Origin of the sequence: Kitasatospora sp. NPDC088134 (genome assembly GCF_044741705.1) — a bacterium.
In the GTDB taxonomy this organism is placed as follows: domain Bacteria; phylum Actinomycetota; class Actinomycetes; order Streptomycetales; family Streptomycetaceae; genus Kitasatospora.
On the sequence record NZ_JBIUTD010000008.1, the window covers coordinates 1 to 55,116 of the forward strand.

A 55,116-nucleotide genomic window follows, 5' to 3' on the forward strand; every position below is an offset into this window, starting at 1 on the left:
CACTGCTGCCTCCCGTAGGAGTCTGGGCCGTGTCTCAGTCCCAGTGTGGCCGGTCGCCCTCTCAGGCCGGCTACCCGTCGTCGCCTTGGTGGGCCGTTACCCCGCCAACAAGCTGATAGGCCGCGGGATCATCCTGAACCGCCGGAGCTTTCCACCACAGGACATGCATCCCATGGTCGTATCCGGTATTAGACCTCGTTTCCAAGGCTTGTCCCAGAGTTCAGGGCAGATTCCCCACGTGTTACTCACCCGTTCGCCACTGATCCACCCCGAAGGGCTTCACCGTTCGACTTGCATGTGTTAAGCACGCCGCCAGCGTTCGTCCTGAGCCAGGATCAAACTCTCCGTGAATGTCTCCACGGGGAGCGGCACAGCAACCACCGGAACAAGGCGGCCCTGCGCACTGCGTCCTCGCTAGTGTTCTACTTCAAAAGGAATCTCCAACCCCGACAAGATGTCGAGGCCGGGGATGTCAACATATCTGGCGTTGACTTTTGGCACGCTGTTGAGTTCTCAAGGAACGGACGCTTCCTTCGGACCGCATTCCTGCGGACCCTCCGGGCGCTTCGTTCTTTCGTGTTTCCAGCTTATCAGATCCGAGCTCGTGCTCTTTCCCGACTCGCTTTCCACTGCTTTTGCCTTTCGGCGCTCCCGAACTCTAGCAGAGTTATTCGGTCCGCTTTTCCACTCTGCATTCGAATGGACGCGCGACGGATCGCTCATCAGGGTTTGGGGGGGTTCCGCTTCCCGGCCTCGGCCGATTCAGCGACTCGGACTACGTTAGGTCACCTTGGCGGGCGAGTCAAACGCCGAGGGGCCGGATCTGGCTGAATCCGGCCCCTGGTTGTGGGGATCGCAGGTCAAGTGCGGTCTGTTTCAGGCCACCTGGCGAGGTGTCAGGAGGCGGTGAGTTCGACGGCGGCGAGGTTCCGCTTTCCGCGGCGCAGGACGAGCCAGCGGCCGTGCAGGAGGTCGTCGGGGGTGGCGACGGCCTCCTCGTCGGTGACCTTGGTGTTGTTGAGGTAGGCGCCGCCCTCCTTGATGGTGCGGCGGGCGGCGGAGCGGCTGGGGGCCAGGCCGGATTCCACCAACAGGTCGACCAGTTGGCCGAGTTCGGTGACGGTGGCCTTCGGGACCTCGGCGAGGGCGGAGGCCAGGACCACGTCGTCGAGGTCGGCGAGGTCGCCCTGGCCGAAGAGCGCCTTGGAGGCGGCGACGGCGCGCTCGTACTGGTCGGCGCCGTGGACGAGGGTGGTGAGCTCCTCGGCGAGGGCGCGCTGGGCGAGGCGGGCGGCGGGGCGTTCGGCGGTGTCGGCCTCCAGCTGCTCGATCTCCTCGCGGCTGCGGAAGGAGAAGATCCGCAGGAACTTGGCGACGTCGCGGTCGTCGGCGTTCAGCCAGAACTGGTAGAAGGCGTAGGGGGTGGTGAGCTCGGGGTCGAGCCAGACGGTGCCGGACTCGGTCTTGCCGAACTTGGTGCCGTCGGCCTTGGTGATCAGCGGGGTGGCGAGGGCGTGCACGGACTTGCCCTCGGCCTTGCGGATCAGGTCGGTGCCGGCGGTGAGGTTGCCCCACTGGTCGCTGCCGCCGGTCTGCAGGGTGCAGCCGTAGCGGCGGTTCAGCTCCAGGTAGTCCATGCCCTGGAGGATCTGGTAGCTGAATTCGGTGTAGCTGATGCCGGCGTCCGAGTTCAGGCGGCGGGCGACCGCCTCCTTGGCGATCATGTTGTTGACCCGGAAGTACTTGCCGACGTCGCGCAGCAGGGTGATGGCCGACATGCCGGACGTCCAGTCCAGGTTGTTGACCATGCGGGCGGCGTGCTCGCCCTCGAAGTCGAGGAAGCGGGAGATCTGGCCGCGCAGGCGCTCGACCCAGGCGGCGACCGTCTCGGGGGCGTTGAGGACCCGCTCGGCGGTGGGCTTGGGGTCGCCGATCAGGCCGGTGGCGCCGCCGACCAGGCCGAGCGGGAGGTGGCCGGCCTGCTGGATGCGGCGCATGGTCAGGATCTGGACCAGGTTGCCGAGGTGCAGGCTGGGCGCGGTCGGGTCGAAGCCGCAATAGAACGTGACCGGGCCGTCCGCGAACGCCTTGCGCAGTGCGTCCTCGTCAGTGGACAGGGCGATCAGCCCGCGCCACTGCAGCTCGTCGACGATGTCGGTCACGATCCCGCGTCTCCTTCGGTCGGGGGTCCGGTGCGGCGGGGGCCCTGCGGGCCGCGCGGCCGGACGGTTCCAGCGGGGTAGAGCCTACGCGGTCGGGGCCCGGAGGTTTCGGTGCAGGTGGGCGGGCGGTGGCGGAAATTCCGTTGTTCGGCGGGGGGCGGGCGTTCAGAGTGGTGCCACCGCCGTGCGGCGGGGGCGAGCACTGGAGGTGGCCCGTTATGCGCAACACCCTTGTCCTGAACGCGAGCTACGAACCCTTGAGCACGGTGCCGCTGCGCCGTGCCGTGGTGCTGGTCCTGCAGGACAAGGCGGTGGTCGAGCAGGCGCATCCGATGCGGGTGGTGCGCGGTTCGGGCGTCCAGGTGCCGGTGCCGCGGGTGATCAGGCTGACGCGGTACGTCCGGGTGCCGTTCCGACAACGGGCTCCGTGGTCGCGGCGCGGTGTGCTGGCGCGGGACCAGTTCGTCTGCGCGTACTGCGCACGGCGGGGTGTCACGGTGGACCACCTGATGCCCAAGTCCCGTGGTGGCGCGGACAGTTGGATGAACACCGTGGCGGCCTGCGGGGAGTGCAACCAGCGCAAGGCCGACCGGACGCCGGAACAGGCGGGGATGCGGCTGCTGCGGCGGCCGTTCGAACCCACGCCGGAGGCGACGTTGATGCTCGCGCTCGGGCTGCGGGCGGGCGAGCTGGGGGAGCTCGCCGCCTGGCTGCCGGCGAGCGCGTGAGGACGCGGAGGGCCCGACCTGCTCAGGGGACAGGTCGGGCCCTTCGCCGTGCACGGCGGCCGGAGCACCGGGTCGGTCGCCGGGCGGGGCGCCGGGCGGGGCGCCGGGCGCTCAGCCCTTGCTGGTGAAGCCGGTGGCGATGCCGAAGTTGGAGGCGTGCTCGGGCACGGCCACCAGCTGGCCGGAGGCGGTGAGCAGCCGGCCGGCCGAGAGCAGCGAGCCGGTGCCCGCGGGGAAGGCGCCGCCCTGGGTCTCCTGGCCGCCCGCGAGGGCGAACCGGCTGAGGTGGGCGGGCTGGTCGGAGCGCTCGTCGACGGCGAGCAGCAGGCCGCCCGCGTCGGCGCCGGCCGGGCGGGTCTTGGCCTTCTCGGCGATGGGGGTGCGCCACTGCGGCTTGCCGGTGCCGAGGTCGTAGGCGGTGACCGAGATCGGGCTGCCGCCGCTGTCGGGGACGACGGTGGCGAGCATGGTGCTGCCCTGGAACCAGACGCCGGGGACGGCGGCGAAGGTGCCGCGGGCCGCGTCCAGCCGGCCGCCGCCCTCGACCGCGACCGGGATCTCCACCGCGGGGTCGCCCTCGGCGCCCCAGGCGAAGATCCGGTCGTCGGCGGGCTGGTTGCCGGTGGTGAGGACCACGGCGGGTTCGGCGGAGAGCACGGTGACGGTCTTGGGCTGGTTGTTCAGGCCGCGCCAGTACTTGACCTTGCCGTCGGCGGCGTTGAGCAGCACGGCCTGGTCGCCGGGGGTGCTGTCGGCGCAGTTGCTGTGCACCAGGACCACGCCGCCGCTGCCGCCGCCGGAGAGGCTGCAGAACTTGCCCTGGCCGGCGTACTGCCAGGACTCGGCACCGTCGGCGGCGGTCCAGGCGGCGGCCTTGTCGTCGCCGACCGCGATCACCTTGTCGTCGGTGACCGAGACGTGGGTGGCGTACTTCTCCTTGGCGTCGGACAACGTCTTGGACCAGGTGGCCTTTCCGGCCTTGGTGTCGACGGCGACGGCGGTGCTGCACGGGCTGTTCGGGTCGGCGGCGGGGCGGTAGACCACCGCGCCGACGCCGGCGCCGTTGACGGTCGGGGAGAGCCCGCAGGGGACGGCGCCGTCGGCGGGCGGGGCGAGCGTCCAGGTGGGCTTGCCGTCGGCGAGGGCGTAGGCGCGGACGCCGGTCGCGTCGGCGCGGACCACGGCGTCGGCGAGCAGCCAGCTGCCGACCAGGGTGTCGTCGGCGCCCTGGGCCCCGGCGGCGGCCGGGTCGGCGGCGGCGGTCCAGGACTTGGTGTGGGCGACGGAGATGTTCTGCGCGCCGGCCGCGGGCTTGGCGGCGGGCTTGTCGTCGTCGCCGGAGGTGGCGAGCACGCCGGCGGTGACCAGGACGGCGAGCGCGGCGACGCCGGCGCCGATCCGGATCGCCAGGCCGCGGCGGGTGGGCGCGCCCTGGCCGCCGAGCACGGCGCTGCGGGCGCGGGCGGCGAGGGTGCCGAGACCGCCGGCCGCCGAGCCGGTGGTGGTGGCGGCGGTGTCCTCCGCGAGGGCGGCCGGGCCGGGGGCGGGAACTGACGCCTCGTCGGTTCCGGCGTCCTCCGCGGCCGGGGTGGCGGCGGGCCGACCGGGGTGCTCGGACGTCCCGACGGCGCCGAACGGCTGCGACTCGAAAGACTGTGGCTCGAAGGACTGCGACTCGAACGGCTGGGCTTCGAAGGGCTGCGGCTCGAACGCGGCCGACTGGTGGCCGGACTGCTGGTAGCCGCTCTGCCCGTAGGAGGACTGCTCGAACGAGGGCGGCTGGTGGGCGGGCTGCGGCGGGAACGGGTCGGTGCCCGGCTCGACGCCCTGGTGCGACGGGTGGAACTGCTGGACGGCCTGGGTGCCGAACGGGTCGGCCTGCTGCGGGTGGCCGTAGACCTGCGGGTCGCCGTAGAACTGCTGCTCGGTGTACGCCTGCTGGGGCTGCTGCGGGTAGCCGTACGCCTGCTGCTCGCCGTGGCCCTGCTGCTGGTGGGCGTAGAGCTGCTGGGCGCCCTGGGTGCCGAACGGGTCGGCGTGCTGCGGCTGGCCATACGCCTGCGGGTCGGGGTACGCCTGCGGGTCGGGGTACCCCTGCTGCTCTCCGTACGCCTGCTGCTCGCCGTAGCCCTGCTGCTGCGGGAACGGCTGCTGCTGGTACGGCTGTTGACCGCTGTACTGGTCGCCGTACTGCTCACCGTGGGCCGACGGCTGCGGCTGGGGGTACCAGGGCTGCTGCTGGTCGTACCCGGGGGTCGTAGGAGGTTCCTGGGCCATGCGTTCCGTCCGTCCCGACTGCGTCTGGCGAGCAGCCAGCATCTCATGGCGGCGGGACGGACTTTGCCGGTGCTTTGCCCGGGGGCGGGGCGCGGGGGTCAGGCGGCGGCGTCGAGGGCGCGGTCGATCAGGTGGGCGAGGGTGATGTCGAGGCTGGTCAGGCCGCCCTCGCTGTGGGTGGTGAGGAGGAAGGTGAGGGTGCGCCAGCGGATGTCGATGTCGGGGTGGTGGTCGAGGGCCTCGGCCTGTTCGGCGACGGCGTCGACCACCTTGATCGCGGTGGGGAAGCTCGCGGTCTCGGCGGTGCGGGTGAGGGCGTCGCCGGTGCGGGTCCAGTCGGGGAGGTCGACCAGGGCGGCGGTGATCTGGTCCTCGCTGAGGCGGGTGCGGCTCATGGCGGTCTCCGTCCGGGGGCTGCGGCGGCTGTCGGGGCCGAGCCTACGTCGGTCCGGCCGCCGGGGCGGACCCCGACGGCCGGGGAATCACGGGGAATCAGAAGAACAGCGGCGCGGGATCAGAAGAACAGCAGCTTGGTGACGGCGGCCAGGCCGACCAGGACGATCAGGGTGCGCAGCGCGACCGGCGGGAGGCGGCGGCCGACCTTGGCGCCGAGGACGCCGCCGAGGGTGGCGCCGACGGCGATCAGGGCGGCGGCGGTCCAGTCGATGGGCGAGGTGAAGAGGAAGAAGACCGCGGCGACGCCGTTGACGATCAGCGCGAGGACGTTCTTGATGCCGTTGATCGTCTGCAGGTCGTCGGGGAGCAGCATGCCCATCAGGGCGAGCAGCAGGACGCCCTGGGCGGCGCCGAAGTAGCCGCCGTAGACGCCGGTGAGGCCGATGCAGGCGAGCAGCAGCGGGCCGCCGTCGGTGGCGGGGGGCCGGGTGCCGGCGGCGCGGCGGGCGGCCATCGCCCGGGCGACCCGGGGCTGGATCACGACCAGGACCAGGGCGGTGAGGATGAGGACGGGGACGACGGCGTCGAAGGCGCTGCCGGGGAGGGTGATCAGCAGGGCGGCGCCGGTGAGTCCGCCGAGCAGCGAGGCGGTGCCGTAGCGGATCAGGCGGCGGCGCTGTCCGGCGAGTTCGGCGCGGTAGCCGAGGGCGCCGGCCAGCGAGCCGGGGGCGAGGCCGAGGGTGTTGGAGACGTTGGCGGCGACGGGGGGCAGGCCGACGGCGAGCAGCACGGGGAAGGTGATCAGGGTGCCGGAGCCGACGATGGTGTTGATGGTGCCGGCGGCGACGCCGGCGAGCAGGACGGCGAGCGCCTCCCACAGTGTCATCCGCTTCCCCCTCGTTGGCTGCTGTCGCTGCGGCCGATCATGCCGGAGCGGTGCGGCGCTCGGCCAGGGGGTCCGCCATCCGGGACGGGTGAGGAACGCCACGGCAACGGCTGCGGGCCCCGTCCGACGCGTGGTCGGACGGGGCCCGCGGGGCGGACGGGGCTGCGGGTTACTCGTCGATCTTCGGGTACTCGCGGACCGGCTCGACCCGGGGGCGGGCGGTCTTGTTCTCGGTGTCGACCGGGCGGGGGCCGGTGCCCGGGTCGACCGGGACGCGGGCGGCGGACGGCGGCGGGACGGCGGGGGCGGCCGGGGTGGCGCCGCCGCCGGTGACGCCCTGGAAGGCGCCGCCGAGGCCCTTGAGGGCGTCGCCGACCTCGCTGGGGATGATCCAGAGCTTGTTGGCGTCGCCCTTGGCGAGCTCGGGCAGCGTCTGCAGGTACTGGTAGGCGAGCAGCTTCTGGTCGGCGTCGCCCTCGTGGATGGCCTCGAAGACGGTGCGGATCGCGGCGGCCTCACCGTCGGCCTTCAGGACGGCGGCCTGCGCCTCGCCCTCGGCCTGCAGGACGGCGGCCTGCTTCTCGCCCTCGGCGCGCAGGATCTGGGCCTGCCGGGCGCCCTCGGCGGTGAGGATCGCGGCGCGCTTGTCGCGGTCGGCGCGCATCTGCTTCTCCATCGAGTCCTGGATGGAGGTCGGCGGCTCGATCGCCTTCAGCTCGACCCGGTTGACCCGGATGCCCCAGCGGCCGGTGGCCTCGTCCAGGACGCCGCGCAGGCCGGCGTTGATGACCTCGCGGGAGGTCAGGGTGGATTCGAGGTCCATCGAGCCGATGATGTTGCGCAGGGTGGTGACGGTGAGCTGCTCGATGGCCTGGATGTAGCTGGCCACCTCGTAGGTCGCGGCCCGCGGGTCGGTGACCTGGTAGTAGATGACGGTGTCGATGTTGACCACCAGGTTGTCCGAGGTGATCACCGGCTGCGGCGGGAACGGGACGACCTGCTCGCGCAGGTCGATCCGGTTGCGGATGGTGTCGATGAACGGCACCACGATGTTCAGGCCGGCGCTGAGGGTGCGGGTGTAGCGGCCGAAGCGCTCCACGATCGCCGCGCTGGCCTGCGGGATCACCTGGATCGTCTTGATCAGGGCGATGAAGGCCACCACGACCAGGACGATCAGGACGATGAGGACGGGTTCCAACGCTTCTCCCCTAGACGACCAGGGCGGTCGCGCCCTGGATTTCGACGACGTCGACCTGCTGGCCGGGCTCGAAGACCGAGCCCGGGTGGAGCGCGCGGGCCGACCAGATCTCGCCGTTCAGCTTGATCCGGCCGCCCGCTCCCCCGTCGACGGTTTCCTCCACCACTGCGGTGGCGCCGGTCAGCGCCTCCACCCCCGTGCGGTAGCCCGGGCCCTTCTTGAGCTGTCGGTAGGCGATCGGGCGCACGAAGACCAGCAGCGCCGCGGACACCCCGACGAACACCAGGAACTGCGGGACCACACCGCCGCCCAGCCCGGCCGTCAGCGCGGCGGCGCCGGCGCCGACCGCGAACATGGCGAATTCGGGCATCGCCGTGACCACCAGCGGTATGCCCAGGCCGACGGCGAGCAGCAACCACCAGATCCAGCTGTCCACGGGCTCCATCCTAGGGAAGTACGAGGTCTCCCCGTGTGGCTTCCCGCAGGTGGACGGGCGGAAACCGGCCGTGTGTACGACCGGTCCCCGTCAGTGGTCGGACCCGCTCATCGGCCGAGCGGCAGACCGGCGGCGATCCAGCGGTCGCCGCGCTGCTCCAGGGTCAGCGGCAGGCCGAAGCAGTGCGAGAGGTTGCGGGCGGTGAGGGTGGTGGCGATCGGGCCGGCCGTCATCACCTTGCCCTGACGGATCATCAGCACGTGGGTCATCCCGGGGACGATCTCCTCCACGTGGTGGGTGACCATCACCATCGACGGCGCGAACTCGTCCTGGGCGAGCGCGGCGAGACGGCGGATCAGGTCCTCGCGGCCGCCCAGGTCGAGGCCGGCGGCGGGCTCGTCGAGCAGCAGCAGCTCGGGGTCGGTCATCAGGGCGCGGGCGATCAGGGTGCGCTTGCGCTCGCCCTCGGAGAGGCTGCCGAACTTCCGGTCGGTGAAGCCGCCCATGCCGAGCCGGTCGAGCAGCAGCAGGGCGCGCTGCTCGTCGGACTGCTCGTAGCTCTCCTTGCCGTGCACGGTCTGGCCGTACGCGGCGGTGAGCACCGTCTCCAGCACGGTCTGGCCGACCGGCAGCTTGTCGTACATGGCGGCGCTGGCCAGGCCGATCCGGGCCCGCTGTTCGAACACGTCGACCTGGTCGAGCTTCTCGCCGAGCACCACGGCCTCGCCGGAGCTCGGGAACAGGTAGGCGCCGGCGATCTGCAGCAGGGTGGTCTTCCCGGCGCCGTTCGGCCCCAGCACCACCCAGCGCTCGCCCTCCTTGACCGACCAGGACACCTGATCGACGAGTGCGCGTCCCTCCCGGACCACGGAAACGTCCACCAGTTCCAGCACGTCGCTCATGCCTACGCCTTCCCCAAATGCGAGAATCCGGCCGTCCGCGGGACCTGGGCGTGAGGTCCTCGGGGCGCGGTCCACCTGTGTCAGGGCAAACCTACGCCACCCGCCCGGGCCGCTTGTCCGTAGGCTGGTCCGATGCTCGCCACTCCTGCCGACAATCCGTACCAAGAGCCCCGATCGGGGCGGCTCACCGCCTGGGGCAACGCGCTGCTGACCGGGTCCGCCTCGCCGGACGACGCCGCCGCGGCCGTCCAGGGCGGCGACGACGCGCACCGGGTGACCGGCCTGCCCGGCGAGGAGCCGGAGTCGCTGCACGGCCTCACCTGGGCGCTGGGCCGCCTGCGGGTGCTGGGCGCCAAGGGCCTGCGGCTGGCCCTCCCGGTGGCCGGCCACCCGCTGGGCCTGTGCGGCCCGCCCGCCTTCAACGCGCTCGCCCTGGGCGCCGGCGAGGCCGTCCTCGCGGTCGGCGTCCCGTACGGGCTGGTGCCCGAGGTGGAGGTGTACGGGCCGGCCGGCGACCAGGGCGTCCGGGTGCTCTGGCAGTGCCTGCCGGTGAACGACGCGCTGCCCGCCGACGTGCCCTCGCTGGACGAGGCCGAGCGGGAGCTGGCGGACGGGCTGCGCGAGGCCACCGTGCTGCTGACCCGGCTGGACGTGGCGGGGGCCGGGCCGGAGACGCTGCGGGCGCTGGAGTCCTTCCGCCGCCGCGGCCACGGCGAGCTGCTGGCCCCCGGCTACCCGCAGCGCGCCGTCCGGGTGCTGGAGTCGGCCCGGCAGGTGTCGGCGCTGCTGGCGATCGCCGCGGGCGGGCACGGGGCGGCGGTGTCGGCCGCCGAGATGGCGGCCCGCCGCGAGGTGCTGGCCCCGCTGGACCGCACCGCCCGCCGGGCCCAGGTCGCCGCGCACAACGCGATCGTCGACGAGCGCCGCTGACCGGGGCGGCGGGGCTTCAGCCCTGGTGGCGGACCGCCCAGAGCGCGGCCTGGGTGCGGTCGGCGACGTCCAGCTTCATCAGGATGTTCGACACGTGCGTCTTGACGGTCTTCTCCGACAGGTGCAGGGCGCGGGCGATCTCCCGGTTGGAGCGGCCGTCGGCGAGGTGCGAGAGCACCTCGCGCTCCCGGTCGGTGAGGCTGCCGCCGCGGCCCTGCGGCCCGGCGGGGACGTCCTCGGCGAGCAGCGCCGCCGCGAGTTCGGGCTGCAGCAGCACGTGTCCGGCGTGCACCGAGCGGATCGCGCCCGCCAGCGCCTCCGGGTCGACGTCCTTGTACACGTAGCCGGCCGCGCCCGCGCGCAGCGCCGGGACGACGGTGCGCTGCTCGGTGAAGCTGGTGACGATCAGCACCTTGGCGGCGCTGCCCCGTTCGCGGAGCAGGCGGAGCGCCTCGATGCCGTCGACCCGGGGCATCTTGAGGTCCATCAGGACCACGTCGGGGTCGAGGTCGGCGGCCCGGTCGACGGCCTCGGCGCCGTCGGCGGCCTCGCCGACCACCTCGATGTCGTCCTGCACCTCCAGGAAGGTGCGCAGGCCGCGCCGGACCACCTGGTGGTCGTCCACCAGCAGGACGCGGATCGGTGACGCCGTGTCAGGCACCGGGGACCTCCAGTTCGATCAGGGTGCCCCGGCCCGGGGCGGACTCCAGGGTGAGCCGGCCGCCGACCGCGGCGGCCCGGTCGCGCATCGACACCAGGCCGAGGTGGCGGCCGGCCCGGCGGACCGACTCGGGGTCGAAGCCGCGGCCGTCGTCGGCGACGGTGAGCAGCGCGCCGCGGGCGGGGGTGCCGGCCAGGGTGACGGTGACGTGGGCGGCCCGGGAGTGCCGCAGCGCGTTGTGCAGGGCCTCCTGGGCGACCCGCAGCACGGCGGACTCCTGTCCGGCGGGCAGCGCCCGGACGCCGGTGGCGGTGAACCGGACCTCGGCGCTGTGCGCCCGGTCGAGCACCTGGACCTGGGAGGCGAGGGTGGCGACCAGGCCGTCCTCCTCCAGCGCGGCGGGCCGCAGTTCGACGACCACGGCGCGCAGTTCGTCGGCGGCCTCGGCGGCGAGCCGGGCGACCTCGGCGAGTTCGCGGCGGGCCCGGGCCGGGTCGCGGTCGACCAGGGTGGCGGCGGCCCGGGCGGTCAGCCGGAGCGAGAACAGCTTCTGCGAGACGGCGTCGTGCAGGTCGTGGGCGATCCGGGCGCGCTCGCCGGCCAGGGTGAGTTCGCGGCTGCGCTCGTAGAGGCGGGCGTTGCCGAGGGCGAGGGCGGCGTGCGCGACCAGGATGCGCAGCAGTTCCTCGTCGTGGTCGGTGAAGCCGCCGGGCTTGTTGGCGAGGAACAGGGCGCCGGCGATCTCGCCCTCGTCGAGGATCGGCATGCCGAGGAAGTCGGTCATGTCGGGGTGGGCGTCCGGCCAGCCGCCGAACGCGGGGGCGGTGCGGACGTCCTTCAGCCGGGTGGGTTCGCGGTCGTGCAGCATCGAGGCGAGGACGCCGTGCTGGCGGGGCAGCGGGCCGATCGCCCGCCACTGCTCGTCGCTGACGCCGTCGACCACGAACTGGGCGAAGCCGCCGTGGTCGTCGGGCAGGCCGAGGGCGGCGTACTCGGCGCCGAGCAGGGCGCGGGCGGAGGCGGTGATCCGGCGCAGCACCTCGCGGACCTCCAGCGGCCGGGACATCGCCAGCACCGCCGCGCTGACCGCCTCGATCGCCTGCAGGGACGGGTCGCACCCGGGACTGTCCTCCATGGCGGTCACGCTACCGCCGGGCCCTCCCCCGCCGCCTCGGGCGCGCGACCTAGGGACAAGGGCCCATGCGAAGGGGCCCGGGGAGGTTCCCCGGGCCCCTCGGGCGCGCGTCCTGGTCAGCCCTTCTGCATGACCTCGGGCTCGTGGCGCTTCTGGAAGCGCTGGACGGCGAAGGCGATGCCGACCGAGATGGCGATCATCACGATCCAGTTGAGCACCATGTAGCCGGCCGAGTGGTCCCACAGCGGGTCGACCGGGGGCGTCTCCGGGGGCTTGACCACGACCACCGGGGAGATGTGGGCGAGGTCCAGGGTGTTGCCGCTGGCGGCGAGGCCCCAGCGGGCGGGCATCAGCCAGGCGAACTGCTCCAGGCCGGGCTTGTCGAACAGCTGGAAGATCGCGCCGGTGAAGACCATCTGGACGATGGCGAACATCACCAGCAGCGGCATGGTCTTCTCGGCGGTCTTGACCAGCGAGGAGATGGCCAGGCCGACCATCATCGAGGTGAAGCTGAGCAGGATCACGCCGACCGCCATCTCGGCCGCCGGCATGTGCGTGAACAGCAGGCCCTCGGCGGGCAGCGTGCGGACCTTGAAGGCGATCGCGGAGATGATGCCGCCCTGCAGGAAGCTGATCGCGCCGAGCACGATGATCTTCGAGACCAGGTACGCCGACCGGGACAGGCCGGTGGCGCGTTCCCGTTCGTAGATCGCGCGTTCCTTGATGAGTTCGCGGACCGAGTTCGCCGAGCCGGACAGGCAGGCGGAGAACGCGACGACCATCAGGATCAGCCGGGCGACGTCGTTGCGGCCGTTGCCGCAGGGCGCCAGGCCGCACTTGTCGGGGATCACCGCGGAGACCGCGCCGAGCACCAGCGGCAGCAGCACCGACAGCGCGATGAAGCCCTTGTCGGAGGCGATCACCGACAGGTAGCGGCGGATCAGCGTCCACAGCTGGGAGCCCCAGCTCTGCGGCTTCGGCGGGCGCAGCTGGGCGACCGCGTTCGGCTGGGCCTGGACGACGGCGGCGTCCACGTTGGCCGAGTACTGCTGGTGGTGGACGGAGTTGCGGTAGCGGCCGGCCCAGTCGTGGTCCGGGTAGTTCTCGAAGGCCTGGAAGACGTCGGCCCAGGTCTCGTAGCCGAAGAAGTGCAGGGCCTCGGCGGGCGGGCCGAAGTAGGCCACCGAGCCGCCCGGCGCCATCACCAGGAGCCGGTCGCAGAGCGCGAGTTCGGCCACCGAGTGGGTGACGACCAGGACGGTGCGGCCGTCGTCGGCGAGGCCGCGCAGGGTCTGCATGACCTCGCGGTCCATGCCCGGGTCGAGGCCCGAGGTGGGCTCGTCCAGGAAGATCAGCGAGGGCTTGGTGAGCAGTTCCAGGGCGACCGAGACGCGCTTCTGCTGGCCGCCGGAGAGCGCGGTGATCCGGTTGTCGGCGCGCTTGTCGAGCCGCAGCTCGTACAGCACCTCGTCGATCCGGCGGTTGCGCTCGGCGGCCTCGGTGTCGCCGGGGAAGCGCAGCTGGGCCGCGTACTTGAGGCCGGTGCGGACGGTGAGTTCCTTGTGCAGGATCTCGGACTGCGGGACCAGGCCGATCCGGGAGCGCAGTTCGGCGAACTGGCGGTACAGGTTGCGGCCGTCGTAGAGGACGTCGCCGCGGTCGGCGGGCCGGTAGCCGGTGAGGGCGCGCAGCAGGGTGGACTTGCCGGAGCCGGACGGGCCGATCACGGCGACCAGGGACTTCTCCGGGACGGCGAAGCTGACGTCGTTGAGCAGGACCTTCTTGCCGCCCTTGAAGTCGACCTCGACGGTCAGGTGGTGGGCGGAGAAGGTGACGGCGCCGTTGTCGACGAACTCCTGGAGCTGGTCGCCGACCAGCACGAAGGAGGAGTGGCCGACGGTGAGCCGGTCCTGCGGGCCCATCAGCTGGCGGCGGGTGGGCTGGCCGTTGAGGAATATCCCGTTGTGGCTGCCGAGGTCGACGATCTCCCAACGGCCGTCCGGGAGCTGGCGCAGCTCGGCGTGGTGGCGGGAGACCTGGAGGTCGGAGACCACGATGTCGTTGTCGAGCGCGCGGCCGATCCGGATGGTCCGGCCGCCGGTCAGGCTGCGGATCATCGTCGGGTTGCCGAGGCCGCCGACCGCGCCCGGCCGGCCGCCCTGCTGCGGCGGCTGGTACGGCTGCTGCTGCGCGGGCGGGGCCTGCTGGAACGGCGGCTGCTGGGCCGGGGGCTGCTGGAACTGCTGCTGCACCGGGGGCTGCTGCTGCGCGGGCGGGGCCTGGAAGCCCTGCTGCTGCGGGAAGCCGGGCCGCGGGGTGGGGGCGTCCCAGCCCTGCGGGATCGGCTGCTCGACCGGCGGCGGGCGGTGGCCCTGCTGCGGCGCGGCCGGGCCGGGGCCGAACGGCGGCTGCTGGAACGGCGCCTGGCCCTGCTGCGGGCCGGGGGCCGGGGCCCGGCTGGTGGCGGCCTCGTGGATGTCGGCGGGCCGCGCGGCGGCGCCGGCCGGCGCGGTGAACGCCAGCCGGGGCCCGTTCTGGCCGTTGCCGAGGTGCACCACGGTGCCGGGGTGGACGGCGGTCTGCGCGACCCGGGCCCCGGCCACGAAGGTGCCGTTGGTGGACCCGTGGTCGGCGAGCTGCCAGGCAGCGCCGTCGAAGGTCACGCTGGCGTGCCGCCAGGAGACCCGGGCGTCGTCGAACGGGAAGTCCGACGCCGGGTCCCGCCCGATGGTGTAGGCACGACCGGGTTCCAGTACCCGCTGCCGGCCGTCGATTTCAAGTACGAGTTGCGGCAACTCTTCGCCCGCCCCGCTCTCCGGTTCCCCCTGGATGGTGCATCTGACGGGGGAATCATTCCAGCCCGGCGACCGTACCCGGAAGTCGGGCCGCCCGACTGTGACCCCTCGGCAACAAGGTCACGGCGGGTGCGCGGCCCGGTACGGGTGTCCCACGACCCGGACGGGTGCGGTCGGGGCGCGGGCGGTCCGGGTAGCGTGGGGGCCACCATGAACGCAACAGATCCGGCCCCCGTGGCCCTCTCCGCCGCGCCGCCCGCGAGCCCGGACGCCGAGCGCACGCTGCTGGTCAAGGTGTTCGGCAAGGACCGTCCCGGCATCACCGCGGGCCTGTTCGAACGGCTGGCCGAGTTCGGTGTCGAGGTGATCGACATCGAGCAGGTGGTCACCCGTGGCCGGATAACGCTGTGCGCGCTGGTCACCCCGCCGGCCGCGGCGGGCGCCGAGGGCGGGCTGCGGGTGACGGTGCACCGCTGGGCCGAGGAGCACAGGCTCCAGGCCGAGGTCATCTCCGGCACCGGCGACAACCGGGCCCGCGGCGAGGGCCGTTCGCACGTGACGGTGCTCGGGCACCCGCTGACGGCGGCCGCGGTGGCGGCGCTGACCGGCCGGGTCTCGGCGGCCGGCGGCAACATCGACCGGGTCTTCCGCCTCGCCAAGTACCCGGTGACGGCAGTGGAGTTGACGATCTCCGGGGTGCCCACCGAGGAGCTGCGCGCGGTGCTGGCCGCAGAGGCCGCCGTGCAGCGGGTGGACGTCGCGGTGGTCCGCTCGGGCCTGCACCGGCGGGCCAAGCGGCTGATCGTGATGGACGTGGACTCGACGCTGATCCAGGACGAGGTGATCGAGCTGTTCGCGGCCCACGCGGGCTGCGAGGAGCAGGTCGCCGCGGTGACCGAGCAGGCGATGCGCGGCGAGCTGGACTTCGCCGAGTCGCTGCGGGCCCGGGTGGCGCTGCTGGCCGGGCTGGACGCGGCGGTCACCGAGAAGGTCCGCGCCGAGGTCCGGATGACGCCGGGCGCCCGCACCCTGATCCGCACCCTGAAGCGGCTCGGCTACCAGGTGGCGATCGTCTCCGGCGGGTTCACCCAGGTCACCGACCACCTGGTGGAGCGGCTCGGCCTGGACTTCGCCGCCGCCAACACCCTGGAGGTGGTGGACGGGAGGTTCACCGGCCGGGTGACGGGCGAGATCGTCGACCGGGCGGGCAAGGCCCGCTGGCTGGCCCGGTTCGCCGAGCAGGCCGGCGTGCCGCTGGAGCAGACGGTGGCGATCGGCGACGGCGCCAACGACCTCGACATGCTGAACGCGGCGGGCCTGGGCGTGGCGTTCAACGCCAAGCCGGTCGTCCGCGAGCAGGCCGACACGGCCGTGAACGTGCCGTTCCTGGACACCGTGCTGTACCTGCTGGGCGTCACCCGCGAGGAGGTCGAGGCGGCCGACCAGCTGGACGGCGCGCCGACCGGCGACTGAGGCGCGCGCGAGGGGCGGGGCCACCGGGTCCCGCCCCTCGCGCGCGCACCCGGCGGCCGGTCAGTCCTGCGGCATGAAGTAGGAGTCGAGCCGGGCGCTGCCGGGCTCGACCAGCTTCCACGGGCCGTCCAGGCTGAGCACCGCCACCGCGGCGGGCGGGAAGCCGTTCAGCCGGAGCCGGTTGAGCGCCTCCGCGTCGCCCTCGTCGCCGGCCAGCACCTGGGTCAGGCCGAGCACGCCGGGGTTGTGGCCGACCAGCAGCAGGTCGCGGTGGTCGTCCGGGGTCTCCTGGATGACCTCGATCAGGCGGCCGGGCTGGGCCTCGTACACCCGGTCCTCGTAGACCGTCCGCCGGGCCCGCTTGGGCAGCTCGTGGGCGACCAGCTTCCAGGTCTCCCTGGTCCGCAGCGCGGTGGAGCACAGCACGTGGTCGGGGTTGACCCCGGAGTCCGCCAGCCAGCGGCCGGCCTCGGACGCCTGGCCGCGGCCGCGGTCGGCGAGCGGGCGGTCGTGGTCGTCGACCCGGTCGGGCCAGTCGGCCCGGGCGTGGCGGAGGACGATGATCCTACGAGGGGTGTCGGCGCTCATACCCCTAGAGCTTCGCAGAAAAGCGCCGCCCGGGCGCGGGGTCCGGCAAGCTGCCACCCGCAGGGGTGGCGGCCGCCCGGAAACCGCCCGGGCGGGGCGGGGATCAGCCCATCGTGCTGGCGACCGTCGCCACGACGGCGATCACCACCACGATCGCGGCGATCAGGCCGAGCATCCGCAGCAGCTTCTGCTGGCCGTCGGGGGGATTCGGGTCGAGTACCGGCATGGGGCCGAGCCTAGACCACGGCCTCGTCCTCGATGTGCCGGGCCCGGGCCGCCCGCAGGCCGACCAGGATCTGCGGCACCAGCAGCAGCGCCAGCAGGCCGAGCGGCAGGTACCACTGCCCGGTGCCCTGGTAGAGCGCGCCCATCAGGATCGGGCCCGGGATGGAGATCAGGTAGCCCAGGCTCTGCGCGAAGGCCGACAGCTGGGTCACCCCGCCGGGGGTGCGGGCGCGCAGGCCGAGCATGGTCAGCGCCAGCGGGAACGCGCACATCGACAGGCCGACCAGGATCGCCCACAGCCACGGCACCGTCCCGGCGGCGAGCATCAACCCGAGGAAGCCGGCGATCCCGCACAGGCCCAGCACCACCACGTACAGCCGCTGGTCGCCGCGCCGGGCGGCGAGGTTCGGCAGCAGGAAGGAGACCGGCACGCTGACCGCCATCACCAGGGCCAGCAGCACACCGGAGGCCGACTCGGAGACGCCCGCGTCGTGGTAGATCTTCGGCAGCCAGCCCATCGCGCTGTACGCGCTGGTGGACTGCAGGCCGAAGAACGCGGCCAGCGCCCAGGCGGTGCGGCTGCGCAGGATCGGCAGCCTGGCCGGCGGGGCGGCCGCGGCGGCGGCCGGGCCGGTGCCCCGGTCGCGGCGCAGGAACAGCACGGTCAGCCAGAGCACCAGGGCGACCGCCGCGAGCAGGCCCCAGATGCCGAGGCCGATCCGCCAGCTGCCGCCGAGCGCGTGCGTCAGCGGGACCGCGGTGGCGGCGGCCAGCGAGGTGCCCACCGAGAGCGCCATCGAGTAGAGGCCGATCATCGGGGCGACCCGGTCCGGGAAGTACCGCTTGATCACCACCGGGATCAGTACGTTGGCCAGTGCCACCCCGGCCAGCGCGACCGCCGTGAGCAGCAGGAACAGCGCGGCGGAGCCGGTGAGCACCCGGGCCAGCACGCCGGCCGTGATCGCGCCCGTGGCGGCCGTCACCACCGCGATCGGGCCGAACCGGCGGGCCAGGGCCGGCGCGCAGATGCCCAGCAGCGCGAAGCAGAGCGGCGGCAGCGCGGCGAGCAGGCCGGCCGTGGTGGCGCTCATCCCGAGGCCCTCGCGGACCGGGTCGAGCAGCGCGCCGAGGCTGGTGACCACCGGGCGGAGGTTCACCGCGGCGGCGGCGACCGCGACGGCGAGCAGCACGGCGGCGCCGTTGCGGACGGCGGCGGCGGGCGCGGGCGCGGCGGCGGGAGGCTGGTCGGCCGGTCGGCGGCCCTCGGTGGCGGTGGCGGAGCGCTCTGCTGCGGTAGGCATGGCGCAATCATAGAATCATGGGATGACTTACCGCACCCCGGTATCCTGATGAGGTAGACCACAGAAGGAGCCCGACCTTGGCGCTGTCGACCACTCGCCGCACCCCGCTCTCCGACCAGGTGATCGCCCAGCTGCGGGCCCAGATCACCTCCGGCGAGTGGCCGGTGGGATCACGCATCCCCACCGAAGCGGAGCTCGTCGACCAGCTCGGCGTGGCCCGCAACACCGTCCGCGAGGCCGTCCGGGCGCTGGCCCACAACGGGCTGCTCGACATCCGGCAGGGCTCCGGCACCTACGTGCTGGCCACCAGCGAGCTGGCCGGGGTGATGCACCGCCGGTTCGCGGACGCCGACCAGGACCAGGTCGCCGAGCTGCGCGCCACCCTGGAGGCCTCGGCCGCCGGCTTCGCGGCCGCCCGCCGCACCCCCCGGGACCTCGAACTGCTCGACGCGGCGCTGGCCCGCCGGGACGCCGCCTGGCACGCGGGCGTCCCCGAGGACTTCGTCCAGGCCGACGCCGCCTTCCACCAGGCCGTGGTCGCCGCCGCCCACAACGACGTGCTGGCCGCCGTCTACGCCGACCTCGGCGAGGTCCTCCGCGCCCACCTGCGGCACGACGTCGGCCCCGACCTGCTCCCGCACCGCTGGGTCCCGCACGCCGCCATCCTGGACGCGATCCGGGCCGGCGACGCCGACCGCGCCGCCGAAGAGGCCGGCCGGGCCGTCGGCTTCTGCAAGGCCAACGACCTGTAGCGGGAACGGCCGCGGGGCCGCCGCGCCGGAGGTGTCCGGTGCGGCGGCCCCTCGGGGCGGCGAGGGGTCAGGCGCCGATGGCGTGCAGGCCGCCGTCGACGTGCACGATCTCGCCGGTGGTCTTCGGGAACCAGTCGCTGAGCAGGGCGACGACGCCGCGACCGGCCGGCTCCGGGTCGGCGAGGTCCCACTTGAGCGGGGAGCGGGTCTCCCAGGTGGCGGCGAGGTCCGAGAAGCCGGGGATCGACTTCGCGGCCATCGAGCCGATCGGGCCCGCGGAGATCAGGTTGCAGCGGATGTCGCGCTCGCCGAGGTAGCGGGCGAGGTACCGGTTGGTGGCCTCCAGGGCGGCCTTGGCCGGGCCCATCCAGTCGTACTGCGGCCAGGCGAACTGCGCGTCGAAGGTCAGGCCGACCACCGAGCCGCCGTCCTGCATGAGCGGGAGCAGCGCGGTGGTGAGCGACTTCAGCGAGTACGCGGAGACCTGCATGGCGGTGGCCACGGACTCCCACGGGGTGTCCAGGAAGTTGCCGCCGAGCGCGTCCTGCGGGGCGAAGCCGATCGAGTGGACGATGCCGTCCAGGGTCGGCAGGTGCTCCCGGACCTGGTCGGCGATGCCGGCCAGCTGCTCCGCGCTGGAGACGTCGAGCTCCAGGACCTTGACCGGCTTCGGCAGCTTCTTGGCGATCCGCTCGGTCAGGCTGGGCCGGGGGAAGGCGGTGAGGATGATCTCGGCGCCCTGCTCCTGGGCGAGCTTCGCGGTGTGGAAGGCGATGGAGGACTCCATCAGCACACCGGTGATCAGGATGCGCTTGCCTTCGAGAATTCCAGTCATGGTCAGTTCCCCATGCCCAATCCGCCGTCCACGGGAATGACGGCTCCGGTGATGTACGCGGCCTCGGGGGAGGCCAGGAACCGCACGGCCGAGGCGATCTCGGCGGGGGCGGCGTAACGGCCCAGCGGCACGTCGGCGACGATCTCCTTGCGGCGCTCCTCGCTGAGCACCGCGGTCATGTCGGTGTCGACGAAGCCGGGCGCCACCACGTTGACGGTGATGTTGCGCGGGCCGAACTCGCGGGCGAGGGAGCGGGCCAGGCCGACCAGGCCGGCCTTGGAGGCGGCGTAGTTGGCCTGCCCGGCCGAGCCGCTGAGGCCGACGACCGAGGAGATCAGCACGATGCTGCCCTTGCGGGCGCGCAGCAGCTTCGCGGCGGCGCGCTTGACCACCCGGAAGGTGCCGGTGAGGTTGGTGTCCAGGACGGAGGTGAAGTCGTCCTCGGACATCCGCAGCAGCAGGGTGTCCTTGGTGATGCCGGCGTTGGCGACCAGCACCTCGACCGGGCCGTGCGCGGCCTCGATCGCGGTGAAGGCGGCGTCGACCTGCTCGGGGTCGGTGATGTCGGCGCGGACGGCGAGCACGTCGTACTTGGCGAGTTCGGCCGGGACCTCGCCGTTGCGGCTGGTGATCGCGACCTTGTCGCCCGCCTCGGCGAAGCTCTGGGCGATCGCCAGGCCGATGCCCCGGTTACCTCCGGTGACCAGTACCGAGCGGCTCAAGGGTCCACCTCTCTCTCGATGCGCGTGCGCGACCTCGAAGCGGGTGCGCGACTGCGGCGCTTTCGCGGGCGCAGCTCACCAGCGACGCTATCGGTAGGGTGCGAGGTCGGGCGAAGCGGCCTCCGACAGGCGCACCCGGTGAGAACTGTCGTATCCCGACAACGGGCGGGCGCCGCCGCCGGGGAACGCCGGGCCGGTGGCGGGCGTTGCCCCGGAGGCGGTCCGGAGAGTCCGGGGCGCCTGGTGGTGCGAGCCGATCGGAGCGGACGCGATGAGTGGTGCAGATCCTGGCCGGACGGGCCGCCGGGCACTGACGGCGGTGGCGGCACTGGCGGTGGCGGGCGCGGCGGCGTGGGCGCTGCGCGAGCTGCCGGCCCAGTTCGGCCGCCGGCCGGACCCGCTGGACCCCCGGGTGCGGGTGTCCCCGCAGTTCCGCGACGGGGTGTTCCACAACGCGCCGTCCGCGCTGGCCCCCGCCGCCCCGGGCGTGCCGGACGCGGGGACGCTGCGCCGGATGCTGCTGGACAAGGACGGGCGGCTGCCGGCCGGGCCGGTGCCGCTGGCCCGCCCCGAGGTCCCGGCCGGCGCGGCCGAGGGCGTCGCGGTGACCTGGTTCGGGCACGCCTCGGCGCTGCTGGAGCTGGACGGCTGCCGGGTGCTGGTGGACCCGGTCTGGTCGGACCGCTGCTCGCCCTCGCACCTGGCGGGCCCGAAGCGGCTGCACCCGGTGCCGCTGGAGCTGGCGGCGCTGCCGCAGGTCGACGCGGTACTGATCTCGCACGACCACTACGACCACCTGGACATGGCGACGGTGCGGCGGCTGATCACCCTGCAGTCGGCGCCGTTCGCGGTGCCGCTGGGCATCGGCGGGCACCTGCGCCGCTGGGGCGTGCCGGAGCACCGGATCATCGAGCTGGACTGGGACGAGACCTGCACGCTCGGCGAGCTGTCGCTGACCCTGACGGCGGCGCACCACTTCTCCGGCCGCGGCTTCACCCGGAACACCACGCTGTGGGGCTCCTGGGTGGTGGCCGGTCCGGAGCGGCGGGTGTTCTTCACCGGCGACTCGGGCTACTTCGAGGGCTTCGCCCGGATCGGCGAGCAGCACGGCCCGTTCGACGCGGCGCTGATGGCGATCGGCGCGTACGACGCGGCCTGGGCGGACATCCACCTGAACCCGGAGGAGGCGGTCCGGGCGCACCTGGAGCTGCGCGGCGGCCTGCTGCTGCCGATCCACTGGTGCACCTTCAACCTGGCGCCGCACCGCTGGGCGGAGCCGGTGGAGCGGCTGCTGGCGGAGGCCAAGGCGCAGGGGGTGCCGCTGGCGGTGCCGCGGCCGGGGCAGCGGGTGGAGGTGGCGAACCCGCCGGAGCTGGACGGCTGGTGGGAGGCGCTGGCCTGAGCGCCCCGGACCGGCGGTCCGTTCCCGCCGACGCATTCCTGACGGTCCGTCAGGGCGCGCGGGGATATTTGCTGGCCGTGGGCCGCGCGGAGCGGGATGATGCGGGCGGGTGCGCCCTCGGCCGGGGGCGCACCCGTCGCTCCGACCCTCGACCCAGGGAGCCCGATGCCCCCCTCCGCGCTGGACCCCCAGTTCCTCTCCTACCCGTTGCGCCCGCTGGCGGACGCCGCGCTGTCGCGGGCCCGCCGGCTGGGCGTCTCGCACGCCGACTTCCGCCTGGAGCGGGTCCGTTCGGCGGCCTGGCGGCTGCGGGACGCCCGCCCGGCCGGCTCCTCGGACTCGGTGCGGCTGGGCTTCGCCGTCCGGGTGCTGCTGGACGGCGCGTGGGGGTTCGCCGCAGGGGTGGACCTGACGCCGGAGGCCGCGGCGGCGGTCGCCGAGCAGGCGGTGGCGGTGGCCCGGCTGGCGGGCGGGATCAGCCGGGCGGCGGGTTCGGCGGAGCGGGTCGAGCTGGCCCCGGAGCCGGTGTACCCGGACGCCGAGTGGGTCTCCGCGTACCAGGTGAACCCGTTCGAGGTGCCGGACGCGGAGAAGACCGGCCTGCTGGCCGACTGGTCGGCCCGGCTGCTGGCGGCCGACGGCGTCTCGCACGTGTCGGCGGCGGTGCTGACGGTGCAGGAGAACAAGTTCTACGCGGACACCGCGGGCACGGTGACGACCCAGCAGCGGGTGCGCCTGCACCCGTGGCTGGAGGCCACCAGCGTGGACGCGCGCACCGGCGCCTTCGACTCGATGCGCACCGTCGCCCCGCCCGCGGGCCGGGGCTGGGAGTACCTGCGCGGGGTCGGCTGGGACTGGGACGCCGAACTGGCCGAGCTGCCCGAGCTGCTGGCGCAGAAGATGCGGGCGCCGGGCGTCGAGCCGGGCCGCTACGACCTGGTGATCGACCCGTCCAACCTGTGGCTGACCATCCACGAGTCGATCGGCCACGCCACCGAGCTGGACCGCGCGCTCGGCTACGAGGCCGCCTACGCGGGCACCTCCTTCGCCACCTTCGACCGGCTCGGCAGCCTGAAGTACGGCTCGGAGCTGATGCACGTCACGGGCGACCGGACGGCCGAGCACGGCCTGGCCACCATCGGGTACGACGACGAGGGCGTGGCCACCCAGTCCTGGGACCTGATCCGCGACGGCGTCCTGGTCGGGTACCAACTCGACCGCCCCATGGCGCAGTTGAAGGGATTCGGTCGCTCCAACGGCTGTGCCTACGCGGACTCCCCCGCGCACGTGCCGGTGCAGCGGATGGCCAACGTCTCGTTGCAGCCCGCCGTCGGCGGGCCGGACACCGCGGGCCTGGTCTCGCAGGTGGAGAACGGGCTGTACATCGTCGGCGACCGCTCCTGGTCGATCGACATGCAGCGGTACAACTTCCAGTTCACCGGGCAGCGCGCCTACGCCATCCGCAACGGCGAACTCGCGGGCCAGGTCAAGGACTTCGCCTACCAGGCCACCACCACCGACTTCTGGGGCTCGATGAGCGCCGTCGGCGGCCCGCAGACGTACGTGCTCGGCGGGGCCTTCAACTGCGGCAAGGCCCAGCCGGGCCAGGTCGCCGCGGTCAGCCACGGCTGCCCGTCCGCGCTGTTCCGCCAGGTCAACGTGCTCAACACCCAGCAGGAGGCGGGCCACTGATGTCCCTCACGCACCCCCACGAGCTGGTGGAACGCGCCCTCGGGCTCTCCCGCGCCGACGGCTGCGTGGTGATCGCCGAGGAGGAGTCCACCGCCAACCTGCGCTGGGCCGGCAACGCCCTGACCACCAACGGCGTCACCCGCGGCCGCCGCCTCACCGTGATCTCCACCGTGGCCGGCGCCGTCGGCGTGGTCGCCCAGGAGGCCGTCACGCCCGACGACGTCGAGCAGCTGGTGCGCGCCGCCGAGGCCGCCGCCCGGGCCGCCGAACCGGCCGAGGACGCCCAGCCGCTGATCGCCGCCCGCCCGGCGGACCCGCGCTTCACCGAGGCCCCCGGCGCCACCGACATCTCGGTGTTCGCCGCCCTCGCGCCCGCCCTCGGCGAGGCCTTCGCCCGGGCCCGGGCCAACGGCGAGCTGCTGTACGGCTTCGCCCGGCACGAGCACACCTCCAGCTACCTCGGCAGCTCGACCGGCCTGCGGCTGCGCCACGACCAGCCCACCGGCACCTTCGAGCTGAACGCCAAGACCGCCGACCTGACGGGCTCGGCCTGGGCCGGCGCCGCCACCCGGGACTTCACCGACGTGGACGTCGCCGCCCTGCACGCCGACCTGACCCGCCGGCTCGGCTGGGGCCGCACGAAGGTCGAGCTGCCGGCCGGGCGCTACGAGGTGATCCTGCCGCCCTCGGCCGTCGCCGACCTGATGGTCTACCTGTCCTGGTCGGCCGGCGCCCGGGACGCCGTCGAGGGCCGCTCGGTGTTCTCGAAAGCAGGAGGGGGGACCAGGCTCGGCGAGCGGATCGGCGCGCTGCCGCTGACCCTGCGCTCCGACCCGGCCGAACCCGGCCTGGAGGCCGCCCCGTTCGTGCTGGCGCACGCCTCCGGCGAGAACGACTCGGTGTTCGACAACGGCGCGCCGCTGGCCGCCACCGACTGGCTGCGCGAGGGCCGCCTCGCCCACCTGCTGACCACCCGGCACTCGGCCGGCCTGGCCGGCCTCCCGGTCACCCCGCCGATCGACAACCTGGTGCTGGAGACCTCCGCGCCGGACGCGCCGACGCTGGCGGAGATGATCGCCCGCACCGAGCGCGGCCTGCTGCTCACCTGCCTCTGGTACATCCGCGAGGTCGACCCGGCCACCCTGCTGCTCACCGGCCTGACCAGGGACGGCGTCTACCTGGTGGAGAACGGCGAGGTGGTGGGCGCGGTCAACAACTTCCGCTTCAACGAGTCCCCGGTGGACCTGCTCGGCCGGATCACCGAAGCGGGCCGCACCGAACGCTGCCTGCCCCGCGAGTGGGGCGACTGGTTCACCCGGGCGGCGATGCCGCCGGTCCGGGTGCCCGACTTCCACATGAGCTCGGTCAGCCAGGCCTCCTGAGCCGACCCGAACCCCCTGGGGGGACCCCGATGGACGAGAAACGCACGGTGAAGACCTCGAAGACGCTCTCCCGCATCCTGCGGCACGACCCGGGCGCCGTCGGGGTCGCCCTCGACCCGGCGGGCTGGGTGGAGGTCGACACCCTGCTCGCCGCCCTGGCCCGGCACGGCCGCCCGCTGACCAGGGCCGAGCTGGACCACGTGGTCGCCACCAACAACAAGCGCCGCTTCGCCTACTCCGAGGACGGCCGCTCGATCCGGGCCAGCCAGGGCCACACCGTCGAGGTCGACCTCGGCCTGCCCGCCAGCACCCCGCCCGACGTGCTGTTCCACGGCACCGCCGAGCGCACCCTGCGGTACATCCTGGCCGAGGGCCTGCGCCCGATGAGCCGGCAGGACGTCCACCTCTCCGCCGACACCGACACGGCCGTCAAGGTCGGCTCCCGGCACGGCCGGCCGGTGGTGCTGGCGGTGGACGCAGCGGCGATGGCCGCCGCCGGGCACGAGTTCCGGGTCTCCGCCAACGGCGTCTGGCTGACCGACGCGGTGCCCGTGCAGTACCTGCGCCGCACGCCCTGAGCGCCGCGCCGGACCCTCGTGGGTCCGGCCGGCGTCAGCGGGGTTACGGTGGTCGGGCGTCAGACGCCGGAACCGACCGAGGATGGAGGGCACCATGCCCAGGAGCGCGGACGACGGCCAGGTCTTCCGGATCACCGGGGCCCGCAGCAGCCTCACCGAGGACGTCCGGGGGCGGCAGCGCCGCTACGTCGTCTCGATGCTGATCCGCACCGTCTGCGTGCTGCTCGGCGTGATCCTCTGGGACGTGCAGCGCTGGCTCGCCTACGGCGCGCTGGCCGGCGGCCTGCTGCTGCCGTACTTCGCCGTCCTGATCGCCAACGCCGGCCGCGAGCGGGCCCCCGGCCTGCCGTCGACCTTCGCCTTCTCCCCGGACACCCCGCTGATGCTCGGCCCGGGCGGAACGGGTGGCGGCGGGGCGACGGAGAAGCGTCCGCAGGATTGAGCTTCCCTCAAGCCCCGTGCCCGGTTTGCCCGTTCCGGTGGCGATATGACCGGCCGAAAGCTCAGACCATCCTCAAATTAATCATCGGACAGTAACGCCCCTCGGCCCCGGGCGTGCCATACTTCCTTAGCGCTCCGCATCCCCCGTCGGAGCGACGGACCGACGCCGGGCAGCTCCCCCCGTGGCTGCCCGGCGTCGTCATGCCCGGGCATAGGATCGCCCCATGGACACCCCCGCGCACCCCCTCTTCGGCACCCCCGCCGCCGCCCCCGACGCCCCGGCCGGCCCCCCGAAGTGCTCCGCCAAGGGCTGCCGCGAACGCGCCACCTGGTCCCTGCTCTGGAACAACCCGAAGCTGCACACCCCCGAGCGCCGCAAGACCTGGCTCGCCTGCGACGAGCACCGCGAGTCCCTCGGCCGGTTCCTCGCCGTCCGCGGCTTCCTCAAGGACACCGAGCCCTTCCCCGGCGGCCCGGCGCCCTCCTGACGGCCCGTCAGCCGCCGATCGCCGACATCGGCCGCTCGGGCTGGTGGAACTCCGGCTGGTCGATACCCGCGCCGGCCTTCTTGCCCCACATCGCGGTCCGCCAGAGCGCGGCCAGTTCGGCGTCGTCCGCGCCGGAGCGCAGCGCGCCGCGCAGGTCGGTCTCGCCGGTGGCGAACAGGCAGTTGCGGACCTGGCCGTCGGCGGTCAGCCGGGTGCGGTCGCAGGCGCGGCAGAACGGGCGGGTGACCGAGGCGATCACGCCGACGGTGGCGGGGCCGCCGTCGACCAGCCAGCGTTCGGCGGGGGCGGCGCCGCGGGCGGCGGACGGCTCGGGGGTCAGCGCGAAGCGGGTGCGCAGCAGGTCGAGGATCTCCTCGGCGGTGACCATCCGGGTCCGGTCCCAGCCGTGCTGGGCGTCCAGCGGCATCTGCTCGATGAAGCGCAGCTGGTAGTGGTGCTCGACCGCCCAGGCGAGCAGGCTGGCGGCCTCGTGCTCGTTGACGCCGCGCATCAGGACGGCGTTCAGCTTGACCGGCCGCAGCCCGGCGGCCGCGGCGGCGGCGAGGCCGTCCAGCACGTCCTGGTGGCGCCGGCGGCGGGTCAGCCGGTGGAAGACCTCGGGGTCCAGGGTGTCGAGGGAGACGTTGACCCGGTCGACCCCGGCGTCCCGCAGCCCGCCCGCGACCCGGGCCAGGCCGATGCCGTTGGTGGTGAGGGAGAGCTCGGGGCGCGGCTCCAGCGCGGCGCAGGCGGCGACGATCGGCACCAGGCCGGGGCGGAGCAGCGGTTCGCCGCCGGTGAAGCGGACCTCGCGGACGCCGAGGTCGCGGACCGCGATCCGGACCAGCCGGACGATCTCCTCGTCGGTGAGCAGCTCGGGCTTGCCGAGCCAGCTCAGGCCCTCCTCGGGCATGCAGTAGGTGCAGCGCAGGTTGCACCGGTCGGTGAGTGAGACCCGCAGGTCGACGGCCTGCCGGCCGTGGGTGTCGAGGAGCATCCCGGCCCGCCCTTCCCTGGAGAGCCTGCCGGCCCGGCCGCTGGGGTGCGGCCGGGCCAGCTTAGCGGGGTCCCCGGGCGGTGCCGGGGAGGCGGCCGGTCAGTGCGCGCCCAGGCCGGTGAGCGAACGGACCTCCAGTTCGGCGTACTTCGCCGGGTCGGCCTTCTCCCGGGACAGGTAGGTGCCGACCACGCCGGCCAGGAAGCCGACCGGGATGGAGACCAGGCCGGGGTTCTCCAGCGGGAACCAGGAGAAGTCGCTGTGCGGGAAGAGCGAGGTCTTCGGGTTGCCGGAGACCACCGGGGAGAAGATCACCAGGGTGACGGCGGTGACCAGGCCCGCGTAGGTGGAGGCGACCGCGCCGGTGGTGTTGAAGCGCTTCCAGAACAGCGAGTAGAGCAGGGTGGGCAGGTTGGCGGAGGCGGCGACCGCGAAGGCGAGCGCGACCAGCGCGGCGGCGTTCAGCTTGTCCGCGAAGATCGACAGCGCGATGGCGACGGCGCCGATGGCGACGGCGGCGAGCTTGGCGCTGGCCACCTCCTCCTTCTCGGTGGCCTTGCCGCGGCGGATCACGTTGGCCCACAGGTCGTGCGCGAAGGAGGACGAGGAGGCCAGGGTCAGCCCGGCGACCACGGCGAGGATGGTGGCGAAGGCGACCGCGGAGATCACCGCGAGCAGCACCGCGCCGCCGGTGGTGCCGGCGCCGCCGCCGAGGTGCTCGGCGAGCAGCGGGGCGGCGGTGTTGCCGGACTTGTCGGCGGCCAGCGCCTTGCGGCCGACCAGGGCGGCGGCGCCGAAGCCGAGGGCGAGGGTCATCAGGTAGAAGACGCCGATGATGCCGATCGACCAGAGCACGGACTTCCGGGCGGTGCGCGCGGTGGGGACGGTGTAGAAGCGCACCAGGATGTGCGGCAGCGCGGCGGTGCCGAGCACCAGGGCGATGCCGAGGCTGAGGAAGTTGAGCTTGGTGGTGCCGGTGGCGCCGTACTTGAGGCCGGGTTGGAGGAACTTGTCGCCGCTGCCGCTGGCCTTGGCGGCGGCGCCGAGCAGTTCGGACAGGTTGAAGTGGAACTTGGCCAGCACCAGGAGGGTCATCAGTCCGGCGCCGGCGATCAGCAGCACGGCCTTGATGATCTGCACCCAGGTGGTGCCCTTCATGCCGCCGACGGTGACGTACAGCACCATCAGGGCGCCGACCGCGACGATGGTCCAGCGCTTGGCGGCGTCGCTCTCGGCGCCGAGCAGCAGCGAGACCAGCGAGCCGGCGCCGACCATCTGGGCCAGCAGGTAGAAGATCGACACGACGATGGTGGAGAGGCCGGCGGCGGTGCGCACGGGGCGCTGGCGCATCCGGAAGGCCAGCACGTCGGCCATGGTGTAGCGGCCGGAGTTGCGCAGCGGTTCGGCGACCAGCAGCAGCGCGACCAGCCAGGCGACCAGGAAGCCGATGGAGTACAGGAAGCCGTCGTAGCCGGAGAGCGCGATCGCGCCGGTGATGCCGAGGAAGGACGCGGCGGACATGTAGTCGCCGGAGATCGCCAGGCCGTTCTGGAAGCCGGTGAAGCTGCGGCCGCCGGCGTAGAAGTCGGAGGCGTCGCGGTTGTTGCGCCCGGCCCAGAGCGTGATGCCGAGGGTGGTGAGGACGAACACCCCGAACAGGGACATGATCAGGGTGCGGTGCTCGCCCGCCGAGCCGGCGGCCAGGTGCGTCATCATTCGGCGGCCTCCTCGGGCACGGCGGAGCGGTCGGCGGGCTGGGCGGGCAGCGCGGCCTCGGCGCGGCCGCGGATGACGGCGGCGCGCGGGTCGAGCCGGCGGTCGGCGAACCGGGCGTACCAGGCGGCGATGGCGAAGGTGCTGGCGAACTGGAGCAGTCCGAGCACCAGCGCGAGGTTGATGTTGCCGACGACCTTGGTGCTCATGAAGCCGGGGGCGTAGCAGCTGAGCAGGACGTACAGCAGGTACCAGAGGACGAATCCGGCCGTCACCGGGAATGCGAAGTTCCGGAAGGAGCTGCGCAGTTGGCGGAACTCGGCGGTCTCCTCGATACGTTGGAACGATTCGGGGACTGAATCGGGCGGGGGTGCCACGCGGGTCTCCTGACGTCTTCGGGTCTTCGGACGATCAGATGGACGTGAGGGACGTCACATTGAGTGCGCTGCATGCTAGATCGCGGACCGGGTGCCGAGAAGCTTCCCCACGCGACATGGCCGAAAACTGACCAGAACACGCCACCGGGGCGGCCGTTTTGCGGCCGCCCCGGTGTGATGATCTGTCAAATATGCCTGCTCGGCAGGTGATCAGCCGACCCTCAGAAGGCGATCCGGACCTTCAGCGCCGTCCGCTCGTCCATCGCCCGGTAGCCCTCCGGCACCCCGTCCAGGCCCACCGTCCGGTCGAACACCTTGCCCGGCTCGATCGCGCCGGAGAGCACGTCGGGCAGCAGTTCGGGGATGTACGCCCGGGCCGGGGCCACACCGCCGCGCAGCTGCACGTTGCGGTTGAACATCTGGCCGATGTCCACGCCCGCGCTGCCGCCGTGCGGCACGCCCACGTAGCCGACCGCGCCGCCGTCCCGGGCGATCGAGATCGCCGTCCGCATCGACTCCTCGGTGCCGACCGCCTCCAGCACGGCGTGCGCGCCCAGGCCGCCGGTCAGCTCGCGGACCGCCTCGACCGCGGCCTCGCCGCGCTCGGCGACCACGTCGGTCGCGCCGAAGGAGCGGGCGATCGCCGTCCGGCCCTCGTGCCGGCCGAGCGCGATGATCCGGCCCGCGCCGAGCCGGTGCGCGGCCAGCACGCCGCACAGGCCGACCGCGCCGTCGCCGACCACCGCGACCGTCGCGCCGGGCCGCACGCCCGCCGAGACCGCCGCGTGGTGGCCGGTCGCCATCACGTCGGAGAGCGCCAGCAGGCCGGGCAGCAGCTTCTCGTCCCCGGCCGCCTCCTTCGGCAGCTGCACCAGCGTGCCGTCCGCGAACGGCACCCGGACCGCCTCGCCCTGGCCGCCGTCCGAGCCCGGGGTGCCCCAGAACCCGCCGTGCGGGCAGGAGGTCTGCAGGCCCTCGCGGCAGAACTCGCAGACGCCGTCCGACCAGACGAACGGGGCCACCACCAGGTCGCCGGGCGCGAAGCCGCGCACCTCGGCGCCGACCTCCTCGACGAAGCCCAGGAACTCGTGCCCGATCCGCTGCCCGGCCTCCCGCTTCGCCACTCCCCGGTAGGCCCACAGGTCGCTGCCGCAGATGCAGGCGTTCAGCACCCGGACCACCGCGTCGGTGGGGCGCTCGATCCGCGGGTCGGGCACCTCCTCGATCCGGATGTCCTGGGGGCCGTGGATCACGGTGGCGCGCATGAGGGATGTCCTTCGGTGCAGAGGCGGGTGCAGGGTTTCGCACCCTCGTTCCACTGTAAGCACGGCCGCGCCCCGGGCATTCCGGCCGGAGCCGCCCGGCGCTCCCCGTAGAGTGGTGCGTTATGCACGCGTCCTTCGCCCCGTCGCCGTTCCCGGCCCGGCGCACCGGCCCCGACGGGTCCGGGGCCCGCGGCTTCGCCGTGGTCGACGTCGAGACCACCGGTCTCGGCCGCTCCGACCGGGTGATCTCGGCGGGCGTCTACCAGCTGGACGCGGACGGCGAGGTCACCGACCACTGGTACACCCTGGTCAACCCGGAGCGGGACCCGGGCCCGGTCTGGATCCACGGCCTGACCAGCGAGGTGCTGGAGGGCGCGCCGACCTTCCCGGAGATCGCCGCCGAGTTCGCCGAGCGGCTGCGCGGCCGGGTGATGGTGGCGCACAACGCCCTGTTCGACTGGAACATGATCTCCCGCGAGTTCTCCCGGGCCGGCCTGGCCGCCCCGGTCGAGCAGCGGCTGTGCACCATGGTGCTGGCCCGCGACCTGCGGCTGCCGCTGCCCAACGGCAAGCTCTCCTCGCTGGCCGCCCACTTCGGCGTCAGCCAGCGCCGGGCCCACCACGCGCTGGACGACGCCCGGGTGCTGGCCGAGGTGTTCCGGCCCTCGCTGCGGCTGGCCCGGGACGGCGGCGTCCCGCTGCCGCTGACCGCCTGCGTGGCCGTCACCGACCTCGGCGAGGGCACCGCCTCCGCCGCCCCGGCGGGCGGCCCGGCCCGCGGCTCCTGGAACAGCTCCTACCGGCCCGCCCGCAAGCGCCCGGCCTGCCCGTACCCGAACCCGGGCCGCTGGGCGGACGGCTCCCCGCTGGTGCAGGGCATGCGGGTGGCGATCAGCGGCGACACCGCCACCGAGCGCGAGCTGCTGGAGGACCGGGCCACCGAGGCCGGCCTGCACATCGCCTCCTCGGTGAGCCGGCTCACCAGCCTGCTGGTCACCAACGAGCCCGGCTCGTGGAGCGGCAAGGCCCGCAAGGCCCGCGAGTACGGCACCCCCGTGGTCGGCGAGGACGCCTTCCTGCAGCTGCTGCGGGAGGTCGCGCCGCACCCCGGTGCGTGACGCGGCGGTAAGGAGGATTAGCGTGCCGGGTGTGTACCGATTCCTGCTGTCCGCGCGCTGGGCGGGCGTCCTGCTGGTGGCCCTGGTGCTGATCCCCACCATGGTCCGGCTGGGCTTCTGGCAGTACCACCGGCACGAGGCCCGGGTCGCCCGCAACGACCTGGTGGCGCGCAACCTGGGCAGTCCGGCGGTCGCCTTCGACGGCCTCTCCTCTCCCGGCTGGTCCGTCCCCGGCGACCAGGTCTGGCGCACCGTCACCGCGCAGGGCCGCTACGACACCGCGCACGAGGTGGTGATCCGCGGCCGCACCGAGCCGGGCGGCTCCACCATCGGCTACTTCGTGGTCACCCCGCTGGTGCTGGCCGACGGCAAGGGGTCGGTGCTGGTCAACCGCGGCTGGGTGGAGTCCGGTTCGGACGCCGCCAGCCTGCCCGCCGTCCCCGCCCCGCCGGCCGGCGAGGTCACCGTCACCGGGCGGCTGCGCGCCGATGAGACCTACGCCTCGCTGGGCGTGAAGAACCGCGGCGGGCTGCCCGAGCGGATGTACAAGGTGATCAACAGCGCCGAGCAGGCGAAGTCCGCCGGCACCGAGGTGCTGGGCGGCTACCTGGAGCTGGCCTCCTCGCAGCCCGCCGCCGGCAACCCGCCGGAGCCGCTGGCCGAGCCCGGCCACTCCGACATCGGCCCGCACATGGCGTACGCCGTCCAGTGGTGGCTGTTCGCCGCGCTGGTCCCGGTCGGCGTGGTGGTGCTGGCCCGCCGCGAGGCCGGGCAGCGCGCCGCCGAGCGGGCCGCGGCCCCGGCCGCCGCCGGGGAGCCGGTCGCCGCCGCGGGCTGAGCGCCGCCCACCGGACGGGCGCTCACGGAACGGCCGGCGCTTCGATCGGCTGCTCGGCCCAGATGGTCTTGCCGGAGCGGGTGTAGCGGCTCCCCCAGCGCTCGGTGAGCTGCGCGACCAGGTAGAGGCCGCGGCCGCCCTCGTCGGTGAGCCGGGCCCGGCGCATCCGCGGCTGGGTGGCGCTCGGGTCGGAGACCTCGCAGGTCAGCACCGAGGAGCGGATCAGCCGGACCTGCACCGGCCCGCCCGCGTACCGGATCGCGTTGGTGACCAGCTCGCTCAGCACCAGCTCGGTGGTGAACACCAGCTCGCCGAGCCCCCACTCCTCCAGCTGCCGGGTGGCGGCCTCGCGCACCCCGGCGACCGCCGCCGGGTCGGCGTCGATGCTCCAGGCAGCGGTGGCCTCCGGCGGCACCGGGTGCAGCCGGGCCAGCAGCAGCGTCACGTCGTCGCCCTGCCCGGCGGTGGACATCTCCGCGACGATGGCCCGCCCGGCGGCGGCCAGGTCGCCGCCGAGCCCGGTCTCGCCGAGCCGGACGGCCAGCTGCGCCATCCCCTCGTCCAGGTCGCGGTTGACGCCCTCGATCAGGCCGTCGGTGTAGAGCGCCAGCACGCTCCCGGCCGGCGGCACGCACTCGACGGTCTCGAACGGCAGCCCGCCGACGCCGAGCGGCGGCCCCGGGTTGACCGGCAGGTACTCGACCCGCCCGTCCGGGTGCACCAGCGCGGGCGGCGGGTGCCCGGCGCTGGCGGCCTGGCAGATCCCGGACACCGGGTCGTAGACGGCGTACACGCAGGTCGCCCCGGACGGGTCGGCGACACCGCGCTCGCGCTCCTCCTCACTGCCCTCGACCACCAGCTGGGAGACCAGGTCGTCCAGGTGCACCAGCAGCTCGTCCGGTTCCAGGTCGAGGTCGGCCAGGGTCCGCACGGCGGTGCGCAGCCGCCCCATGGTGGCGCTGGCCTGCAGGCCGTGGCCGACCACGTCGCCGGCCACCAGGGCGACCCGGGCCGAGGAGAGCGGGATGACGTCGAACCAGTCGCCGCCGACGCCGGTCGCGGTGTCGGTGGGCCGGTAGACGCTGGCGGTGGTGGCGGCGGGCACCACGGTCTCGGCGGGCGGCAGCAGCGAGCGCTGCAGGCCGACGGCGGCCCGGTGCTCGCGGGTGTAGCGGCGGGCGTTGTCGACGGCGAGCGCGGCCCGGGCGGCGATCTCCCGCAGCACCTCCAGGTCCTCGCGGGCGTACGGGCCCTCGGCGGGCGGGCGGTGCACGGTGATCCGGCCGAGCGGGCCGCCCCGGGTGTTCAGCGGGGCGCTCATGGTGGGCGGGTCGGCGGTGGCGGCGGCGGGGCGGCCGAGCTCGGCCCGGCCGATCGGGCCGAGCGGGCGGTCGTCGGGGCCGGGCGGCCCGGCGGTGGCGGTGCGGCGGACGGCGAGCGCGCCGTCCGCGCCGGGCAGCGGCTCGTCGCCGGTGAAGACGGCCTCGGCGATGTCCACCTCGGCGCGCCGGCCGAGGCCGGGCACCAGCACGCCGGCCAGGTCCTCGGCGGTGCCGACCACGGAGAGCGAGGCGCCGACGGCGGCGGTGGCCCGGTGCAGCACGTCGGCCCGCTGCCGGTAGCGGTGCAGCTCGGTGACGTCGCCGAACAGCGCGGTCACGCCGATCAGCGAGCCGTCGGGGGCCTGCAGCCGGAACGCCTGGACCTCCATCACCACCCCGGGGCCGGGGTCGTCCAGGGTGCGGATCGGCAGCTCGGCCCGGACCAGCGGCTCCCCGGTGTCGATCACGTGCCGCAGGATCGCCTCGGCCGCCTCGGCGTCCCCGGGCTGCAGGAAGTCGCGCAGCCGGTGCCCGGCCAGGTCCTCCGGCAGGCCGGTGTAGGGCAGCAGGTGGGTGTTGGTGCGCAGCAGCCGCAGGTCGGAGTCGAAGACGGCGAGGCCGAGCCGGTCCTGGAGGAACAGTTCGCGGGTGAACGCCTCGTCCTGCCGCCGCCGGGCGACGGCGGCGGCGGAGGTGGCCAGCACCAGGGCGCGGACCTCGCCGTGCTCCCCGGCCAGCGGCAGCACCTGGTAGGAGACCTCGACCGGGGGGCCGTCGCCGCTGCGCAGCCGGACCTCGCCGGCCCGCTTGCCGAGCGCGTCGGCGTCGGCCTCGCCGTCGGCCAGCAGTTCGCGGGCGGGGCGGCCGGTGACCTGGGCCGCGTCCAGGGCGAGCAGCTGCTCGGCGGCGGCGGTCCAGCCCACCACGCGGCCCGTGCCGTCGACCAGGGCGGCCGCGACACCGTCGATGTACGGCAACCGCCGACTGTCCATGCGCTGCACCTCGGGTGGGTGGTCCGGTCCCCCCATCTTCGACCGGTTCCGGGCCGCGCGCCATCGACGCCCGGACCGCCGCCCGGCGGGCCACCCGGTCGGCCCGCACCCATTGACGCCCGGCAATGGTCTAGTCCAGATTGACGGTGCACCGTCCGGAACCCGCTCTTTCCCCCACCTCGGAGCGCATCTTCATGACGCATCGCACCCCGCATCGCCTCCCGCGCCGCCTCCCCCGCGGCCTGGCCGCCGCCACCGCCCTCGGCCTGGGCTCCGCCGCCCTCGCCCTGCTGCCCGCCCCGGCCGGGGCGGCCACCGAACTGCTCGCCAACGGTGGCTTCGAGACCGGCGCGCTCGCCCCCTGGGCCTGCGCCGGCACCGCCGCCACCACGACCGCCGCCCCGCACTCCGGGGGCTCCGCGCTGACCGCCTCGCCCGGCCAGGCCGACCTGGCCCCCTGCGCGCAGACCGTCGCCGTCCGGCCGAACACCGACTACACCCTGACCGCCTGGGTGAAGGGCTCCTACGTCACCCTCGCCGCCACCGGCACCGGCGTGTCCAGCTCCACCTGGACCAACGCCGCCGGCTGGACCCGGCTCACCCGCGCCTTCACCACCGGCCCCGCCACCGAGCAGCTCACCGTCACGCTGAGCGGCTGGTACGGCAGCGCCTACCAGGCCGACGACGTCTCGCTGACCGCGAGCGGCACCGCCCCGTCCGGCCCGCCACCCAGCCCGTCCGCCTCGCCGACGCCGACCGCGACCCCGACCGGGACCCCGACGCAGTCACCGACGCCGACGCAGACACCGACCCCGTCGCCGACGCCGAGCACCGGCGGGAGCACCGTCAAGGTCTCCACCGCCAAGGAGCTGCAGGCCGCGCTGAGCGCCGCGGTGCCGGGCCGGACCATCCAGCTCGCCGACGGGACGTACACCGGCAACTTCAAGATCACCGCGGCGGGCACGGCCGCCGCTCCGATCACCCTGACCGGCTCGCCGAACGCCGTCCTGACCACCGCCACCGGGGGCGGCTACGGCCTCTCGCTGGCCGGCGCCCCGTACTGGACCGTCCGGGGCATCACCGTCACCAACGCGCAGAAGGGCATCATGGTCGACGCCTCCGACCACGTGGTGCTGGACGGGGTGACGGTCCACCACACCACCATGGAGGGCGTGCACTTCCGCAACTCCTCCAGCTACGGGGTGCTGCGGAACTCCACCGTGCACGACACCGGGACGGCGCACGACGGCAAGGGCGAGGGCGTGTACGTCGGCACCGCCAACACGCTCACCGACCGGAGCGACCACGTGCAGATCGTCGGCAACACCATCGGGCCGAACATCGGCGGCGAGAACGTCGACCTGAAGGAGGGCACCACCGGCGGGCTGGTGTCCGGCAACCGCTTCGACGGCAGCGGGCTGACGAACGTCAACTACGACGACTCCTGGGTCGACGTGAAGGGCAACGGCTACGTCATCGAGAACAACACCGGCACCCGCACCATGAACGACGGCTACCAGACCCACAGCCAGGCGCCCGGCTGGGGCTGCGGCACCGTGTTCCGCGGCAACCGCTCCGACCTGACGAACGCCACCGGCGGCAACGCCGCCAAGTACGCGATCGACGTCACCAACTACTCCGCCGACTGCCCGGTCACCGTCACCGCCGACAACACCGTGACCGGCGGCACCGCGCTCACCAACCCCGGCGTGCCGGTGGGCTGACCCTCCGTCGGGTCCCCGGGCCGACCGGCGAGAATGGTCGGCATGGATCTCGGACTCAAGGACAGGGTGTACGTGGTGACCGGGGCGACCCGGGGCCTCGGTCACGCCACCGCGCGGCAGCTGGTCGCCGAGGGCGCCAAGGTGGTCGTCACCGGCCGGACGGCGGAGTCGGCCGGGGCGGCCGCCCGCGCGCTCGGCCCGGACGCGCACGGGGTGGCCGCCGACAACGCCGACCCGGCCACCCCGCAGCGGCTGGTCGACGCGGCGCGCGAACGCTTCGGCGGCTTCGACGGCATCCTGATCAGCGTCGGCGGCCCCGCGGCCGGGCCGGTCGCCACCACCCCGGACGAGGCCTGGCGGGACGCCTTCGACTCGGTCTTCCTGGGGGCGCTGCGGCTGGCCCGGACCGCCGCCGGGGAGCTCGGCCCGGGCGGGGTGATCGGTTTCGTGCTCTCCACCTCGGTCCGCCAGCCGATCCCGGGCCTGGGCGTCTCCAACGGCCTGCGGCCCGGCCTGGCGATGGCCGCCAAGACCCTCGCCGACGAGCTGGGCCCGCGCGGCGTCCGGGTCCTGGGCCTGCTGCCCGGCCGGATCGACACCGACCGGGTCCGCGAGCTGGACGGCCTGAACCCGGACCCGGCCGCCGCCCGCGCGGCCGCCGCGGCCGGCATCCCGCTGCGCCGCTACGGCACCCCCGAGGAGTTCGGCCGCACCGCCGCCTTCCTGCTCTCCCCCGCCGCCTCCTACCTGACCGGCCTGATGGTCCCGGTCGACGGCGGCGCGACCCGCGTCCTGTAGAAGCTGTCGGGGCGTCAGCGCACCCGCGGGCCCCGGGACTTCGCCCGCGCCGCCCGCTCCTTGCGGGGCCGGGACATCCGCAGCCGGAGCTGGGCGGGGAGCGCGGGCAGGCCCAGCGAGCGGCGGGCGTGCTCGACCGGGCCGTCCCGGTAGGCCGTGACCAGGGCGGCGGTGTCCGCGCCGGGGGCGAGCCGCAGGACGGCCCGCACCTCGGGGCGGCGGGCGGCGCCGGTGACCCGGACGGTCACCCGGTCGACGTCCGGCAGGGCCACCGTCTCGGCCTCGATCGCCTCCTCGACGGCCCGGCTGCGCACGTGCAGCGCGAAGTGCGGCTCGCCGGGCGCGGCGGGCGAGGGCAGGTCGACCCCGGCCGGGCCGCCGCGCCGCAGCTGGGCGAAGAGCCACCACAGGCAGCCGAGCACCACCAGCGCGGGCAGCGCGATCGCCACCGGCCACCACCAGGAGCGCGCCGACCACTTCGCCCGGCTCGCGGCGCTCAGCACCGGCTGGTCGGGCGAGGTGAGCGGCCACCAGTGCGGCGGGGTGACGCCGAGCCGCCCGTACGCGTCCAGGCCGCCGAGCAGGACCAGCGCCGCGCCGAGCAGCAGCCCGAGCCCGACGAGCGCCAGGATCGTCCGGTTGACGGTGCGTCGGCTCATCGGGGCGGCTCCAACTCGGCGAGTTCGCGGCGGTGGTGACGCTCTTTCCGGTCCCGGCTGCGGACGTCCAGCCGGTACGGGACGGCCAGCGGGACGCGGGCGAGTTCGGCCCGCAGGTCGCGCTCCGCACCCGCCGGGTCGGCGGTGCCGGTGAGGGTGACCCGGGCCCGCCGCCGGCCGACCTTCACCTGCCAGGAGTGCACGTCGGCGCGCCGCCGGGCCCGGTCGGCGATCAGTGCGCCGAGCGCGGCGCGGTGGATCGCGGAGCCCGCCGGCTCCAGCGGCAGCCAGCCGCGCAGGCCGGGGGCGAGGGCCAGCCACAGCAGCAGCAGGCCGAGCGCGGCCGCGCCGCCCGCGAAGCCCAGCACCCACGGGTCGTCCAGGTGGCGGGTGGCCAGCTCGCGGGCCAGGTCCTGCCGCCACGGCCGGGCCCGCCCACCGGCCCGGACGGCGACCAGGTCGTACAGCAGCGTCCCGGCCCCGACCAGCGCGGCGGCGACCACCAGCGCGGTCGGCACCGACCGGGCCGAGCGCAGCCGGCGGCCGGCCCCGCGCGGGTACGGCCGCGGCTGCGGCGTTGCCGGTGCGGCGGGTTCCGGGCCGGTCACCGGGCGGCCGCCGGGTGCAGGCGGTCCACCACGACGTCGGCGGCGGCCACGGGGGTGCCGGTGAGCTCGGTGACCCGGGCGCAGGCGGCCTCCCGGGCGGCGCGGGCCCAGTGCGCGACGTCCGAGGGGAAGGGGAGTTCCAGGTGCAGGGTGAGCCGGACCCGGCCGTGCGTGATCAGGGCCGCGACCTTCGGCCGCGGCGGCCGGTCGGGGCGGTCCTGCCAGGCCGGGGCGAGGGCGTCGGCGGCCGCGCGGGCGGCGATCCGGCGGTGCACGCGGTCGGCGACGTGGTCCTCGCCGCGGCGCTGGGCGGGCGGGCCGGCGGCCGCCCCGGGGTGCGCCATCAGCGCCGCCGGTCCCGGCCGCGCAGCAGCTCGCCGAGGTCGCCGAGCTCGATGTCCCCCTCGACCAGCCGGCCCACCACGAAGCCCACCGCTCCGAGCACCGCGACCAGCAGGAACGCCGCGAACCCCCCGAAGTAGCCGGCGAAGCCGAGGGCCATGCCGACGAGCAGGCCCACCAACGCCAGATTCATTCCAGCTCCTTCGCGGTTCGTGCCGAGTCAGTGCTGCCCGGACGGTCGGTTCGTGGCGCTCACTGCACGCGCGGACGCTTGCCGGAGGACTCCTGCTCCTCTTCCTCCGCGTCGTCCGGGTCGTCGGGCAGGTGGACGTCGTTGACGGCGATGTTCACCTCGACCACCTCCAGGCCGGTCATCCGCTCGACCGCCCCGATGATGCTGGAGCGGACCTCGCCCGCGAGCCGCGGGATGATCACGCCGTACTCCACCACCAGCGCGATGTCGATGGCGGCCTGCTTCTCGCCGACCTCGGCCTTGATCCCGCGCCCGACGCTCGACTTGGAGCCGGGAACCCGGTCCCGCACCGCGCCGAACGTCCGGGAGAAGCCCGAGCCCAGGGCGTGGATGCCGGACACTTCGCGGGCGGCCATGCCCGCGATCTTCTCGACCACCCCTACGGCGAGCGCGGTGCGGCCGCGCTCGCCGTCGTTCTGCTGCTGGTCCGTGCCGCTCTTCTGCAGGTCGGCGGGCGTGGGGGTGTGGGGCTGCGCCATTTCGGATCTCCTGACGTTCGAGTCCAGCTATACCGCAAATCACCCCAACCCTGACATCGCGCCACACCTGACGCACCGCCAGGAACCCGTACGGGTGGGCCGGTCGGCGGTACGCCGGGAGCGGCCCCGCCCCGGGTCAGCGGCCGGCCAGGTCCCGGATCCGGCGGGCCTGGGCCTCGCGCTCGGCGGCCCGCTGGGCCTCGAAGTCGCGCCCGGCCGCGCCGCGCAGCAGCGCCTTGGTCTCGGTGACGGCGGCCCGCGGGGCGGCCAGCAGCGCGGCGGCCAGGTCGTTCGCGGCGGCGTCCAGGTCCTCCGCCGGGACGGCCAGGTTGGCCAGGCCGATCGCCACCGCCTCGTCCGCGCCGACCCGGCGGCCGGTCGCGCAGATCTCCAGCGCCCGGGCGTAGCCGACCAGTTCGGTGAGCGGCTTGGTGCCGGCCAGGTCGGGGACCAGGCCGAGCGAGGTCTCCTTCATGGCGAACTGGACGTCCTCGGCGACCACCCGCAGGTCGCAGGCGAGGGCGAGCTGGAAGCCGGCGCCGACCGCGTGGCCCTGGACGGCGGCGATCGTCACCAGGTCGTTGCGGCGCCACCAGGTGAAGGCCTCCTGGTAGGAGGCGATCGCGGCGTCGAGGTCGGCGTCGGTGGCGGCGGCGAGCTGGAGGAAGCCGGTCTCGCCGGGGATGCCCTCGGGGGTGAACATGGCGCGGTCCAGGCCGGCCGAGAAGGAGGAGCCCTCGGCCCGCAGCACGGCGACCCGGACGGTGCCGGGCAGCGCGCGGCCGACGGCGGCCAGCGCACGCCACATGGCGGGGGTCTGGGCGTTGCGGCGCTTCGGGTCGCAGAGCGTGACGACGGCGCGCTCGCCGTCCAGGTCGAGGCGGACCCCGGCCTGCTCCCACGCGGTGCGGTCGGCGTCGGGGATGCGGTCGGTCATGGCGGGGGTACCTCCAGCGGCAGGGCGGGGACGCCCGCCGACCCCGACGGGCTACTGGAGAGTAACAAAGCGCCCGATCCACGTACAGGAACGGCGGCCCGCACCGCCGCGACAGGGCCCGGGAACGGCGGACGGCGGCCCGGGAGAACCCGGCCGCCGATCCGTGTGGAGCATGGTGCGCGACGTACGGTGCGCCGACCCGCCGTGGGCGGCCGGTGCGGGCCGACCGCCGCCCGTCGGAATTGACGGACCGTCAGGACTCGCTCGCGGCAGCGCCCTTGCCCTTGCCGCGGGTGGCGCCGCCGCGACCCCGGAGGTTGACCCCGGACTCGCTGAGCATGCGGTGCACGAAGCCGTAGGACCGGCCCGTGGCCTCCGCGAGGGCGCGGATGCTCTCGCCCGAGTCGTACTTCTTCTTGAGATCGGCCGCGAGCTTCTCACGCGCGGCACCTGTTACCCGGCTGCCCTTTTTCAGAGTCTCGGCCACCCGTGCCTCCTCGTAGAGGTGATCGGTAAGGAATCCCATGATCACCCATTGCCCGGTTCCTGGCCACCCATTCGACAAGGTCGGTCGCGGGAAACCGGGCACACGTGGTGGTGTTCGCTGCGCACCAGGGCGCTCACGGAGGGTGCACGCGCCCCCCGGGCCGCTCGCTCCGGCGAGCGAATCCGCTGATCAGCGCGGACCGTCAGCGGGCAAACCGCACCCCTCGACTCGGAAAACGGAGCGGCCCGTCCCGGTGTTCCCGGAATCGGCGCCGCACCGGTTCTTCTCGTACCGGTGCAGTAGTCGCCGTCCACTCTGCGGTCCCGCCGGTTCAGGCGAGCGACACCAGGTCGTGGTAGGCGGGGCTCCACAGGTCCTCGACGCCGTCCGGCAGCAGGATGATCCGCTCCGGCTGGAGCGCCTCCACCGCGCCCTCGTCGTGGGTGACCAGGACGACCGCGCCGGTGAAGGTGCGCAGCGCGCCGAGGATCTCCTCGCGGCTGGCCGGGTCGAGGTTGTTGGTGGGCTCGTCGAGCAGCAGCACGTTGGCACTGGAGACCACCAGCGAGGCCAGCGCGAGCCGGGTCTTCTCGCCGCCGGAGAGCACGCCGGCCGGCTTGTCCACGTCGTCGCCGGAGAACAGGAAGGAGCCGAGGATCTTGCGGATCTGCACCAGGTCGGTGTCCGGCGCGGCGGAGCGCATGTTCTCCAGCACGCTGCGCTCGGGGTCGAGCGTCTCGTGCTCCTGCGCGTAGTAGCCGATCTTCAGGCCGTGGCCCGGGATCACCTCGCCGGTGTCCGGCTTCTCCACGCCCGCGAGCATCCGCAGCAGGGTGGTCTTGCCCGCGCCGTTCAGGCCGAGGATGACGACCCGGGAGCCGCGGTCGATCGCCAGGCCGACGTCGGTGAAGATCTCCAGCGAGCCGTAGGACTTCGACAGGCCCTCGGCCGTCAGCGGGGTCTTGCCGCACGGGGCCGGGTCGGGGAAGCGCAGCTTGGCGACCTTGTCGGAGACCCGGACCTGCTCCAGGCCGGAGAGCAGCTTCTCGGCGCGGCGGGCCATGTTCTGCGCGGCGACCGTCTTGGTGGCCTTGGCGCGCATCTTGTCGGCCTGCGAGTTCAGCGTCGCGGCCTTCTTCTCGGCGTTGGCGCGCTCGCGCTTGCGGCGCTTCTCGTCGTCCTCGCGCTGCTGCTGGTACTGCTTCCAGCCCATGTTGTAGATGTCGATCGCGGCGCGGTTGGCGTCCAGGTAGAAGACCTTGTTGACGACCGTCTCGACCAGGTCGACGTCGTGCGAGATGACGATGAAGCCGCCCTTGTAGGTCTTCAGGAAGTCCCGCAGCCAGGCGATCGAGTCCGCGTCGAGGTGGTTGGTGGGCTCGTCGAGCAGCAGGATGTCGGCGTCCGAGAACAGGATCCGGGCCAGCTCGACCCGGCGGCGCTGGCCGCCGGAGAGGGTGTGCAGCTCCTGGCCCAGGATGCGGTCCGGCAGGCCGAGCGCGGCGGCGATGGTGGCGGCCTCGGCCTCGGCGGCGTAGCCGCCCTTGGTGAGGAACTCGGTCTCCAGCCGGGCGTACTTCTTCATCGCGTTGTCGCGGGTGGCGCCCTTGCCGTTGGCCATCCGCTCCTCGTTCTCGCGCATCTTCTTCAGCACGGTGTCGAGGCCGCGGGCGGAGAGGATGCGGTCCCGGGCGAGCACGTCGAGGTCGCCGGTGCGCGGGTCCTGCGGGAGGTAGCCGACCTGGCCGGAGGAGGTGACCGTGCCGCCCGCCGGGAGGCCCTCGCCGGCCAGCACCTTCGTCAGCGTGGTCTTGCCCGCGCCGTTGCGGCCGACCAGGCCGATCCGGTCACCGGGGGCGATCCGGAAGCTGGCGGACTCGATCAGGACGCGGGCACCGGCACGGAGCTCCAGGGCGTTCGCGGAAATCATGGCGTGGGGTCACTCCTTGACGTGGGGATGGCACTCAGCCATGACCCCCCAAGTCTACGGGAGGGCGCGAACCGGTTTCCTGGACCGCCCGGCCCCGCCGCCGACCGTCACTTCTCGCAGGTCGCGGAGGTCACGGCGAACGGGACGGCGGACGCGCCGCAGGCGGTCTCCCGGGCGCCGAGCGCGGTGTCGTAGACCCAGCCGCCGATCACCGGGCCGTCCTCGATCCGGACCCGGTGCCCGTCCAGCGGGCGCATCACCACGTCGGGGCCGGTGTTGAGGAAGTTGCCGCGGTCGGTCAGCGAGAACACCATGACGCCGCCCGGCAGTTGGCGGGTGGCGCCGGGCGTCGGCGTGCAGACCCGGGGCACCAGCGAGGCGTCGTCGGTCTGCGCGGCGCGCTCCGGGTCGAAGACGCAGCCCGCCGGGGGGCGGGAGTTGAAGCGCAGGTCGCCGTCGCGCTCGCGGAAGCCCATCAGCAGGCCCGGGATGACCACCGTCACGAAGGCGTCGTTCACCCGGTCCGCGGACGGGTGCAGGGCCTTCGCGGCGCGCTGCGCCATCACCGCGCGGCGCTGCTCCTCGGTGCGGGCGTCCGCGCCGGGCTCGCCGGCCGCGTTCAGCCAGTCGGTCAGGCCGGGGACGCCGCGGTGCCAGCGCACCGAGCGGTCGGCGGTGTTGACCGCGGTGACCATGCCGTCGTCCCAGACCACCACCGCGTCGTCGCCGACCGGGGTCAGGTGCAGCGCGGTCGCGCCCTCCCGGCGGTAGGACCACAGCAGCTCGCCGGTGGCGGCGGAGTACGCCTCCATGCCGGGGCCGACCCGCAGCTCCAGCCCGCCCGAGGAGGCCGACTGCGCGCCCACCGGGCTGACGTCGGAGGCCCCGGGCAGCACCTGGTCGCCGAACGGCTCGGGCCGGTTGGCGTGCGCGGCGGCACCGGCCGCGAGGACCAGCAGGACGGCGGCGGCGGGCAGGACCGATCGGGGCGAGAGACTTCGCAGCGGGTTGAAGGACACGGCCGGAGCGTACCCTCCGGGCCTGTCCGGGGCGGGTCGATTACCGCCCGGCGGCGCGGATTGTGTCGCTGGTCACGGCCTTTACCCCGCTCTCACGCCACCCGTTGCGACCTGCGCCGAAGCGGACCCCCGGCATGGCTTCCGGACGCTAGGGTACGAGCGCGGACGGCCGACCGACTGTTACAGAGGTGAGACGGAATGCAGTTTGACGACGACGCCGAGCTGGACACCTCCCAGGTGCAGGACCGCCGGGGCATCCCGGGCGGCGGCCTGACCATCGGCGGCGGCGTGATCGGCGTCCTCGGCCTGATCGCCGCCCTGCTGTTCGGGGTCGACCCGGGCCTGTTCGGGGCCGCCGACACCGGCGCCGCGCCGCCGGTCGGCCAGGCCACCAGCTCGGCCCAGCTCGCCTCGGCCTGCAAGACCGGCAAGGACGCCAACCAGCGGCAGGACTGCCGCATCCTCGCCGTGGTCAACAGCGTGCAGACCTACTGGGAGGGCGACTTCAAGGCCCGCGGCCGGCAGTACTCCCCCGCCGCCACCGTGCTGTTCACCGACCGGGTCGCCACCGCCTGCGGCACCGCCACCTCCGCGGTCGGCCCGTTCTACTGCCCCGGCGACCGCAAGGCCTACTTCGACCTGGGCTTCTTCAACGACATGACCCGGCAGCTCGGCGCCAAGGGCGGCCCGTTCGCCGAGGCGTACGTGGTGGCCCACGAGTACGGGCACCACGTGCAGAACCTGCTCGGCACCATGGGCAAGGTCGGCAACGACCGGCAGGGCGCGGACAGCGCCTCGGTCAAGCTGGAGCTGCAGGCCGACTGCTACGCCGGGGTGTGGACCCACCACGCCACCACCACCCCGCAGCCCTCCACCGGCCGGCCGCTGATCACCAGCCTGACCGACCAGGACATCGCGCTCGCCCTGGACGCCGCCGAGTCGGTCGGCGACGACCGCATCCAGCAGCGGGCCACCGGCCGCAGCAACCCGGAGACCTGGACGCACGGCTCCTCGGCGCAGCGCACCCAGTGGTTCACCACCGGGTACCGGACCGGCGACATGACGAAGTGCAACACCTTCGGCTGAGCCGTCGGGGGGACTGACCCGTTGGGGTGACATGGGGCATTTCTGACGGTCTGTCAGGCTACGCTCCAAGGGCCGGTGTTGTCCCTGGACCTGTTCGGAGAGCCCATGCGCCTCGGCCGTCTGACCCTGGCCGCCGCCGCTCTGCTGCTGGTGACGACCGCGAGCGTGCCCTCGGGCACGCCGCTCAGCCAGACCGAGCGGCACGCGGCCCTGCTCTCGGAGGCGATCCAGCCCCGCGGCGCGGCGCCCCGCCCGGTGGTGCAGCGGGCCGTGCACGAAGTCCCGTTCGGGGCGTTCGTCGGCTCCTGGGACACCTACATCCCGAACGTGGCCCGGATGGCGTCCTGGCTGAACAACGCCAACATGCAGGTCGGGCACACCTACCTGGCGGGCAACAGCTGGCAGGACGTCGAGGGCGAGACCGCGGTGCTCGGGCTGTGGTCGCAGTGGCGGCAGTCCGACCAGACCCGGCGGCTGGTGCTGGGCGTGCCGATGCTGGTCCCCAACGAGGGCAACGTGCCGGACGACGAGGTCGCCCGGCTGCTGGCCCGCGGCAACCAGGGCGAGTTCGACCAGCACTTCCTGCGACTGGGCCGGAAGCTGGTGGCGATGGGCGGCGCCGACACCGTGCTCACCCTGGGCTGGGAGATGAACGGCGTCACCTACACCTCGCGCTGCAAGCCCGACCCGGCCGCCTGGAAGGCGTACTGGCGGCGGATCGTCGGCGTGCTGCGCTCGGTGCCGGGCCAGCACTTCTCGTTCGACTTCACCCCCACCCGCGGGCTGGACGCGATCCCGTGGACGCGCTGCTACCCCGGCGACGACGTGGTCGACATCATCGGCATGGACAGCTACGACCAGCCGGCCGGCGCCACCTTCGACGAGTACGTCTCCGAGCCGTACGGGCTGCAGGACCAGGTCGAGTTCGCCGCCAAGCGCGGCAAGCCGGTGTCGTACCCGGAGTGGGGGCTGTTCCGCAACGGCGACAACCCGGAGTTCGTCCGCCGGATGGTGGAGTGGATGCGGACCCACGACACCGCCTACCAGACGCTCACCGACTACTGCCCGCACGGCTTCTGGCAGTGCCGGGACAATCCGAGGTCGGCGGCGGTGTACAAGCAGCTGATGTCGGGCTCCTCCGGCGCGGTCGGGCCGCTGAAGGCCTCCCCGCAGACCGCGCCGGAGGCGGTGCCGCAGGCCGCACCGGAGTCGCCCGCGCCGGCTTCCCCCGCGCCCTCCCCTTCGGCCTCGCCGTCCGCCTCGCCGTCCGCCTCGCCCTCGCCCTCGCCCTCAGCGGAGGCGGCGGCGCGCTAGCGCCTCCTTGAGCCCCGGCATCCGGGTGCGCAGCAGGTGCACGGCGGCGGCGCGGGCCCGGACCCGCAGGGCCCGGGCGGCCGCCCACGGGGCCAGGCGGCCCGGGCCGAGCACCAGCCGCTGGTTGGCCAGCCGGTCCGGCCGCCAGCGCTGCTTGTAGGGCTCCTGGCCGCGCAGCAGGCTGAGCTGCGGGATGCCCGCCGCGCGCACCTCGTCCAGGGCGGCGCCGAACAGCATCCCGGCGATGTCGAGCCGCTCCCGCAGCGCGGGGTGCGCCCCGTACAGGTAGAGGCCGCCGAACGGGGCGCAGAGGATCACCAGGTTCACCGCGACCACCTCGCCGTCCAGCTCGAAGCGGTGTATCGCGGCCCGGCGGGTGGCCACCAGCGCGGTCGTGGAGTCGGTCAGGTGCCGGGCGAAGCGCTCGGTGCGGTGCTCCGGGGTGACCCCGCGGTCCTGCCACTGCAGGAAGTGCAGCCGCAGCAACTCCTGCACCGTGTACGGGACTTCGTCGACGGTGGCGGAGTGCACCACCACCCCGGACTCGGCGATCCGGCGGAGCTTGACCCGGCTGCGCTGGGCGGTCTTGCCGGGCAGCCGCTTCAGCAGCTCGTCCATCGGCAGGGCCGGCAGGTACTGGCAGAGCGAGTCGGCGAACCGGTGCCGGCGGCCCCGCCAGTGCGCCCAGACCCGCTGCACGGCGGCCTCCGGGTGCACCTCGCGCAGCTCCAGGCTGTGCCAGGGGCGGCGCAGCGGGAGCGCGGCGGCGAGTTCGGCGGCGGCCCGGTCGGCGCAGCCGTCGTCGAGCAGCACGTCGGTGAAGTCGACCAGGCCGGCGCCGAGGTTGGTCAGGCCGCCGAACGGGCCGCGGCGGCGCAGCGCGGCGGCGGCGACCAGCCGGCCGTCCCGGCGGACCAGCACCAGGACCAGGGCGCCGGGCCGGCCGTACTGCCGCCACCAGGAGGCCAGCCAGGGCGCGGCCTGGAAGGCGGTGGCGGTGGCGCAGCGCCGGTGCAGGTCGTCCCACTCGGCGGTGACCCGCTCCAGGGCGTCGTCGGCGCGCAGCACCTCGGCCGTCCAGTGCTCGCGGTCGGCGACCGAGCGGGCGGGCTGCTCGGGCACCCGGGGGCCGGTGCCGAGCCGCTGACGGAGTCTCACCTGGCACCCCCCGAACCGGCCTTCGCGGGAGCGGACTTGGCGGGGGTGGGCTTGGCGGGGGTGGCCGTCTTCGGGGCGGGGGTGGCGGCCTTCGGGGGCGGGGTGGCGGCCTTCGGGGTGGCGGTGCCGGTCGGCGCGGTCGCGGCGGCGGGGACGGTGGCGGTCGCCGCGGCGGGGACGGTGGCGGTGGCGGTCGCCGCGGCGGGCGCGGGCGCGGGGGCGGGGGCGGGGGCGGCGGCGGGCACGGTGGCGGCGGGGACGGCGGGGACGGCGGCCGGGGTCGCGGCGGCGGGGACGGTCGGGGTCGGCGCGGGGGTCTCGGCCGGGGCGGCCCCGGCGGGCTGCTCCTTGCGGCGGGTGAGCATCACCAGGGCGCCGACCAGCACGCCGGCCGCCGCGCCGACCGCGGTGTCCAGGGCGGCGGACGGCGAGGCGGGGGCGTCCGGTTCGGCGGCCGCGGCGAGCGGGACCAGCTTGACGCCGGTCTCCTTGCTGCTGGTGTTGCCGAACGCGATCAGCGAGCGGGCCACCGCGTCGGCGTTGCGGACCGCCTCCTGGGCGCGGGCGCCGGTGCCGGTGATCTCGATCATCGGGGCGTCCGGGGAGGTGGTGCCGCGGACCAGCCCGGCCAGCGTGGTCACCGAGTGGCCGCTCGCGGCGGCGGCGCCGATCAGCACCTGCGGCTGCCCGGCGAGCCGGCCGTACGCCTGGGCGAAGTTGACGGCGGTGGAGTTCTCGCCCGGGATGTTCGGGACCACCACCACGTAGGAGCTGGCCGCGTACGAGGGGTGCGAGACGGCGGCGTAGCCGGCGCCGGCCGCCGCGCCGAGCGGTACGGCGACCGCCAGCGGCCACCAGCGGCGGGCCAGCGCGCGGGCACTGCGGCGGGGTTCGGGCATCGGTGTCTCCAGGAACGGTAGGGGGGTGAAGGTGTCAGTGCGCGCCGGCGCGGCGGCGCGCGGCGTGCCGGGGCCCGGGCAGGCCACCGGCGGGCTCCCGGTAGAGCGCGGCCAGTTCGGCCGCGATCCGGGCGATGTCGTAGTGCGCGACGGCCGGCGGGACCGGCACCGGCCCGGTGCGGGCCACCGCCAGCAGCGCCAACTCGCGGGCGTAGGGCTCGGGTTCGGACGGCAGCAGGCGGGCGTCGGGGGCCGCGTCCGGGGGCAGCTCGGCGAGCGCCGGGCAGGCGGAGTGCAGCACCGGCAGCCCCGCGGCCAGGCCCTCCAGCACGGCCAGGCCGAAGGTCTCCTCGCGGGAGGGCGAGACCAGCACGTCCATCGCGGTGAGCAGTTCGGGCACGTCGTCGCGCTCGCCGGTGAGCACCAGCCGGTCGCGGACGCCCAGGCGTTCGGCGAGCGCGGTGAGGGCGTCCCGTTCGGGGCCCTCGCCGACCAGCAGCAGCCGGGCGTCGGGCAGCCGGACCAGCGCCTCCAGCGGCACCTGGAAGCGCTTGCCGGGCACCAGCCGGCCGACCGCGCCGACCACGAAGGCGTGGGTGGGCAGGCCGAGCCGGCCGCGCAGCCCGGAGCGGTGGGCGGCCCGCCCGGCCGCGCCGAAGCGGTACCGGGCGGCGTCCACGCCGTTCGGCAGCACCCGGACCCGGTCGGCCGGCACGCCCCAGTCGTCGAGCACCGCGGCGACCTGGCCGGAGACCGCGAGGGTGGTGCTGCCGAGCCGTTCCGCGCCCAGGTACAGCGCCCGGACGCCGCGCGAGACCGGCCGGCCCTCGATCACCCCGGCCTGCAGCGAGTGCTCGGTGGCGAGCACGGTGCGCACCCCGGCCAGCCGGGCGGCGAGCCGGCCGTACAGCATCGCCCGGTACAGGTGGGTGTGCACGACGTCGTAGCGGCCGGACCGGATCAGCCGGACCAGCCGGGGCAGCACGCCGAGGTCGCGGTTGCCGCGCATGTCGAGGTGGTGGACGGTGAAGCCGTCGGCGCGCAGTTCGCGGGCGACCGTGCCGGGGTTGGTCAGGGCGGCCACCTCGTGCCGCTGATCCTTCGGCAGGTTCCGCAGCAGCAGGGCGAGTTGGCGTTCGGCGCCGCCCGCGTGCAGGCCGGTGACCACGTGCAGGACCTTCATCGCCGCTCCCCCGCGGCGCTCCGCGGCGGGGCCCAGCGCAGCCCGGTCACCGCGTCCCGCCAGCGGTGCCGGCCGTGCTTGGCGCGCAGCCGCCAGGCGCCGTCGCGGTCGCCGACGTAGCAGCGGGGCAGCGCCCAGCGGCCGGTCAGCGAGGAGTGGTCGATGGCGCAGGCGTAGTCGTAGCCGGCCTCCCGGACCGCCCGGGTGGCGGGCAGGTCGACGGCGCCGTACGGGTAGCAGAAGCCGGTCACCGGGCCGCCCACCAGCTCCTCCAGGGCGTGCCGGCTGTCCCGGGTCTGGCGCTCCAGCGCGGCGGCGGGCAGGCCGGGCAGGGCCCGGTGGCCGAGGCCGTGCGAGCCGATCTCCCAGCCGGCGCCCGCGAGTTCGACGACCTGCTGGTCGGTCAGCAGCTTCTTGCGCGGGCCCTCGACGTCCCAGTGGTTGTCCGCGCCGAGCAGGTCGGGCACCACGTACGCGGTGGCGGTGAAGCCGTGCTCGCGGAGCACCGGGACGGCGTGCCGGGCGAAGTCGGCGTAGCCGTCGTCGAAGGTCAGGCCGACCAGCCGGGACTCCCGGCCGCGGGACCGGGCGGCCAGCAGTTCGCGGACGCTGACGCCGCGCCGGCCGGTGCGGTGCAGCCAGTCCATCTGCTCGGCGAAGCGCTCGGGGCCGACGGTCAGCAGGTAGGGGTCGTCGTCCTCCTCGGCGACCGAGTGGTACATCAGGATCCAGGGCGCGAGCCTGGGGGCGAGGGCCTGGGCCGGCAGGCGGGGGTCAGCGTCCATGCGGCTTCCCTTCGGCGGCGGGTGACGGTGCGTGCGGTCCCCGGGCCCAGGCGGCCAGCGCCAGCACCGGGCCGCGCACCTCGGCGGCGCCGAACAGCGTGCCGAGGGCGGCGAAGACCAGCAGGACGGTGGCGCCGCCGAGCAGGGCGGCGGGCAGCGGGGCGGCGGCGGCCCGGGCGGTCAGCGCGCCGAGCAGCGCGGCGGCGACGGCGGCGGCCAGCAGCCGGGCCTGGCCGCCGAGCACCGGGCGCAGCCGCAGGGCGATGCCGCGCAGCACCAGGCCGCGCATCAGCAGCACGGCGGTGGTGGTGATCCCGGCGGCGTTGCCGGCGGCCAGGCCGAGCGCCCCGAAGCGCGGGGTGGCGGTGACGCCGACGGTGCAGGTGACGGCCAGGCCGAGGGCCATCGCGCCGACCGGGTACCAGTCCAGCCAGGTCGTCCGGTCGCCCTCGGCGCGCGGGGCGTCGGCGCGGCGGACCACCGGGCGGACGCAGAAGTACGGCCGGACCATCACGCCGATCATCGCCTGCGCGGGCAGCCCGAAGGAGTAGACCCGGATCACCGCGGCGGTGGCGGCGGTGTCGGCGGCGCCGAACGCGCCGCGCTGGAACAGCAGCGCGACCACGGCGGGCGCGCAGGCCATCAGGAAGGCGGTGCCGAGCAGCACCAGCGCGGCGGCCTGGCCGAGGTCCTTCTCGACCCGGTCGCGGGCGGCGGCGAGGTCCCCGGCGGCCAGCGCCCGGGCCACCACCGGGAAGGTCACGGTGACGATCAGGATCGCCGAGGTCATCGCCAACTGGCTGACCTTCGCCGCGTAGTTGAGGTGCGAGATGGTGCCGGGCGGCAGGCCGGAGCCGAGGTAGCGCTCGATGAACACCTGGGCCTGCCGGGTCAGCGTGAACGCGGCCACCGGCAGCAGCGCCGCCGGGATCAGCACCAGGCCGCGGGCCGCACCCCGGCCCAGGCCGCGCCGGCGGCCGTCGCGCAGCCGGCGGGCGAACGGCAGCACCAGCACCCCGGCCATCAGCACGCTGCCCACCGCCACGCCGATCGCGGCGGAGCGCACCCCGAGCAGCCGGTGGCCGCTCAGCAGCAGGGCCAGGATGCCGAGGTTGTACATCACGTAGATGACGGCGGGCGCGGTGAAGGAGTGCAGGGCGCGCAGCGCGGACGCCAGGTAGCCGGCCACGCCGAACGGCAGCACGGTGCAGGCGGTGATCCGGGTGCAGGTGACGGCGAGCTGCGGGTCGGCCAGGCCGGGGGCGAGCAGCTCGACCAGTTCGGGGGCGCCGAGCGCGACCGCGCCGGACAGCGCGCACAGCGCGAGCAGCAGCCAGGGCAGTGTGGCCCGGGTCAACTGCCGCACCGGGTCCGGCCCTTGGGGGCGCTCCTCGCGCAGCACCAGGGCCAGGCTGAAGGCCGGAACCATCAGGAACGCCATCGCGTCCTCGATCAGCAGCGGCGCGGCGGTCTCCGGCACCGTCCAGGCGACCAGGAAGGCGTCGGTGCCCTGGTTGGCGCCGAAGTAGCGGGCCAGCAGCAGGTCCCGGAGCAGGCCGAGGCCGGAGCCGGCCGCGCTGAGCAGCGCGGTCACGCCGAAGGCCTTGGCCAGGAAACCGCGCCGGGTCGCCTCCGGGCCGGCCGCGCGCGGGGCGGGGACGGTCGGGGCGAGTTCGGCCACCGGCTGTTCGGTCGTCATGCGCCCTTCGTTCCAACGGAGTCGGGACCCGGAAGTGCGGTGCGGGCGGCCAGGCCGAGCACCACGGAGGTCAGCACGGTGGTGGTGCCGCCGATGTCGGCGTAGAGGAAGTCCCAGAGCACCCAGCAGAGCAGGGCGAGCGCGGCCAGGCCGGGGCCGGCGGCGCGGCGCAGGCAGCCGAGCAACAGGGCGAGGAAGAGCGCCAGGTAGGCGAGCACGCCGAGCAGGCCCTGCTCGCTGAGGACCAGGAAGTACATGTTGTGCGGGGAGAGCAGCGGTTCGCGCTGGAAGCCGATGGTGGAGTCGGCGGCGTCGCTGCCGGAGGACAGCCGCAGCGGGGCGTGGCCGTCCCGGAGCTGCTGGAACGCCTTGGGGCCGGCGCCGGTGGCGGGGTGGTCCTGCCAGATCCGGCCGGCCGTGGCCCACAGGTCGTAGCGGTCGGAGACGGACTGGTCGGGGGCGGCGGACACCGAGCCGATCGAGCCGAGCCGTGCGGTGACGCCGGAGGCGCCGAGGCCGAGGCCGCCGACCAGCACCACGGCGGCGGCCGCGCCGACCAGCACGCCCTTGACGGCGAGCCGGGCGTCGGCGCGCAGCAGCAGCACGGTCGCGGCGACGGCGGTGGCGATCCAGCTGCCGCGGCTGAAGGAGACCGCGAGCGGGAAGGCCAGGAAGGCGGCGGACGCCCACATCGCCCGGCGCAGCGCCGGGTTGCCGCCGGGGCGGCGCTCGGCCAGGGCGAGGGCGAGGGCGGCGAGCAGGCCGTAGGAGACCACGGTGGACATCGCCATGACGTCCAGCGCGCCGAAGGTGCCGACGGCGCGGACGGGTTGGCCGGCATAGGAGGCGCCGGTCCGGGTGAGGTACTGGTGCGCACCGACCGCGCCCTCGATCAGCGCGGCCAGCACGAAGGAGCCGAGCACCAAACGCTGGTCGCGGGCGTCCCGGACGGCGAGCAGCACGGCGGCGGGGACCAGCACGAAGATCTGGGTGAGCCGGACGAAGCCGGTGGCACTGGCCGCCGGGTCGACGGAGTGCAGGGTGGCGACGGCGGCGGCCAGCACCACTCCGCCGAACAGGGCGCAGGCGGCCCGGTCCAGGCGGGGGAGCCGGCCGCGCAGCAGGTCGACCGCGATCAGGCCGACCAGGGCCAGCGAGGCCAGGTCGGCGGGGGTGACGTGGACGGACGCGGTGACGTCCTTCTCCCCCGTCGGCACGCACACCAGCAGGACCACGGCGGCGGCGAGCCAGCTCGGCCGGGGTGCCACCGCGCGGGTCGTCCGCAGTGCGGGGTGCGGCAGTCGGAGGGTCAGGGACATCGGTCGTTCAGCTCCCGTCCGGGCGGACCACCAGGGCGGCGGTGCGCAGCAGGATCTTGGTGTCCTCCCACAGGCCCCAGCCCTCGATGTAGCGGTTGTCGAAGCGGGCCCGGTCCTCGATCGAGGTGTCCCCGCGCAGGCCGTTGACCTGGGCGAGCCCGGTGAGCCCGACCGGGACCCGGTGCCGGTCGGCGTACTCGGGGTAGGCCTGGCCGAACCGCATGACGAAGTACGGGCGTTCGGGGCGCGGGCCGACCAGGCTCATGTCGCCGCGCAGCACGTTCCACAGCTGCGGGAGCTCGTCCAGCGAGGTCTTCCGGAGGAACTTGCCGACCGCGCCCATCCGCCGGTCGTGCGAGATGTTCCAGCGGGTGGCCGACTCGTGCTCGTCGGAAGGGCGCAGGGTGCGGAACTTGAGCACGGTGAACACCCGGCCGTCGAGGCCGGTGCGCTGCTGGCGGAACAGCACGCCGGGGCCGGTCTCCCAGCGCACCGCGAGGGCGCAGACGGCCAGCACCGGGGAGATCAGCAGCAGGCCGAGGCCGGCCGCGGCGACGTCGAAGGAGCGCTTGACGATCCAGCCGCCGCGCCGCATCGCCGGGGCGCCCAGGCGGAGGCAGGGGAAGCCCCACAGGTGGTCGCCGGCGCCCTGCACGGAGTCGAACTCGCGCAGGCCGGGCACCAGCCAGACCTGGCAGCCGAACCGGGCGGCCTGCCGGAGCGCGGCCCGGGTGTCGGCCTCGTCGGCGGCGCCGGCGGTGGCCAGCACGTGGTGGATGCGGTAGCGGCGGAGCACCCGGCCGAGCGCCTCGTGGCCGCCGAGCACCGGCAGCGGGCTGCCGGGCGGCAGCAGGACCGGGTCGGCGTCGAGGTAGCCGACCGGGCGCAGGCCGTACTCGGGGCGTTCGGCGAGGACGCCGGCGATCCGCTGGCCGAGGTCGCCGGCGCCGAGGATCAGCACGGGGCTGGGCCGGCGGCGGCGGGCGCGGCGGGTCAGGTGGTGGACGAAGGCCCGGCCGAGGGCGGCCAGCGGGAGCATCAGCAGCAGCAGGCCGATCAGCCGCAGCGGGCTGATCGGCCCGAGGCCGGACCAGCGGCCGGCCAGGCAGGCGTCGGCGGTGATGGCGAAGGCGGTGGCGACGGCGGCGCGGGCCGCCAGCGCGGGGAACTCGTCGAGGGCGGACAGGCTGAGCCGGCTGCGGTAGAGGCCGCCGGCCAGGTTGAGCGGGAGGAGGGCGGGCAGGAGCAGTGCTGCGGTGGCGACCGGCCGGGTCCCGGCCGGTGTGGTGGCGGCCGCGGCCAGGCCGGCCGCCAGGGCGTCGGTGCCGGCCAGGGCCAGTGGCAGGGCGATCCGGGAGCGGAGCCGGGCCCGGTTCCGGCCGACGCCGGGGGACGTCCGGGGGGTGGCCGCTCTCGACCTCGGCCTGGTC

General features: G+C 74.5%; 52 protein-coding genes, 1 rRNA gene and 1 pseudogene (1 of these 54 only partly in view). 17 read left to right on the top strand and 37 right to left on the bottom strand.

Going from position 1 to position 55,116, the window contains the following annotated elements:
* Together ACIOHG_RS15010 and tyrS are read right to left on the bottom strand one after the other, a co-directional pair.
* Positions 1–351, bottom strand: a 16S ribosomal RNA gene (locus ACIOHG_RS15010); the annotation flags it as partial.
* 545 nt (positions 352–896) lie between these two features.
* A complete protein-coding gene (tyrS, locus tag ACIOHG_RS15015) occupies positions 897–2,162 on the bottom strand; it encodes a tyrosine--tRNA ligase (RefSeq protein WP_400949975.1) in 1,266 nt (421 codons plus the stop codon).
* A gap of 218 nt (positions 2,163–2,380) precedes the next feature.
* Here tyrS and ACIOHG_RS15020 point away from each other — a divergent pair, with 218 nt between their 5' ends.
* Positions 2,381–2,890 carry an HNH endonuclease gene (locus ACIOHG_RS15020; protein ID WP_400949977.1) on the top strand — a complete coding sequence of 170 codons (510 nt, stop codon included), beginning with the start codon at positions 2,381–2,383 and terminating at the stop codon, positions 2,888–2,890.
* Positions 2,891–3,001: 111 nt separating this feature from the next.
* On the opposite strand, the gene ACIOHG_RS15025 is transcribed toward ACIOHG_RS15020, so the two are convergent.
* The 6 genes from ACIOHG_RS15025 to ACIOHG_RS15050 form a co-directional block, all read right to left on the bottom strand.
* The gene (locus ACIOHG_RS15025; RefSeq protein ID WP_400949980.1) at positions 3,002–5,167 is read right to left on the bottom strand and encodes a PQQ-binding-like beta-propeller repeat protein; all 2,166 of its coding nucleotides are present in this window, start codon (positions 5,165–5,167) and stop codon (positions 3,002–3,004) included.
* A gap of 98 nt (positions 5,168–5,265) precedes the next feature.
* The gene (locus ACIOHG_RS15030; RefSeq protein ID WP_400949983.1) at positions 5,266–5,562 is read right to left on the bottom strand and encodes a 4a-hydroxytetrahydrobiopterin dehydratase; all 297 of its coding nucleotides are present in this window, start codon (positions 5,560–5,562) and stop codon (positions 5,266–5,268) included.
* Positions 5,563–5,681: 119 nt separating this feature from the next.
* The gene (locus tag ACIOHG_RS15035) at positions 5,682–6,449 is read right to left on the bottom strand and encodes a sulfite exporter TauE/SafE family protein (protein WP_400949985.1); all 768 of its coding nucleotides are present in this window, start codon (positions 6,447–6,449) and stop codon (positions 5,682–5,684) included.
* 169 nt (positions 6,450–6,618) lie between these two features.
* Positions 6,619–7,647, bottom strand: a complete 1,029-nt coding sequence (locus ACIOHG_RS15040; protein WP_400949988.1) for an SPFH domain-containing protein — start codon at positions 7,645–7,647, stop codon at positions 6,619–6,621.
* 10 nt (positions 7,648–7,657) lie between these two features.
* Positions 7,658–8,092 (bottom strand): NfeD family protein, encoded by a 435-nt coding sequence (locus tag ACIOHG_RS15045; protein WP_400949990.1) that lies wholly within the window; start codon positions 8,090–8,092, stop codon positions 7,658–7,660.
* A 98-nt stretch (positions 8,093–8,190) separates the two neighbouring features.
* Complete coding sequence (locus tag ACIOHG_RS15050) at positions 8,191–8,985, bottom strand: ABC transporter ATP-binding protein (protein ID WP_400949993.1); 795 nt, start codon at positions 8,983–8,985, stop codon at positions 8,191–8,193.
* 132 nt (positions 8,986–9,117) lie between these two features.
* Between ACIOHG_RS15050 and ACIOHG_RS15055 the strand changes: the two genes are divergently transcribed.
* On the top strand, positions 9,118–9,915 hold the full coding sequence (locus ACIOHG_RS15055) for a hypothetical protein (protein ID WP_400949996.1): 798 nt from the start codon (positions 9,118–9,120) through the stop codon (positions 9,913–9,915).
* A 16-nt stretch (positions 9,916–9,931) separates the two neighbouring features.
* Here ACIOHG_RS15055 and ACIOHG_RS15060 read toward each other — a convergent pair whose 3' ends face one another.
* The 3 genes from ACIOHG_RS15060 to ACIOHG_RS15070 all read right to left on the bottom strand — a co-directional run bounded on the left by ACIOHG_RS15060 (position 9,932) and on the right by ACIOHG_RS15070 (position 14,506).
* Positions 9,932–10,576, bottom strand: a complete 645-nt coding sequence (locus ACIOHG_RS15060; protein ID WP_400949998.1) for a response regulator — start codon at positions 10,574–10,576, stop codon at positions 9,932–9,934.
* On the bottom strand, positions 10,569–11,711 hold the full coding sequence (locus ACIOHG_RS15065; RefSeq protein ID WP_400950001.1) for a GAF domain-containing sensor histidine kinase: 1,143 nt from the start codon (positions 11,709–11,711) through the stop codon (positions 10,569–10,571). Before ACIOHG_RS15065 ends, ACIOHG_RS15060 begins: the two co-directional genes overlap by 8 nt.
* Before the next feature lie 116 nt (positions 11,712–11,827).
* Entirely contained in the window at positions 11,828–14,506 is a 2,679-nt protein-coding gene (locus ACIOHG_RS15070) for an FHA domain-containing protein (protein ID WP_400950004.1), read from the bottom strand.
* A gap of 210 nt (positions 14,507–14,716) precedes the next feature.
* Between ACIOHG_RS15070 and serB the strand changes: the two genes are divergently transcribed.
* Complete coding sequence (gene serB, locus ACIOHG_RS15075; protein WP_400950007.1) at positions 14,717–15,979, top strand: phosphoserine phosphatase SerB; 1,263 nt, start codon at positions 14,717–14,719, stop codon at positions 15,977–15,979.
* Between the two features lie 60 nt (positions 15,980–16,039).
* Here the strand turns inward: serB and ACIOHG_RS15080 are convergent, their stop codons facing one another.
* From ACIOHG_RS15080 to ACIOHG_RS15090, 3 genes are all read right to left on the bottom strand, one after another.
* The gene (locus tag ACIOHG_RS15080; RefSeq protein WP_400950008.1) at positions 16,040–16,567 is read right to left on the bottom strand and encodes a SixA phosphatase family protein; all 528 of its coding nucleotides are present in this window, start codon (positions 16,565–16,567) and stop codon (positions 16,040–16,042) included.
* A 103-nt stretch (positions 16,568–16,670) separates the two neighbouring features.
* Positions 16,671–16,793, bottom strand: coding sequence for an SGM_5486 family transporter-associated protein (locus ACIOHG_RS15085; protein WP_400950011.1), 123 nt, complete (start codon positions 16,791–16,793; stop codon positions 16,671–16,673).
* Positions 16,794–16,803: 10 nt separating this feature from the next.
* Positions 16,804–18,093: a CynX/NimT family MFS transporter gene (locus tag ACIOHG_RS15090; RefSeq protein ID WP_400950012.1), complete on the bottom strand. Its 1,290-nt coding sequence runs from the start codon at positions 18,091–18,093 to the stop codon at positions 16,804–16,806.
* A 77-nt stretch (positions 18,094–18,170) separates the two neighbouring features.
* Here ACIOHG_RS15090 and ACIOHG_RS15095 point away from each other — a divergent pair, with 77 nt between their 5' ends.
* Positions 18,171–18,845, top strand: coding sequence for a FadR/GntR family transcriptional regulator (locus ACIOHG_RS15095; RefSeq protein WP_400950015.1), 675 nt, complete (start codon positions 18,171–18,173; stop codon positions 18,843–18,845).
* 67 nt (positions 18,846–18,912) lie between these two features.
* Here the strand turns inward: ACIOHG_RS15095 and fabI are convergent, their stop codons facing one another.
* A complete protein-coding gene (gene fabI / locus ACIOHG_RS15100; RefSeq protein WP_400950017.1) occupies positions 18,913–19,680 on the bottom strand; it encodes an enoyl-ACP reductase FabI in 768 nt (255 codons plus the stop codon).
* A gap of 2 nt (positions 19,681–19,682) precedes the next feature.
* On the bottom strand, positions 19,683–20,402 hold the full coding sequence (gene fabG / locus ACIOHG_RS15105; protein ID WP_400950019.1) for a 3-oxoacyl-[acyl-carrier-protein] reductase: 720 nt from the start codon (positions 20,400–20,402) through the stop codon (positions 19,683–19,685).
* Between the two features lie 271 nt (positions 20,403–20,673).
* Here fabG and ACIOHG_RS15110 point away from each other — a divergent pair, with 271 nt between their 5' ends.
* From ACIOHG_RS15110 to ACIOHG_RS15135, 6 genes are all read left to right on the top strand, one after another.
* Positions 20,674–21,804 carry an MBL fold metallo-hydrolase gene (locus ACIOHG_RS15110; protein WP_400950022.1) on the top strand — a complete coding sequence of 377 codons (1,131 nt, stop codon included), beginning with the start codon at positions 20,674–20,676 and terminating at the stop codon, positions 21,802–21,804.
* 165 nt (positions 21,805–21,969) lie between these two features.
* Positions 21,970–23,496 carry a TldD/PmbA family protein gene (locus tag ACIOHG_RS15115; protein ID WP_400950024.1) on the top strand — a complete coding sequence of 509 codons (1,527 nt, stop codon included), beginning with the start codon at positions 21,970–21,972 and terminating at the stop codon, positions 23,494–23,496.
* Entirely contained in the window at positions 23,496–24,878 is a 1,383-nt protein-coding gene (locus ACIOHG_RS15120) for a metallopeptidase TldD-related protein (RefSeq protein WP_400950027.1), read from the top strand. Before ACIOHG_RS15115 ends, ACIOHG_RS15120 begins: the two co-directional genes overlap by 1 nt.
* A 29-nt stretch (positions 24,879–24,907) precedes the next feature.
* Positions 24,908–25,456 carry an RNA 2'-phosphotransferase gene (locus ACIOHG_RS15125; protein ID WP_400950028.1) on the top strand — a complete coding sequence of 183 codons (549 nt, stop codon included), beginning with the start codon at positions 24,908–24,910 and terminating at the stop codon, positions 25,454–25,456.
* 94 nt (positions 25,457–25,550) lie between these two features.
* Positions 25,551–25,898: a DUF3099 domain-containing protein gene (locus ACIOHG_RS15130; RefSeq protein ID WP_400950030.1), complete on the top strand. Its 348-nt coding sequence runs from the start codon at positions 25,551–25,553 to the stop codon at positions 25,896–25,898.
* Positions 25,899–26,121: 223 nt separating this feature from the next.
* A complete protein-coding gene (locus ACIOHG_RS15135; protein WP_400950031.1) occupies positions 26,122–26,385 on the top strand; it encodes a hypothetical protein in 264 nt (87 codons plus the stop codon).
* A 7-nt stretch (positions 26,386–26,392) separates the two neighbouring features.
* Here the strand turns inward: ACIOHG_RS15135 and moaA are convergent, their stop codons facing one another.
* The 4 genes from moaA to ACIOHG_RS15155 form a co-directional block, all read right to left on the bottom strand.
* Entirely contained in the window at positions 26,393–27,382 is a 990-nt protein-coding gene (gene moaA / locus ACIOHG_RS15140) for a GTP 3',8-cyclase MoaA (RefSeq protein WP_400950034.1), read from the bottom strand.
* 99 nt (positions 27,383–27,481) lie between these two features.
* Positions 27,482–29,098, bottom strand: a complete 1,617-nt coding sequence (locus ACIOHG_RS15145) for a cation acetate symporter (RefSeq protein ID WP_400950036.1) — start codon at positions 29,096–29,098, stop codon at positions 27,482–27,484.
* The gene (locus ACIOHG_RS15150; RefSeq protein ID WP_400950037.1) at positions 29,095–29,472 is read right to left on the bottom strand and encodes a DUF485 domain-containing protein; all 378 of its coding nucleotides are present in this window, start codon (positions 29,470–29,472) and stop codon (positions 29,095–29,097) included. Before ACIOHG_RS15150 ends, ACIOHG_RS15145 begins: the two co-directional genes overlap by 4 nt.
* 221 nt (positions 29,473–29,693) lie before the next feature.
* Positions 29,694–30,737, bottom strand: coding sequence for a zinc-dependent alcohol dehydrogenase family protein (locus ACIOHG_RS15155; protein ID WP_400950040.1), 1,044 nt, complete (start codon positions 30,735–30,737; stop codon positions 29,694–29,696).
* A gap of 122 nt (positions 30,738–30,859) precedes the next feature.
* On the opposite strand from ACIOHG_RS15155, the gene ACIOHG_RS15160 reads away from it, so the two are divergent.
* On the top strand, positions 30,860–31,855 hold the full coding sequence (locus tag ACIOHG_RS15160) for a DEDDh family exonuclease (RefSeq protein WP_400950042.1): 996 nt from the start codon (positions 30,860–30,862) through the stop codon (positions 31,853–31,855).
* Positions 31,856–31,886: 31 nt separating this feature from the next.
* A complete protein-coding gene (locus tag ACIOHG_RS15165; RefSeq protein WP_400950044.1) occupies positions 31,887–32,693 on the top strand; it encodes an SURF1 family protein in 807 nt (268 codons plus the stop codon).
* A 22-nt stretch (positions 32,694–32,715) separates the two neighbouring features.
* Here the strand turns inward: ACIOHG_RS15165 and ACIOHG_RS15170 are convergent, their stop codons facing one another.
* The gene (locus ACIOHG_RS15170; RefSeq protein WP_400950047.1) at positions 32,716–35,007 is read right to left on the bottom strand and encodes a SpoIIE family protein phosphatase; all 2,292 of its coding nucleotides are present in this window, start codon (positions 35,005–35,007) and stop codon (positions 32,716–32,718) included.
* A 194-nt stretch (positions 35,008–35,201) separates the two neighbouring features.
* On the opposite strand from ACIOHG_RS15170, the pseudogene ACIOHG_RS15175 reads away from it, so the two are divergent.
* From ACIOHG_RS15175 to ACIOHG_RS15185, 3 genes and pseudogenes are all read left to right on the top strand, one after another.
* Positions 35,202–35,651: pseudogene (locus tag ACIOHG_RS15175) on the top strand (carbohydrate binding domain-containing protein); the annotation flags it as partial.
* 48 nt (positions 35,652–35,699) lie between these two features.
* A complete protein-coding gene (locus tag ACIOHG_RS15180; protein ID WP_400950591.1) occupies positions 35,700–36,731 on the top strand; it encodes a right-handed parallel beta-helix repeat-containing protein in 1,032 nt (343 codons plus the stop codon).
* Positions 36,732–36,773: 42 nt separating this feature from the next.
* On the top strand, positions 36,774–37,529 hold the full coding sequence (locus ACIOHG_RS15185; RefSeq protein WP_400950049.1) for an SDR family oxidoreductase: 756 nt from the start codon (positions 36,774–36,776) through the stop codon (positions 37,527–37,529).
* Between the two features lie 14 nt (positions 37,530–37,543).
* On the opposite strand, the gene ACIOHG_RS15190 is transcribed toward ACIOHG_RS15185, so the two are convergent.
* From ACIOHG_RS15190 to ACIOHG_RS15230, 9 genes are all read right to left on the bottom strand, one after another.
* Complete coding sequence (locus ACIOHG_RS15190) at positions 37,544–38,188, bottom strand: alkaline shock response membrane anchor protein AmaP (RefSeq protein ID WP_400950052.1); 645 nt, start codon at positions 38,186–38,188, stop codon at positions 37,544–37,546.
* Positions 38,185–38,706: a DUF6286 domain-containing protein gene (locus tag ACIOHG_RS15195; protein WP_400950055.1), complete on the bottom strand. Its 522-nt coding sequence runs from the start codon at positions 38,704–38,706 to the stop codon at positions 38,185–38,187. Before ACIOHG_RS15195 ends, ACIOHG_RS15190 begins: the two co-directional genes overlap by 4 nt.
* Before the next feature lie 86 nt (positions 38,707–38,792).
* Positions 38,793–39,140 (bottom strand): hypothetical protein, encoded by a 348-nt coding sequence (locus tag ACIOHG_RS15200; protein WP_400950058.1) that lies wholly within the window; start codon positions 39,138–39,140, stop codon positions 38,793–38,795.
* Positions 39,140–39,331 (bottom strand): hypothetical protein, encoded by a 192-nt coding sequence (locus ACIOHG_RS15205; RefSeq protein ID WP_400715927.1) that lies wholly within the window; start codon positions 39,329–39,331, stop codon positions 39,140–39,142. Before ACIOHG_RS15205 ends, ACIOHG_RS15200 begins: the two co-directional genes overlap by 1 nt.
* Before the next feature lie 59 nt (positions 39,332–39,390).
* A complete protein-coding gene (locus tag ACIOHG_RS15210) occupies positions 39,391–39,870 on the bottom strand; it encodes an Asp23/Gls24 family envelope stress response protein (protein WP_400950059.1) in 480 nt (159 codons plus the stop codon).
* A gap of 136 nt (positions 39,871–40,006) precedes the next feature.
* Positions 40,007–40,807, bottom strand: coding sequence for an enoyl-CoA hydratase/isomerase family protein (locus ACIOHG_RS15215; RefSeq protein WP_400950061.1), 801 nt, complete (start codon positions 40,805–40,807; stop codon positions 40,007–40,009).
* A gap of 253 nt (positions 40,808–41,060) precedes the next feature.
* Positions 41,061–41,294 (bottom strand): helix-turn-helix domain-containing protein, encoded by a 234-nt coding sequence (locus tag ACIOHG_RS15220; protein WP_400950064.1) that lies wholly within the window; start codon positions 41,292–41,294, stop codon positions 41,061–41,063.
* Positions 41,295–41,625: 331 nt separating this feature from the next.
* Positions 41,626–43,224: an ABC-F family ATP-binding cassette domain-containing protein gene (locus ACIOHG_RS15225; RefSeq protein WP_400950067.1), complete on the bottom strand. Its 1,599-nt coding sequence runs from the start codon at positions 43,222–43,224 to the stop codon at positions 41,626–41,628.
* A gap of 107 nt (positions 43,225–43,331) precedes the next feature.
* Positions 43,332–44,243: a hypothetical protein gene (locus ACIOHG_RS15230; RefSeq protein ID WP_400950070.1), complete on the bottom strand. Its 912-nt coding sequence runs from the start codon at positions 44,241–44,243 to the stop codon at positions 43,332–43,334.
* Positions 44,244–44,441: 198 nt separating this feature from the next.
* On the opposite strand from ACIOHG_RS15230, the gene ACIOHG_RS15235 reads away from it, so the two are divergent.
* Both ACIOHG_RS15235 and ACIOHG_RS15240 read left to right on the top strand, forming a co-directional pair.
* On the top strand, positions 44,442–45,329 hold the full coding sequence (locus ACIOHG_RS15235) for a neutral zinc metallopeptidase (RefSeq protein ID WP_400950073.1): 888 nt from the start codon (positions 44,442–44,444) through the stop codon (positions 45,327–45,329).
* Positions 45,330–45,434: 105 nt separating this feature from the next.
* Positions 45,435–46,643 carry a glycoside hydrolase family 26 protein gene (locus ACIOHG_RS15240; RefSeq protein ID WP_400950076.1) on the top strand — a complete coding sequence of 403 codons (1,209 nt, stop codon included), beginning with the start codon at positions 45,435–45,437 and terminating at the stop codon, positions 46,641–46,643.
* Here the strand turns inward: ACIOHG_RS15240 and ACIOHG_RS15245 are convergent.
* The 7 genes in view from ACIOHG_RS15245 to ACIOHG_RS15275 are tightly spaced (at most 34 nt apart) and all read right to left on the bottom strand, a layout consistent with a single transcriptional unit that may run on beyond the window.
* The gene (locus ACIOHG_RS15245; RefSeq protein ID WP_400950078.1) at positions 46,620–47,801 is read right to left on the bottom strand and encodes a GNAT family N-acetyltransferase; all 1,182 of its coding nucleotides are present in this window, start codon (positions 47,799–47,801) and stop codon (positions 46,620–46,622) included. The genes ACIOHG_RS15240 and ACIOHG_RS15245 overlap by 24 nt on opposite strands.
* Positions 47,798–48,700, bottom strand: coding sequence for a hypothetical protein (locus ACIOHG_RS15250; RefSeq protein ID WP_400950080.1), 903 nt, complete (start codon positions 48,698–48,700; stop codon positions 47,798–47,800). Before ACIOHG_RS15250 ends, ACIOHG_RS15245 begins: the two co-directional genes overlap by 4 nt.
* A gap of 34 nt (positions 48,701–48,734) precedes the next feature.
* Positions 48,735–49,883, bottom strand: a complete 1,149-nt coding sequence (locus tag ACIOHG_RS15255) for a glycosyltransferase (RefSeq protein ID WP_400950083.1) — start codon at positions 49,881–49,883, stop codon at positions 48,735–48,737.
* Positions 49,880–50,668: a polysaccharide deacetylase family protein gene (locus ACIOHG_RS15260; protein ID WP_400950085.1), complete on the bottom strand. Its 789-nt coding sequence runs from the start codon at positions 50,666–50,668 to the stop codon at positions 49,880–49,882. The genes ACIOHG_RS15255 and ACIOHG_RS15260 overlap by 4 nt, the downstream gene beginning before the upstream one ends.
* Positions 50,658–52,367, bottom strand: coding sequence for a lipid II flippase MurJ (locus ACIOHG_RS15265; RefSeq protein ID WP_400950087.1), 1,710 nt, complete (start codon positions 52,365–52,367; stop codon positions 50,658–50,660). The genes ACIOHG_RS15260 and ACIOHG_RS15265 overlap by 11 nt, the downstream gene beginning before the upstream one ends.
* Complete coding sequence (locus tag ACIOHG_RS15270; RefSeq protein WP_400950090.1) at positions 52,364–53,686, bottom strand: O-antigen ligase family protein; 1,323 nt, start codon at positions 53,684–53,686, stop codon at positions 52,364–52,366. Before ACIOHG_RS15270 ends, ACIOHG_RS15265 begins: the two co-directional genes overlap by 4 nt.
* Positions 53,687–53,693: 7 nt before the next feature.
* Positions 53,694–55,116, bottom strand: the 3' portion of a protein-coding gene (locus ACIOHG_RS15275; RefSeq protein ID WP_400950092.1) for a sugar transferase. Its footprint extends 92 nt past the window's final position; only the last 1,423 of its 1,515 coding nucleotides appear in the window; its start codon lies beyond the right edge, outside the window; it ends in the stop codon at positions 53,694–53,696.

Bases quoted from the DNA above. Each gene is read 5' to 3' on its own strand.
- ACIOHG_RS15020 (WP_400949977.1), top strand. From the start codon at position 2,381: ATGCGCAACACCCTTGTCCTGAACGCGAGCTACGAACCCTTGAGCACG.
- ACIOHG_RS15025 (WP_400949980.1), bottom strand. From the start codon at position 5,167: ATGGCCCAGGAACCTCCTACGACCCCCGGGTACGACCAGCAGCAGCCC.
- ACIOHG_RS15030 (WP_400949983.1), bottom strand. From the start codon at position 5,562: ATGAGCCGCACCCGCCTCAGCGAGGACCAGATCACCGCCGCCCTGGTC.
- ACIOHG_RS15035 (WP_400949985.1), bottom strand. From the start codon at position 6,449: ATGACACTGTGGGAGGCGCTCGCCGTCCTGCTCGCCGGCGTCGCCGCC.
- ACIOHG_RS15045 (WP_400949990.1), bottom strand. From the start codon at position 8,092: ATGGAGCCCGTGGACAGCTGGATCTGGTGGTTGCTGCTCGCCGTCGGC.
- ACIOHG_RS15050 (WP_400949993.1), bottom strand. From the start codon at position 8,985: ATGAGCGACGTGCTGGAACTGGTGGACGTTTCCGTGGTCCGGGAGGGA.
- ACIOHG_RS15055 (WP_400949996.1), top strand. From the start codon at position 9,118: ATGCTCGCCACTCCTGCCGACAATCCGTACCAAGAGCCCCGATCGGGG.
- ACIOHG_RS15065 (WP_400950001.1), bottom strand. From the start codon at position 11,711: ATGGAGGACAGTCCCGGGTGCGACCCGTCCCTGCAGGCGATCGAGGCG.
- serB (WP_400950007.1), top strand. From the start codon at position 14,717: ATGAACGCAACAGATCCGGCCCCCGTGGCCCTCTCCGCCGCGCCGCCC.
- ACIOHG_RS15080 (WP_400950008.1), bottom strand. From the start codon at position 16,567: ATGAGCGCCGACACCCCTCGTAGGATCATCGTCCTCCGCCACGCCCGG.
- ACIOHG_RS15085 (WP_400950011.1), bottom strand. From the start codon at position 16,793: ATGCCGGTACTCGACCCGAATCCCCCCGACGGCCAGCAGAAGCTGCTG.
- ACIOHG_RS15090 (WP_400950012.1), bottom strand. From the start codon at position 18,093: ATGCCTACCGCAGCAGAGCGCTCCGCCACCGCCACCGAGGGCCGCCGA.
- fabI (WP_400950017.1), bottom strand. From the start codon at position 19,680: ATGACTGGAATTCTCGAAGGCAAGCGCATCCTGATCACCGGTGTGCTG.
- ACIOHG_RS15110 (WP_400950022.1), top strand. From the start codon at position 20,674: ATGAGTGGTGCAGATCCTGGCCGGACGGGCCGCCGGGCACTGACGGCG.
- ACIOHG_RS15115 (WP_400950024.1), top strand. From the start codon at position 21,970: ATGCCCCCCTCCGCGCTGGACCCCCAGTTCCTCTCCTACCCGTTGCGC.
- ACIOHG_RS15120 (WP_400950027.1), top strand. From the start codon at position 23,496: ATGTCCCTCACGCACCCCCACGAGCTGGTGGAACGCGCCCTCGGGCTC.
- ACIOHG_RS15125 (WP_400950028.1), top strand. From the start codon at position 24,908: ATGGACGAGAAACGCACGGTGAAGACCTCGAAGACGCTCTCCCGCATC.
- ACIOHG_RS15130 (WP_400950030.1), top strand. From the start codon at position 25,551: ATGCCCAGGAGCGCGGACGACGGCCAGGTCTTCCGGATCACCGGGGCC.
- ACIOHG_RS15135 (WP_400950031.1), top strand. From the start codon at position 26,122: ATGGACACCCCCGCGCACCCCCTCTTCGGCACCCCCGCCGCCGCCCCC.
- moaA (WP_400950034.1), bottom strand. From the start codon at position 27,382: ATGCTCCTCGACACCCACGGCCGGCAGGCCGTCGACCTGCGGGTCTCA.
- ACIOHG_RS15145 (WP_400950036.1), bottom strand. From the start codon at position 29,098: ATGATGACGCACCTGGCCGCCGGCTCGGCGGGCGAGCACCGCACCCTG.
- ACIOHG_RS15155 (WP_400950040.1), bottom strand. From the start codon at position 30,737: ATGCGCGCCACCGTGATCCACGGCCCCCAGGACATCCGGATCGAGGAG.
- ACIOHG_RS15160 (WP_400950042.1), top strand. From the start codon at position 30,860: ATGCACGCGTCCTTCGCCCCGTCGCCGTTCCCGGCCCGGCGCACCGGC.
- ACIOHG_RS15170 (WP_400950047.1), bottom strand. From the start codon at position 35,007: ATGGACAGTCGGCGGTTGCCGTACATCGACGGTGTCGCGGCCGCCCTG.
- ACIOHG_RS15185 (WP_400950049.1), top strand. From the start codon at position 36,774: ATGGATCTCGGACTCAAGGACAGGGTGTACGTGGTGACCGGGGCGACC.
- ACIOHG_RS15190 (WP_400950052.1), bottom strand. From the start codon at position 38,188: ATGAGCCGACGCACCGTCAACCGGACGATCCTGGCGCTCGTCGGGCTC.
- ACIOHG_RS15200 (WP_400950058.1), bottom strand. From the start codon at position 39,140: ATGGCGCACCCCGGGGCGGCCGCCGGCCCGCCCGCCCAGCGCCGCGGC.
- ACIOHG_RS15205 (WP_400715927.1), bottom strand. From the start codon at position 39,331: ATGAATCTGGCGTTGGTGGGCCTGCTCGTCGGCATGGCCCTCGGCTTC.
- ACIOHG_RS15210 (WP_400950059.1), bottom strand. From the start codon at position 39,870: ATGGCGCAGCCCCACACCCCCACGCCCGCCGACCTGCAGAAGAGCGGC.
- ACIOHG_RS15215 (WP_400950061.1), bottom strand. From the start codon at position 40,807: ATGACCGACCGCATCCCCGACGCCGACCGCACCGCGTGGGAGCAGGCC.
- ACIOHG_RS15225 (WP_400950067.1), bottom strand. From the start codon at position 43,224: ATGATTTCCGCGAACGCCCTGGAGCTCCGTGCCGGTGCCCGCGTCCTG.
- ACIOHG_RS15235 (WP_400950073.1), top strand. From the start codon at position 44,442: ATGCAGTTTGACGACGACGCCGAGCTGGACACCTCCCAGGTGCAGGAC.
- ACIOHG_RS15240 (WP_400950076.1), top strand. From the start codon at position 45,435: ATGCGCCTCGGCCGTCTGACCCTGGCCGCCGCCGCTCTGCTGCTGGTG.
- ACIOHG_RS15250 (WP_400950080.1), bottom strand. From the start codon at position 48,700: ATGCCCGAACCCCGCCGCAGTGCCCGCGCGCTGGCCCGCCGCTGGTGG.
- ACIOHG_RS15255 (WP_400950083.1), bottom strand. From the start codon at position 49,883: ATGAAGGTCCTGCACGTGGTCACCGGCCTGCACGCGGGCGGCGCCGAA.
- ACIOHG_RS15260 (WP_400950085.1), bottom strand. From the start codon at position 50,668: ATGGACGCTGACCCCCGCCTGCCGGCCCAGGCCCTCGCCCCCAGGCTC.
- ACIOHG_RS15265 (WP_400950087.1), bottom strand. From the start codon at position 52,367: ATGACGACCGAACAGCCGGTGGCCGAACTCGCCCCGACCGTCCCCGCC.
- ACIOHG_RS15270 (WP_400950090.1), bottom strand. From the start codon at position 53,686: ATGTCCCTGACCCTCCGACTGCCGCACCCCGCACTGCGGACGACCCGC.